The sequence below is a fragment of the Paraburkholderia sp. SIMBA_054 genome, from assembly GCF_046534875.1.
Taxonomy (GTDB): Bacteria; Pseudomonadota; Gammaproteobacteria; order Burkholderiales; family Burkholderiaceae; genus Paraburkholderia; species Paraburkholderia hospita.
The window spans coordinates 1-57,084 of the sequence record NZ_JAWRXV010000052.1 but is presented as its reverse complement, the minus strand read 5'-3'; the positions used below and the strand labels follow the sequence as shown (position 1 = coordinate 57,084).

Sequence of the window (57,084 nt, the reverse complement as noted above, 5' to 3'; positions counted from 1 at the left end):
CGCGAATTGCGCTTTCACGCGCGCGGCGACTTCCGCCGGAAGCCCCGGAAAATGCAGGGCGAGCGCGGCGTCGACATAGGCGTCGAGCGTGATCTCGATGGAAGTTGACATGGGCGTCGGGTTCACAGAAGAGTAGGGAAGAGTTGGCGCGCCCGCGCGATCAACGCACGATCGCTGCCGCGCGGGCCGATGATCGACAGTGCGAGCGGTCGCTCGTTTTCGTTCGCGACGGGCACGGTGACTTGCGGCAAGCCGCCGAACGCGGCAATCGCGTTCATGGTCAGCGCGTCGCGATAGAACGCATCAGTACGTTCGGGTGTTTCGTGCTTGCTCAACAACGAACGCGGCGTGGTCGGCAGCACGATCAGCGCGTCGCCCACGATGCCGTCGATGCGCTGCGCGAACGCCCCGCGCATGACGCGGCAGCGTTCGACTTCGGCGGGGTCGTGCGTTTTGAGGCGCTCGAAGCGCGCAGCGATATCCGCGCCGAAGCGCGGCTTGGTCGCATCGATCCACGCACCCAGCGACGCGCCGATCGCATCGTCCTGCAACTGTTGATACACATGCAGCCAGCGCGCGCGATCATCCGCGATGACCTCGACCTCGTCTTGCGACGCGGACAATTCACGCAGGCGTTGCGCGTCGCCGGGTTCGTTCGATGCGCGTGCATCGAATGCTTCCTTGCAGCGCACGAGGGCCGAGGGCGCATCGACGGCAGGCACGCCATCCAGCAACACGTCGGCGACGCGTGCGAGCATCTCGCCCGTGGGCGCAAACCAGCCAACGGTATCGAAGCAGGGCGCAAACAGCAGGACGCCTTCCAGCGATACAGCATCGTGAGTCGGACGAATCCCCCACAGTCCGCAGAACGCGGCGGGCACGCGCACCGAGCCGCCCGTATCGGTGCCGAGCGCGAAGTCCACTTCGCCGCTCGCCACGGCGGACGCCGATCCGCTCGACGATCCGCCCGGCAGCGCAAACGGCCAGCGCGGATTGAGCGGCGTTCCGTAGTGAGCGTTCACGCCTTCGAGACTGTAGGCGAGTTCATCTGTAATCGTTTTGCCGTCCACGGATGCGCCCGCGTCGAGCAATCTGGCGACACAAGGCGCATGTCGCGCGGCGGGACTGTGAGTCGCGAGCCAATCGGGGTTGCCGCCGCCCGTCGTCGTGCCCGCCACGTCGATCAGATCCTTGGCCGCGAAGCGCAAGCCATCAAGGGCGCCGCGCGCGGTCGCGCTGACCCGGAGGCGCGGGCCCGGAATGAACGCGTTCATACTGCGGCTCCCTTCAGTGCAGCGGCGAATTGCAGCGAGTCCGCGACGAAGCCAAAGCACTTCTTCACATTCCAGATGCTCGCTTCCGTGCAGAACGCGGGCGACGATGTCGCGCAGCAATCGGTCAGCATCACGCAGCCGTAGCCGAGAAAGTTTGCGTCGGTGAGCGTGTGCAGCACGCACTGATCGGTGTTGACACCCGCGAAGAACACCGTGCGGGTGCCGAGGTTGCGCAGGATGCTGTCGAGCGGCGTGTCCCAGAAGCCGCTGATGCGGTACTTGTCCACGCAGATATCCTGCCGCTCGATCTTCAGTTCGTCGACCACGGCAGCAGCCCACGAATCTTTCTCCAGCACGCGCGCGCCATGCTCCGGCAACGGTTCGCCGAGACCGATGCCCGTGCCCTTCGGCTTGTACAGATGGATCTGATTGGGCGGCATGTTCGCGAGATCCGGCCGGTTGCCCCAGTTCACCCAGATGACAGGAACGCCGCTTTCGCGCACCACGGGCAGCAGGCGCTGCAGTGGTGCAATCGGCGCGCGGTCCGCACTGTAATCGCCCCCAATGTGGTCCACCCACCCGCCTTTGGTGCAGAAGTCGTTCTGCATGTCGATGATCACAAGCGCCGATTTTTCGATGTCGAAGCGCACGTTTTGCGGCTCGGAATCGAGGATCGCGATGCGCGGCGCAGGCGTCGGCGCGGCCATGTCGACGAGCGTTCCGGTGGCCGTCCAGCGCGTCTGCGCGAAAGCGCCTAGTGCGCCGCCAGGCGTTGCCAGGTCTGGGTTCGAGTTGTCGTTCACGGGGTTCTCCAGAGCGTTGAGCGTGTGATGTCCGAGGGTTCCTGAAACGGCGATCTGCACGTCGCCAATGTCGCCCGTTGAATCGGAAACGCGGGAGCGTTCCGGCGGGATCGAACGCGCATTGGCATCGAAGTTGCAACGTGCATTTCAGTCATGAATAACCTACTTACCCAAATCCAACGCAAAAGGAGTGCCAATGATGATCGGTTCGCAACAGGCATCGAACGGAAAACTGCGCCGTCGGCTCGTGGCTCGCGCGCTCGTCGTGGCGGGAATCGTCGCACTCGCCGCGCCCTCGTTCTTCATTCCCGCCGCGCACGCCGCCGATGACGCGATGCGCGTCGGCGTGCTGATTCCTGGCTCGAAGACGGACAAGGGCTGGATGGAATCGGGCTACGACGGGGTGGTCGCCGCGCAGAAGGAATTCGGCCCGAAGCTGAAGACGCAGATCATCGAGAACATCAACTACGCGGACATGGAGCAGGCGCTGACGAATCTCGCGTCGAAGAATCAGCTGGTGATCGGCATCGGCGGACAGACGCAAGCGGCTGTGCTAAAGATCGCCAAGCGCTTTCCGAATGTGAAGTTCTCGGTTGTCGGCGGCAACAAGGGCGAGAACATGCCGCCCAACGTCGCCGGGTACGACGTGAAGCAGGCCGAGATCGCATTCGTCGCAGGCGCGGCCGCCGCGATGATGTCGAAGAGCGGCGCAGTGAGCTATGTCGGCGGCATGGAGATTCCGTCCATCGTCAACGCGGGCAAGGAATTCGGCAACGGCGCGCGCTATATCAACCCGAAGGTGAAGTACTTCGAGAGCTATACAGGCGACTTCGACAACGTCGCCAAGGCTCGCGAAGCGACGGCTGCCGCGATCGCGCAAGGCGCCGACGTCCACTATCACATCCTGAACCTCGGGCTGCGCGGACTGGAGCAGGCGGCGAAGGAAAAGAACACGCACGTTATCGGCAGCTATACGGACCGTTGCGGCACCGACCCGCTGTATGTGGCGTACAGCATCACGGGTGTCGGCTACCAGGCGCAGTACGCGATCGAGCAACTCGAGAAAGGCCAATGGCAGCCGGGCTACAAGGCCTTCGGCCTCGCGATGGGACCGAAGGCTTCCAGCATGGTGATCTGCAAATCGACGCCCGCGATGGACGCGAAGCTCAAGCAGATCGAAGACGACATCCTGAGCGGCAAGATCAAGGTATCCGAAGGATGAGCACGCTCGCTTCTCCCGTCGCACGTGCGGAGCCGATTCTTTCGCTGACGAACATCGGCAAGCATTTTGGCGCGTTCACCGCGCTCGAAGGCGTGTCGCTCGATCTGATGCCGGGCGATGTGCACTGCCTGATCGGCGAGAACGGCGCGGGCAAATCAACGCTGTGCAACGTGATCTTCGGCGTTCACCAGCCGGATGCGGGCGCGATGCAGGTGAACGGCGCGCCGTATCGTCCGCGTAATCCGCGTGAGGCGTTGGCGCACGGTATCGCGATGGTGCATCAGCACTTCAGCCTCGTTGACGACGCCAGCGTGCTCGACAATCTTCTGCTCGGGCAGGCGCGAGGCTGGCTCAACCGCCAGAGCGAAGCGGCGCGATTGCGTGAAGTGCTGGCCAGTGTCGGGCTGGAACTGGCGCTCGATGCGAAGGTGGCGGACCTGTCGGTCGGCGAGCGGCAGCGCGTCGAGATCGTCAAATGCCTGATGCGCGAGCCGCGTCTTCTGCTGCTAGACGAGCCCACTGCCGTGCTGTTGCCCGCCGAGATCGATGCGTTGCTCGACACCTGCGAGCGCGTCGCTGCGCGCGGCTGCGCGGTGGTCCTCGTCACGCACAAGCTGAAGGAGATTTGCCGGATCGCCACGCATGCGACGGTGCTGCAATCGGGGCGCGTGGTGGCGCGTTCGGCGGCGCCTTCGAGCGAAATCGACAGGCTCGTGCATGCAATGATTCATCGCCCGGGTAAAGACGGTGATGAGGACGACGCCGATCTGACGAACCGTCTGTCACTCGTTAGCGCGCGCTCGCCGTACTCGCGTCCGCTTGCCGAAGAGGTATTGCAGATCGACGGTCTGAGCGCGCGCGATGGAGAAGGCGTCACGCGTCTCGAAGATTGCACGCTCGTCGTGAATCGCGGCGAGATCGTCGGCATTGCGGGTGTCGAGGGCAATGGGCAGAGCGAACTCGGCGCGGTGCTCGCGGGCATGACGAGCGCGTCGGCAGGACGCTTTTTTATCGCGGGGCGCGACATGACGAACGCGACGCCGCGCGAACTGACGCAAGCAGGCGTGGGCATCGTGCCGGAAGATCGGCACGCGGTGGGTTGCGTCACGGGGATGAGCGTCGCCGACAATCTGCTGCTCAATCATCTCGACCGCTACACGCGTGCTGGCTTTCTGCGCCGCCGTGCAATGCGCGCCGCCGCGCTCGACCTGATGCAGCGCTTCGACGTGCGCGCGAGCGGCCCTGACGCGCTATTCGGCGGCCTGTCGGGCGGCAATCAGCAGAAGGCCGTGCTGGCGCGCGAACTGACGCTCGATCCGCTGCTGTTCCTGCTCGCCGCGCAGCCGACGCGCGGCCTCGACGTAGGCGCGGTCGCCGCCGTGTATTCACACATCCGCGCCGCGCGCGATCGCGGGGTGGGCGTGTTGCTGATTTCCTCCGAACTCGACGAACTGATGAGCGTCGCCGATCGCATCGTCGTGCTGTATCGCGGGCGCGTCATGGGCACCTGTACGCCCGAGGCGATCAATCGCGGCCGCATTGGCGCGTGGATGGCGGGCTCGGGAGAACCTGTATGAATCCGCAGATGAAGGTGCAAACCCTGTTCGGCTCGACGCTTGACGCGCAAGGCTGGCGCGCGCGTCTGCCGCATGTGCGCGTCGCGTGCGTGATCGCCGGGGCTGTCGTATTCGCGATGCTGGCGGCGCTCGCGTTGATCGCGCTGATGGGCGTACCCATCGGTGACGCGCTCGCGGCCTTCGCCGACGGCGCATGGGGCTCGCCGTATGCAATCGGTGCGTCGATTAATCGCAGCCTCGCATTCGCGCTCGTCGGCACCGGCTTCGTGATCGCGAATCGCGCGAAGCTCACCAACGTGGGCGGCGAAGGGCAGCTCGCGATCGGCGGCATCGTCGCGACCGCGCTGAGTCTGTACGGCGGATGCGCGCATTTGCCGTTCGGCCTGTCGTTCATCGTGCCGATGCTCGGCGCCGCCGCCGCGGGCGCGCTGTGGGGCGGCGTACCTGGCGTGCTGAAAGCGAAAGCCGGCACCAACGAAGTGATCAGCACGTTGTTGCTGTCGTTCATCGCCGTGTGGCTGCTTTACTGGTGCGTGCAAAGCGAAGCGCTGCTGCGCCAGCCGATGACGAACGGCGCGACCTTGCCCGAATCGCTCGAAATTCCCGATCTGACCAAGCTCCCGGCGATTTTCGCCGGGAGCGGCATGAACCTCAATATCGGGCTGCCTGTCACGATCGCGCTGGCGATCGGTTCCGCCTTCCTGCTCACGTGCACGCGCTTCGGTCTATCGCTGCGCGCGGCGGGCCTCAACGCGGTCGCCGCGAGGCGCGCGGGTTTGCCGATCACATCGTCGATCGTCGGCGCGCTGGCGCTTGCAGGCGCCTTCAGTGGGCTCGCCGGCGCGTTGATGCTGCAAGGCGATCAATACTCGCTGAAAGCGGGCTTCTCGTCGGGCTACGGCTTCGACGGTCTGGTGGTCGGCCTGCTCGCGCGCGGCTCGATCACGGGTGTATTCGCGGCGGCGCTGCTGTTCGGCTTTCTGCGCTCGGGCGGCATCAACATGGAAATGGTCGCGCAGGTGCCTTCCGCGCTCGTGCTGATCGTGCAGGGCATCGTCACCATCGCGCTCGCGGGCGGCGCGATGTGGCTCGACAAGGGAGACGCGCGCTAATGAATCTCGAACTTCTCGCAGTCTTTGCGGGCGCGTCGATCCGCCTCGCCGCGCCGATGATGCTCGCGTCCACAGGCGAACTCGTGAGCGAGCGCGCGGGCGTGCTCAATATGAGCGTCGAAGGAATGATGCTGACGGGCGCGTTTCTCGGCGCGACGTTTTCATGGCTGACGGGCAATCCATCGATTGGTTTGCTGTGCGGCATGCTCGGCGTGATTCCCCTCGCGCTGCTGCAGGCATTCCTGAGCGTGACAATGCGCGCGAATCAGATCGTGACGGGCATCGGCATCAACATTCTGGCGCTCGGCGGCACGACGCTCGCTTACCGCGAAATCTTCGGCGAGCGTTCGAGCGCAGTGATTCCGGGCCTTGCGCACTGGTCGCCGCCTGTGCTCGGCACGCTGCCTGTGATCGGCGAACCGATATTCGGCCAAGTGTGGCTGCTGTATGCGGGGCTCGCGGTGCTGATCGGAACCTACGTGATGATGCGCTATACGGCGTTGGGCGTCGCGCTGCACGCGACGGGTGTCGCGCCTCGCGCGGTCGATCAGTCGGGTCTCGGTGTCGCGCGGATTCGCTACGGCGCGGTGGTGTTCTCGGGCGTGATGTCGGCGGCGGCGGGATGCTTCATCTCGATCGGCGACATTCACACTTTTACGGAAGGCATGACCAACGGCGCAGGCTACCTGGCCATTGCGGCGATCATCTTCGGCAACTGGAAGGTCGGCCGCACGGCGCTCGCGTGCCTGCTGTTCGGCGCAGCGACGGCGATGCAGTTTCAACTGCCGATGTTCGGCCTGCATGTGCCGACGGCATTGCTCATCATGCTGCCGTATCTGCTGGCGCTCCTCGCCGTCGCGGGCCTGATTGGCCGGCAGTCCGCGCCGCCTGCGCTCACCCAGCCGTTCAGGCGTTGAGCGCGCGAGCGCCGGGGGCGCGGCGGAGTACCATAACGAATCGCCGCGTCATCTTCAATCATTCATCGACACCATGCCACGCAACGCCTCTGCACCAAGCGCACCCGTCCGAGCGGCGAAGGACGAGCCCACGCGTCGCCAGCAACTTGCGGCAAAGACGCGCGAGCGCATCTTCCGGATCGCCATCAAGGAGTTCGCCGACAAGGGCTTCAGCGGCGCGCGGGTGGAAGGGATCGCGAGTCGCGCGAAGGTCAATATCCGGATGATCTATCACTACTTCGGCGGCAAGGAAATGCTGTATGTCGAAGTGCTGGAGCATGTGCTGGCGAAGCTGCGCGAAGCGGAACTGGCCGTTGAGCTGGATGAGAAGACCATCGACCCCGCAGCGGGCATCTTGCAGCTTTACGATTTCACCGAAGGGCACTTTTCTGCGCACCCCGAGTTGCTGTGTCTGCTTTCGTGGGAAAACCTGAATCGGGCGCGCTACCTGAAACGATCGAAGGTCATTCCCGCGATGTCGTCGCCCGTGCTCGACAAGCTGCGCACGTTGATCGAACGCGGCGAGGCCGCTGGCGAGTTGCGCGAGGGGATCGATCCGCTGCATATGTACGTGACGCTCGTGAGTCTCGCGTATTTTCACAAGTCCAATGCGTACACGCTTTCACGCATGTTTGACACTGAAATGCTCGCGCCTGCATGGCAGGCGGCGCACAAGGCACAGGCGCACGAACTCGTGCGCGCGTTTCTGACGGGAGCGCGTGTGCCGGAATTGGCGGCGCACTTCTGAATTTGCCGATAAAGCGCCGCGCAACGCCGCGCGGCGCTATGCGTGCATCAACCCGCAGTCGCCCGCTTCCGCGCGAGCGATCTCGCGATGAGCATTCCGCCCACCATCACCGCAAGCGAGATCAACGTCGTCATCGTGCCGAGCGCGTAGATGACAGGCGTGGTCACCGAGGTCGTCAAACCCTGCAATTCTAGCGGCAGCGTGTTCTGATCGCCGATCGCCTGCGACGTGCGCGCGATCTCATCCCACGAAAGCGTAAAGCCGAACATCGCGACGCCGATCACGGAAGGTCCGATGATGGGTAGCACGACATTGCGGAACGACTGCCAAGGTGAGGCGCCCAGATCGCGGGCCGCTTCTTCGAAGGCGGGATTGAAGCGGTTGAAGACGGCGAACATCACGAGCAGGCCGAACGGCAAGGTCCACGTGAGATGTGCGCCGAGCGCGGACGTGTAGAGGCCCATCGACGTGGTCCAGCTATCCGCGAACGACTGAAAGCCCCACGCGTTGGCCAGATACTTGATGAGCGTGTCGAGCAGACGAAACGTCAGCCCGATGCCGAGCGATACGATGATAGACGGCATGATGAGACTCGCAACCGATACGTAGAACACGGCCGTATCGCCACGAAAACGCCGCCTGAACGCGAGGCCCGCGCTCACCGAGAACAGCACCGTCAGCACCGTGACAGCAATCGCGAGTTTGACGGAGCGCCCGAACGCGGCCCAGATATCGATATCCCCCACACCGTCGCGCAAGACCTCGAACCAGTGCATCGAGACGCCGCGCATCGGAAAAGTCAGACCGCCTTCCGGACCCTGAAAGGACAGAATAAAAATCGTGATCACAGGGCCATACAGAAACAGCACAAAGAGGCCGAAGAGCAGCGCGAGCCAGTAGAAGCTCGCGGGCCGGCGCTCGCGATGCCTGAGCGAAACACTCATGTCAGAGTTCCTTTCTGATGTCGACGGCACGTGTCAGCGCCCACACGATCATGAGCACCACCGCGAGCAGAATGATCGCGTTGGCGGCAGCGGCGGGAAACTGCAGATAGCCGGTTTGCACCTGGATGATCTTGCCGACCGACGCGATCTGCTGCCCACCCATCACGCCCACCGTGAGGAAATCGCCCATGACGATGGTGACGACGAAGATCGAGCCGATCACGATGCCCGTCTTCGACAGCGGCAACACGACGTCGCGGATCACCTGCCAGCCGCTCGCACCGCCGTCGCGCGCGGCTTCGAGTAGCGACCGGTCGATGCGCATCATCGCGTTGAAGATCGGCACGATCATAAAGAACGTGTAGAGATGCACGAAAGCCAGCACGACGGAAAAGTTCGAATACAGCAACCATTCGAGCGGCTGGTCCACCAGATGCGCGGACATGAGCGCCTGATTGACGAGCCCGTTGCGACCGAGCAGCGGAATCCACGAGATCATGCGGATCACGTTGGACGTCCAGAACGGAATCGTGCAGATGAGAAACAGCACAGTCTGCATCGCCGTCGTGCGCACATGGAACGCAAGAAAATACGCGATCGTGAAACCGAGCACCAGCGTCACCGCCCAGACCATCGCGCAGAATTTCAGCGTGGACCAATACGTCTTGAACGTGACGCAAACGTCCGTGAGCGACGTGCAGCCGTCGAAGATCGCCGCGTAGTTCTTCAGCGTGAACGCCGGGATGATCTGATACTCGTTGAAGTCCCAGAAGCTGACGATCAACGTGATCACGAGCGGCACGATAAAAAACAGCGCGAACGTCACCGTGAGCGGCGTGGCTTGCAGCCACGCGCTCACGCGCCGATGGCGCACGGCCGTTGGCTTCGCCTGCTGGAGATACTCGACCGAGGCCATCTTCACACTCCGCGCGTGTTCTTGTGCATTGTCATGCCGCGATGAATTCGTTCCACTTCTGCACCATGTAGATGTTCTCGTCCATCACGGCGTTCCAGCATGCGATTGCACCCATGCGCTGGTTGTACGAACCGCCGTCGCGTACGGCCCCCGCTTTTTCGAGCAACTGGCCGTCGGGTGCCTTGATGTCCTGCGCCGCGGCTTTGCCCTCCATCCAGTAGTCCCATTCGTAGGCTTGCATATGCGTGCGCGCCGTTTCCGTGACGCCGGGGTAATAACCCTGACGCATCAGATAAGCGCCTGCCCAGCCGTCCTGAAACCAGTTGACGAATTCATACGCGGCATCGAGCTTTTTGCCTTGCAGCGAGCGCGGAAAGCCGAAACCCGACGCCCATGAGCGATAGCCTTCTTTCAGCGGCTGGAATTTGCAGGCAATGCCCATCGTGCGGACCTTCGTGACAGCGGGCGACCACATCGACTGGATCACGACTTCGCCCGAAGCCATCAGGTTCACGCTCTCGTTGAAGTCACGCCAGAACGCGCGGAACTGGCCGGCGCGCTTCGCTTCGATCAGGATCTTGATGGTCTGATCGATCTCGGCCTTGGTCATGTTGCCTTTATCGCCGTATTTCACGCGGCCCATCGCTTCGATTGCCATCGCCGCATCCATGATGCCGATAGCGGGAATGTTGAGCAGCGCCGCTTTCCCCTTGAATTGCGGATTGAACAGGTCCGCCCATGTCGTCACGGGCCGCGCAATCAGGTCGGGGCGAATGCCGAGCGTGTCGGCGTTGTACGTGGTGGGGATCAGCGTCATCCACTCGGTCGGCGTCGCGGAGAATTCGGTCGAGCGCGCGCCCTTGAGGAACATCACTTTTTTCGGCGCCGTGCCTTGATCGCCGATCTTCTTGCCGTCCACTTCGCCCTTCGTCAGCACGGGCGTGATCTTGTCGGCGAGCTTGATGCGCTTGGCGTCCATGCCCGCGAGCGTGCCCGCCGGGATTAGCTTCTTGAGCGAGAAGTACTCCGTGTCGACGATATCGAAAGAGTTGGGCTGCGTGATGATGCGTTTGGTGACGTCATCGGTCGTCACGGGAATGTATTGAATCTCGATGCCCGTGTCTTCCTTGAACTTCTTCGCAATGTCCGCGCTCTGGTTGACGGCGGTGCCGAGGTAACGCAGCGTGATCTTCTCTTGTGCATGCACGTACGGGAAACCGGCGATGCCCGCAGCCGCGACGGCGCCCTTGATGAACGTGCGGCGCGATAAACCTTTACCTACGGTCTCGTCTCCAGCCTGTTGTACGTTTGCGGCCACCTTGTCGTCGTTCATTGCTTCTCTCCTCTAAAGAAATTGTCGTTGCGTTGTCGTTGTCAGTGCACTTGCTAGGCCGCGAGCGGATGGGCGTTCTGCTCGTCCCACCAGACCGTCACGCGCGCATTCGGCCCGAGACGTTGCGGATCGTAGTCGGCGTCGCTCATCAGGGACACGAGCGCGGGCGAGCCATCCTGCGGATCGAGCGTGATACGTAGATGCGTGCCTTGATACTCGGCTTCGCGCACCGTGCAAGCGAGGCCGCCGATCCGGCTCAAGCCGCTTTCTCCCGCGCTCGTGCCCGGCGTGACGCCTTGCGGCGCGATGCGCAAGCGGTCGGCGCGCACGGTGAAGAGCCCGCCCTTCGCGCCAAGCACGTTATGGCCGCCGAGAAAGCGCGCGACGAATTCCGTGCGCGGCCGGTTGAATACTTCGAACGGCGTGCCCGTCTGTTCGATATGGCCGTGACTCATCACCACCACGAGATCGGCGAGTGCCATCGCTTCTTCCTGCGAATGGGTGACGTGGACGAAGGTGATGCCGAGTTCCTTTTGCCAGCGCTTCAGTTCGGCGCGCATCTGCACGCGCAGGAACGGATCGAGCGCGGACAGCGGTTCGTCGAGCAAGAGGCAGCGCGGTTCGTTGAGCAACGCGCGCGCGAGCGCGACGCGCTGCTGCTGGCCGCCTGAGAGCTGGGCGGGCCTGCGGTTCGCGTAGGCCGACATCGCGACGAGTTCGAGTAGTTCGCCCGCGCGCTTTCGGCGCGCCTCTTTGGCGACGCCGCGCATCTTCAGGCTGAACGCGACGTTGTCGAGCGCGGACAGATGCGGGAATAGCGCATAGCTCTGGAACACCATCGCGGTGCCGCGCGCCGCGGGTTGTTCATGCGTCACGTTGCGCCCGCCGATCAGAACATCGCCTTCGGAGACCCACTCGTGACCCGCGATCATGCGCAGCGTCGACGTCTTGCCGCAGCCCGACGGGCCAAGCAGGCAGCAGTAAGCGCCGCCGGGAATGCGCAGGTCGATCGCATCGACGGCGAGCGAATCGGCATAACGCTTCGAAACGTGCACGAGCTCGATGTCGGCGGGGCTTGCATGAACCACGGTTGATGCCGGCTGAACCATGAAGGTTTGTCCTGTCAGATGACGCGAATGGAATACGGCGCACGACGCATGCAGCCGGGAGCTTCTGCAAGTCATATGCCATTCGCGATTTCATCCGCCGCCAGCACGTACTCGCACGAGTGCCGCAACGCCCGCTGACAACGCGTGTCGACAGGTTGGCGCGCATATTGCACACGATTGCGGACCTCGATCGTCAGCACTTGCGGATTGGTTGCGTGTGCAATCGCAGTGCAGGTTTCGTTCGGATTGGGGCACAACCTAACCAAACCGGATCATTCACACCCGACAATGAACGACTTCAAGCGCGAGCCGTCCGGTTCATTCGATTCACTGACAACACATGGCCGCTTCGGCTATCAGCCGATCCATGAGGGCGATGCCTACCACTGGCCGAACGGCGCTCGGCTTGCGGTCTATCTCGGCTTCAACCTGGAGCACTTCGCGTTCGGCGAGGGCCTGGGTGCGGCGTTGGGGCCGCTGTCTCCGCAGCCCGACGTCCTGAACTACAGCTGGCGCGAGTACGGCAATCGCGTCGGCGCGTGGCGCTGCATCGAATTGTTCGATTCGCTCGACATGCCGGCGGGCACGCTCATCAACACGTCGCTTTACGATCACTGTCCGGCGCTCATCGAAGCCTGTGCCGCGCGCGGCGACGAGCTGATTGCTCACGGTCACACGAACGCGCAGCGCCAGAGCGATCTGGACGAGGACGGCGAACGCGCGCTGCTGGCGCATTGCCGCGCACGCATGATCGAACAATCCGGCGCGGAGCCGACGGGATGGCTGTCGCCATGGATCTCCGAATCGCATCGCACGCCGGACCTGCTCGCCGAGACGGGGTATCGCTATACGCTCAACTGGTGTCACGACGACCGGCCTGTGCGTATGCAAACGAAGGGCGGGCCGCTGTGGTCGATTCCGTATCCACAAGAGCTGAACGATCTGCCGATGATCATGGCGCGCCAAATGGACATGCGCGATTTCGCCGACATGATCGTCGACCAGTTCGATGAGATGCTCGAGCAAACGCAGCGTGCGCGCACTGCGCAGCCGCTCGTAATGGGCATCGCGCTGCATCCTTACATCGTCGGCCAGCCATACCGGTTGCGGCATTTGCGGCGCGCGCTCGCGCATATCGCCAGTGCGCGAGACGACATCTGGCTCACGACGCCCGGCGCCATCGCGCGACATGCAGAAGAAGCCGTGCCCGTCGCGGCGCAAGCCGCATGAGTGCCGTGCAGGCGGGCATGAGGCCCGAGAAGCGCGAGCGGGCGGACGCGGACGGGCGGATCTATCAAACGATCTTCGAGGGCGTGTTGAATCGCAGGCTCACGCCGGGCACCAAGCTGCCCGAGCCGGAACTGTGCGAGCTGTTCGGTGTCGGGCGCGCAGTGGTGCGGCGCGCGCTGGAAAAGCTGGCGCACGACGGCATCGTCGTGTTGCGTCCGAACAAGGGCGCCGTCATTGCGCAGCCGACGCGCGAAGAAACACGCGAGATTTTCGAGGCCCGCTGCGCGGTGGAACGCGCGCTGGTCGAACTCGCGGCGCAACGCGCGAGCGTCGACGATATCGGCGCGCTGCGCAAGCAGCTTGCCGACGAGCACGAGGCGATGCATCGCTTCGATCAGCCGTCATGGGCGCGCCTTGCCAGCGAATTTCATCTGCGCATCGCCGCGCTGGCGGGCAACGCGACGCTCGAGCGCTATCTCACTGAACTGATTTCGCGCTGCTCGCTGATCGTCGGTGCTTACGAGCCGGTCGGCAACGCGCCGTGCGAGCACGACGAGCACACCGCTATCCTCGATTGCCTGGAAGCTCGCGATGCCGCGGGCGCAATTGCGCATATGACGGCGCATCTCCGGAGTCTGGAGGCGCGCATCGAAACGTCGCGCATGCCTGGCAAGAAGCGGCTTGCGCAACTGCTTGGCATCGAACCCGATCGACAAACCGCGATGGAGTGACATGGAAATCGACTTCGAAGCGATCACCGAGTACCAGCGCTACAAACTGATGGCGAGCCTGATCGTGCCGCGGCCCATCGCGCTCGTGACCACGCTCGGCGTAGACGGCACGGTGAACGCCGCGCCGTTCTCCATGTTCAACATGCTGGGCGAGGAGCCGCCCATCGTAATGATCAGCATCAACCGGCTGACGGACGGCACGTTGAAGGACACGGCGGTGAACATTCCGCGCGAAAAGGAGTTCGTCGTGCATCTTGCCGATGAGGCGATTGCGCAGCAGATGCATCGCTGCGGCGAGCGCTTTTCGCCGGATGTCAGCGAACTGGACGAAGTGGGTTTCACCGCGCTGGCGTCGACGCGCGTCAAGCCACCGCGCATCGCGCAGGCGCCTGTTGCCTTCGAATGCGAGCTTTGGGAGACGCTTGAAACGGCGAGCCGCCATATATTCATCGGCAAGGTACTGGTGCTGCACGCGCGCGACGAACTGATCGATCGTGACGCCTGGCGCGTCAGGTTGCAGCATTACTTTCCCGTTGGCCGTTTCGGTGCGAGCGATTATGTGACGACGCGGGATCGGTTCGAGCTTTGAGTTGCACGCGTTCTTTGGAAAGAACAAATGCTGACATCTATTTCCAGTTTCCATTGAACGGGCTTTGTTTGCTTCAGGTATATGCTTCGCCATATCGATTGGTAGCAACATGATTCATTTCACCTGGCGATGCAATGAACTCGACCCGAATTCCAGGCAATCCCATTCGCAGCGAAGTCGATTTCGATGCGCAATGCAAGCATGCCGGCTATCTGCGCCTGCCACATTCCGTGCACCGTTCGGCATACGGCTGGCTGCCGATTCCAGTCGCATCGATACGGAACGGGAACGGACCTGTCGTGCTAGTCATGGCGGGCAATCACGGCGATGAATACGAAGGCCAGATTCTCGTATCCGAACTGATCCGGCAGATCGACGCAGCCGACGTGTCGGGTCAACTGATCCTGCTGCCGATGGCCAATGCGCCTGCGGCGGAAGCGGGATTGCGCACGTCTCCACTCGATGACGGAAACCTGAATCGCGCCTTTCCGGGCGATCCGTCCGGCTCACCGACGCGGGTCATCGCGCATTACATCGAGCATGAGTTGCTGGCGCGCGCGGACTTCCTGTTGGATCTGCATTCCGGCGGTAGCTCGCTGCTTTACCACGGCAACAACATGCTCGCGATCGATCCACGCGACGAAGATGAACGGCGTCAATTGACGCAGGCATTGCAGGCTTTTGGATTGCCGAACGCGTTTCTGCATGCGGAAAATCCTGTGCATGCTGCATCGGCGGCACGCCGTCAGGGGGCACTCTCGATCACGGCGGAAATCGGCGGCGGTGGCACTGTCAATCCGCCATTGCTGATTGAAGCAAGGCAGGGCTTGCTGCATTTCCTGGCGCACATCGGCGTGCTGCGCGGTCCACTCGTTCCTGACGCGCCACCTGCGGTAACGCGCTTTCTGCGCGTCGCGGGCGCGCGGCACTACGTTTATGCCTATGACAGCGGCATATATGAACCGCTCGTTGAACTGGGACAGCGCGTTAGCGCCGGTCAGCCGGCAGCGCGCATCCATTTCCCCGATACACCGCTCAAGGAGCCAGTGACCTGTCACTTCGCGAGCGACGGAGAGGTGGTCTGCAAACGCGTACCCGCTCTCGTGAAGCGGGGAGATTGCCTCTTCCATCTGGCGGATGAAGATCGCTCTTTCACTTGATCCGCTTTTCTAAAGCGTGTGTTGAAACGTCAATCCCGCTGTGGAATTGGCGCATTCACCTGTCGTTGCATCATTAATTGTGGCGATTTGATTCATCTGCATCACACGATATTCATATAGAAATTGCTTGTGTAGCGCTGTCGGAACCTGGCGCTATCGTATGAGCTCCTGAACACAGATCGACATCGCTGTCGATGATTCATGAGCACGATCGTCGTTGACACCACGCCACGAGATCCGCGCGCGCCGACGTGGCGATTGCGACGCGCAAAGGCAGCGGTCTCGTCGATGCACTCACCGTCGCGACGAACGGTCTGATCGCCGATGGCAGCTATACGAGGTCTCTTACGCCTTGGGGCATTCAGTCGGAAGCGTTGGGCCGCTCGAAGAGCAATCCACCCGGACTGCCGAAGTTCTGATTCGTTCGGTTGCACGCTGCCAGATAAGCAGCGCCGCATATAACCATGTGCGGATTAATTGTTGGCGGTTCGATGCGACGCGCGGAGACAATCGCCGCGAGTTTCGCCGCACTTCTGGGTAACGCGAGCTTTCTCTGTGTTCGTGTTCCGCATTTGACCCGCAACTATCCCAATCGTGATGAATTCCCGAACCCTTCGTGACCCTGCGCATGTCCGGCGCATCCTTTCCCGCATTTCATTCGTGCTGGGCCTTACCGTGTTCTCCGCTGCCGCTCAGGCCGCACCATCGGGCACGCTCGTCTTCTGCTCGGAGGGCAGTCCCGCCGGTTTCGATCCGGGCCAGCATACGACGAGCACGGATTTCGACGCGAGCACCAACACCGTGTACAACGAACTCGTGCAGTTCAGGCGCGGCACGCTCGATCTCGAACCTGCACTGGCGACGAGTTGGGATGTATCCGCCGATCAGCGCACGTACACGTTTCACTTGCGCAAAGGCGTGAAGTTCCAGACAACGGCATGGTTCAAGCCGACGCGCGAGTTCAATGCCAACGACGTGCTGTTCACGTTCAACCGGATGCTGCACGCCGACGATCCTTTTCGTAAAGCGTATCCGACGAGTTTCCCGTATTTCAGCGATCTCGGTTTCGAGAAGAACATCGAGAGTATCGAACGCGTTGACGACACCACGGTGCGCTTCCGGCTGAAAGAACCCGACGTGATCTTCGTACGCAATCTCGCGATGAGCTTCGCGTCGATTCTTTCCGCCGAATATGCCGCGAAGCTGACGGACGCTCACCGTGAAGCCGACATCAACCAGTTGCCGGTCGGAACCGGGCCGTTTGCGTTCCGCTCCTATCAGAAGGATGCGGTGATCCGCTACGACGCGAATCCCGATTACTGGCGGCCCGACGACGTCAAGCTCGCGCATCTGGTGTTTTCGATCACGCCGGATCCGGCGGCGCGCATCCAGAAGCTGGCGAATGGTGAATGCCAGGTGTCGGTATTCCCGCGACCCGCGGATCTCGACGTGGTCAAGCGAAACCCTTCACTGACGCTTGTTTCGGGCGTCGGCTTCAACGTGGGTTTCGTCGCGTACAACACGCAGCACGCGCCTTTGAACAAGCTCGACGTTCGCCGCGCGCTCGACATGGCCATCGACAAGCCCGCGATCATCCAGGCGGTGTTCTCCGGCAACGCCACGGTGGCGACCAACCCGATGCCGCCGGCGCAATGGTCTTACGACAAGCAACTCAAAGACGCGCCTCATGATCCGGCAAAGGCCAAGGCGTTGCTCGCGCAGGCAGGCTTTCCTGATGGCTTCGATCTCACATTGTGGGCGATGCCCGTGCAGCGTCCCTACAATCCCAACGCGCACCTGATGGCGCAACTGATCCAGCAGGACTGGGCGAAAATCGGCGTGCGCGCGAAGATCGTCAGCTACGAGTGGGGCGAGTACAATCGGCGCGCGAAGCAGGGCGGCGAGCATGACGCAATCCTGTATGGCTGGTCCGGCGACAATGGCGACCCCGACAACTGGCTCGGCACCTTGCTCGGCTGCGCTGCAGTGGGTGGCAGCAATGTATCGAAGTGGTGCGACCCGGCATTCAACGGGCTGATCGAGAAGGCGCGCGAAACGTCGAACACCAATGAGCGCACGCGTCTTTACGAGCAGGCACAGGTCATCTTCAAGCAACAGGTGCCTTATACGCCTGTCGCGCATTCGATCGTTTCACTGCCCGCGTCGAAACGTGTTAGCGGACTGGTGTTCTCGCCGCTCGGCAGTCATCGGTTCGATGGCGTGTCGCTGAACTAGCGGCTTCGCGTAGTTCAACCCTGATCGAACACCTTGAGGCCGCGCGCGAGCGCGGGCCTCGCTTCGACCTGTTCATACCAGCGGCGCAGATTGGGCAGTTGAGCCCAGGGCAGTTGTGACATGACCGACTGAGTGATCGTGAAGGCCGCGATGTCCGCGATCGAAAATGTCTTTCCTGCCATATACGGTTCGTCACTGACATACCGCTCTGCCGATTCGAGCGCGGCGAACATCCGTTCGACAAGCAGCGCTTGCCCCGCCGGAACACCCGCGCTACGAAGAAAAAAAGCAGCGTGACTGACGGCGATCACGTCGGTTACGAAAAAGAAAAATCGCTCATAGACGACGGATCGGGCAAGAGAGTCGTCCGGTAACAGGCGACCCGGCGCCCTCTCTGCCGCGTAAAGAATGATCGCGTTCGATTGCGTGATCACGACCGGCGGCCCGTTCTCCTGGCTTTCAACCAGCACGGGTACTTTTCCCGCGGGGTTCAGCGCAAGATACGCGGCGCTTCGATGCTCGCCGTTCGCAAGATCGACGGATTGGACGGTGTACGGCAAGCCCGCTTCTTCAAGCGCGATGGCGGCGCGAATGCAGTTCCCCGTCGGCGCGCCGTAAAGCTCATAGGTCGTATTCATCTCCATGCCCTTTTAATGACAATGCGAAAGCTGCCTATCCAATTGCAGTCGATCAAATGAATGATTTCCGTGCACCTATGTCGCCAGAAGTGGCGATTAATGATTCAATTGCACGAACAACAATAGTTATTTGTCGAATGCCCCAAGCGGATTTCATTGACTATACTGCGTGAGGCTGTGGTCGTCGGCGCGTGCGCATGGCACGTCCCCATAATGAAGACACGTAGTGGAAACTCGCCAGTGGAGTTTCCATGCGGCACGTTTTCGGACGCCATGAATCCAGATCGCAAGCACGGGCCGGGTGGACGCTTGACGCGATGCGAGTCGAAGGCTCGGCTTCGCGCAGTGGTCGCGAGCGCCAAAAAACGCTTCCTGACGGTTGGCTTCCGGGAGACCAGTCTTGACGACATCGCTCGCGATGCGGGCGTGGCGAAGAAGACGCTTTATTGTCATTTCGGCAGCAAAGAGCAGTTGTTTAGCGCGATTCTGGAAACGCTGGGGCGGACCTGGCAGGAGCAACTCCGGCACATCGTCACGAGTGGCGGCGAACCGGTCGACGTGCTCGAAAGAGCGGCGCTGCACCTGCTCGACATCGGCACTCGCGATGAAATGACCCAGCTTTACTGGGTGCTGCTGGTCGAGACACGCCGCTTTCCCGCGCTCTCGGCCGGGCTGTATCAGGAGCGTGGACGACTTATCGGCATCGAACCGCTCGAAGGCTATCTGCGCGCAGCGGTGGAAAACGGTGAGCTCGAATTCGACGACGTCGAACTCGCCACCGAGCAGTTCGTGCATCTGGTGCTAGGCGGTGTGCGCGCCAGAATGCTGCTCATGGGCGCGCGGCGCCCGAGCGCAGCGAGACGTCAATTGATTGCGAAGCAGGCGGTCAGGATTTTCACCGCAGGGTGCTTGACTCGGTGAAACAAAGCTTTCAAAACATTTTCGTTTTTCATTCAATTAAATTAGTCATACGAAGTAAATCGCGTTTGTCGGAATGCCGATCCAGTCAATGGAGGCACATGCATGAAAACAGCTTCGCGTGCGTCGAGTGTTGTGCGCGCAGGGTGTGCAAGAACGCAATGGCGATTCGCGGCGCTGGGCGGCGTCGTGCTCGTCGTCGTCATGTCGCTGGGCGCTTGCATGATGGGCCCGGACTATCGCAGGCCCGAAGCGCAGATTCCCGAAGGATTCAAGGAAGGCGTCGACTGGCAGCGCGCCGATGCGAACCCGCAAGCCGCGATCGACAGTACGTGGTGGCGGATGTACGGCGACGACAAGCTCAACGACCTCGTCGATCAGGCGTTGCGGGCGAATCAGTCGATCGCCGCGGCGGAGGCCGCCTATCGTCTCGCGCTCGCGACGGTCGAAGCCAACCGCGCGGGCCTGTTTCCGACCGTGACGGCCGGTCTGTCCGGCGCGCGCTCTGGCGGCAACGTCGCCGGGCTGAGCGCGAGCCGTGGGTCCGGGGCATCGACGTCGACGTCGGCGGTGGGCGGGGCGGGCAACAGCGTGGTGGCGCTCGGGGCCGTGACCTGGGAACTGGACCTGTGGGGCCAGATACGACGTCAGATCGAGGAAGCGAAGGCCAACGCGCAGGCGTCGGACGCGCAACTTGCCGGCGAGCGCATTTCCATTGCGGCCAGCGTCGCGACCGATTACTTCCAGCTGCGGCAAGCCGACTACGACATCCGCGCGCTGAAGGAACAGCTGGACGCTTACGGGCGGATCCTCGCGATCGTGCAGACGGCCTACGCCCAGGGCGGCGCCTCCAACGACGACGTGCTGGTCGCGCAGGAAGATCTGGAAACGGTGATCGCCGATCTGCAAACGACGGAAATTAACCGCGAACATGATGAGCACGCACTTGCTGTGCTGGCGGGCGTGCCGCCGGAGTCGTTCAGCATCCCGCCCGATCCCGACTATCACTTCATGGCGCCCGCCGTGCCGACGTCGCTGCCATCGCAACTGCTCGAGCGGCGTTACGACGTGGTCAGCGCCGAGCGCACGGCGGCAGCCGCGAATGCGAGTATCGGCGTGGCCGAAGCCGCGTTCTTTCCGACCTTGACGCTTTCGGCTGAAGGCGGTTTCGCGCACAGCACGCTCGCCCATCTGTTCACGGTGCCGAACCGCTTCTGGACGCTCGGGCCGGATCTGGCGCAAACCATTTTCGACGGCGGCGCGCGCACGGCTGCTGTGCACCAGGCGCGGGCCACTTACGACGAAGACGTGGCTAACTACCGCAATACGGTGCTCACGGCATTCCAGAGTGTGGAAGACAGCCTGTCGTCGATGAATCATTTGCGGGCGCAGGAAAGTGCGTTCGCACGTGTGCTCGACAGCAACGTGCGATTGTTCGCGAGCGAAGAGGCGCAGTTCAATGCCGGCGCAGTCAGCCAGCAAAACGTGTTGAATCAGCGGCTGACATTGATCCAGGCGCAACAGAGTCTGCGCGATACGCAGGCCTTGCTCGCGCAGAATCACGTGCTGCTCGTGAAAAATCTCGGCGGCGGCTGGCAGCGCGAGGACGCCGAGGCGACAGCGCCGGCTTCGGGAAGCGCTGTACGACCTGTCGCGCAGCAGTCCACCAGCTCCGCCGACTGAACACGTTTGACCCGACTGACACATTGACGCGCACGCAGTTCAACACGATTCACCCGACACGGGAGCGCCGGCATGCAGACATGCAGCCCGCGCGTGCCAGTGTCACGCAACAACGGAGTTCTCATGAAGTCACGTTTGGAACGCGTGTCGTTGTTATGTCTGTGTCTGATCGTGCTTGCCGCGTGCTCGAAAAAGGCGCCGCCGCCACCGCCGCCGCAGGTCTCGACAGTGAAGGTGCAAGCGCAGTCGGTGCCGCTCGAACGCCGCTTCGTCGGGCGGCTTTCACCTTACTACAGCGCGAACGTCACGGCGCGCGTCTCAGGCGTGCTGCTCAAGCGCAATTACGCGGAAGGCTCGCAGGTGCGCGTGGGACAGCTGCTATTCGAAATCGATCCGACCTTCTATCGCGCGCAGCTCGACAACGATCTCGCGATCCTGGCCCAGGACCGCGCTACCTACATCAACGATCACATCACCGCCGAGCGCAACCGCAAGCTGCTGCCCGTCGGTTCGATCTCGCAGCAAACCGTCGACAACTCCGACGCCGCCGAGCGCAGCGCGGCCGCCAAGGTGAAGGCCGACGAGGCGACGGTGCAGAGCGCGCGCATCTCGCTCGATTACACGCGCGTGACGGCGCCGATCAGCGGCATCGCCGGCCAGCAGCAGGTGACGGCGGGCGCGGTAGTCGGCAGCAGCACGACCGACTCGGGCGGCAACGGCACGTTGTTGACGACGATCCAGCAGATCGACCCGATGTACGTGAACTTCACCATCAGCTCAGCCGATCTCGCGACGCTGCAACAATCGCAAACGGGCGGCACCGTCGACCTGTCGCAGCAGAACCAGGTCTCGGTGCGCATCGCGTTGCCCAATGGTGCGTCGTACGGCAGCGCGGGCACGCTCGATTTCTCCGACGTGACGGTGAACGCATCGACGGGCGCCGTCAATCTGCGCGCGCTGGTCGCGAATCCGCAGCGGCGTCTTCTGCCCGGCATGTTCGTCTCGCTGACGGTCGATTTCGGCCGGCAGAACGATGTGTTCCTGGTCCCGCAGCAGGCCTTGCTGCGCGATACAACGGGCGGCTATATGCTGCTGGTCGGCGGAGACGGCAAGGTGGCGCGCAGGGACGTCGAGACGGTGAATAGTCTCGGCAACAACTGGATCGTGACGCACGGCCTGAACGACGGCGACGAAGTCATCGTGACGGGCGTGCAGTTTGCGCATGAAGGGGCGCCCGTCAAGACCGTTGCGTGGCAGCCGCCGGCTGCCGCGTCGCCGGGTTCATCGGGCGCGGCGGCTTCTTCTCCGGCCGCGGCGGCATCATCGGCCGCAGCGGCTTCGGCCGGCATGGCGAAGTAGGAGACCGCTCATGCCGAGTTTCTTTATCGACCGCCCCGTTTTCGCGTGGGTCATCGCGATCCTGATTTGCCTGTTCGGCATCATCGCCGTGCGCGGCATGGGGATCGATTCGTATCCGGACATCGCGCCGCCGCAAGTGACCGTCACGGCGCAATACCCGGGCGCGAGCGCGCAGACGATGGAATCGACCGTGACGCAGGTGATCGAGCAGCAGCTCACGGGCATCGACAATCTGCTGTACTTCAGCTCGACGTCGAGCTCGAACGGCCAGACGCAGATCATCCTCACGTTCGCGACGGGCACCGACCCGGACATTGCGCAGGTGCAGGTGCAGAACAAGGTCACGCTCGCACAGCCGTTGTTGCCTTCGCAGGTGACACAACAGGGCGTGATCGTGGCGAAGTCCAGCCCGGACATTCTGCTATTCATCGCGCTGCAGTCGGACAATGCGTCGATCGACGCGGGACGGCTCTCCGACATTCTCGCGTCGCAGATTCAGCCCGTCATCGGCCGGGTGACGGGCGTCGGCAACACGACGCTGCTCGGCTCGGAATACGCGGTGCGGATCTGGCTCGATCCCGACAAGCTGCAGAGCTACGGCCTGTCGACCACGCAGGTGCTCAACGCCGTGAGTGGGCAGAACGCACAATTCGCGGCCGGTTCGCTCGGCGCGGATCCGGCCGTGAAGGGCCAGGTGTTCACGGCAACCGTCTCCGGCGACAGTCTCTTTTCGTCGCTCCAGCAGTTCCGCGACATCATCGTCGTATCGAACAGCAACGGCACCACCGTCAAACTGAGCGACGTGGCGCGCATCTCATTCGGCTCGCAGACTTACGGGCAGGCGCCCGTGTACAACGGCAAGCCGGCCGGCGGCCTTGCCGTGTTCCTGTTGCCGGGCGCAAATGCGCTGAAGGTCGAGAAAGCAGTGAAGGCGACGATGGATACGCTCGCGCGCGACCTACCGGAAGGCGTCACATGGAGCGTGCCGTATGACACCACGCCTTTTATCACCGCATCGATCACGGACGTGATCCGCACGCTCATCGAGGCCATTCTGCTGGTGTTTTTCGTGATGTTGGTTTTCCTGCAGAACCTGCGCGCGACGATCATTCCGACGCTCGTGATTCCCGTCGCATTGCTCGGCACCTTCATCGGTCTTTCCGCGCTGCATTACACGCTCAACCAGTTGACGCTGTTCGGCATGGTGCTCGCAATCGGTATCGTGGTGGACGATGCGATCGTCGTGATCGAGAACGTCGAGCGCATCATGAGCGAAGAGCATATGGAGCCACGTGAGGCGACCCGCAAGGCGATGAAGCAGATCACGGGCGCCATCATCGCGATCACGGTGGTGCTGACGGCGGTGTTCGTGCCGTCCGCGCTGCAGCCTGGCGCAACGGGCATCATTTACGCGCAGTTCGCGCTGACGATTGCGGTGTCGATGGGATTCTCCGCGTTTCTGGCGATGTCGTTCACCCCTTCGCTGTGCGCCGCCATTCTCAGGACCGAACACCAGGCGAAGAAGAATGCGTTTTATCGATGGTTCGACCGGACCTTCGACTGGACGACGAAACACTATCTCAGCCATGTGGGCAAGGCCGTGCATCATGCGCCGCGCTGGATGGTGGCGTTTGCGCTCGTGCTCGTGCTGACGGGCTTCCTGTACACGAAGCTGCCGACCAGCTTCGTGCCCGACGAAGATCAGGGCTTCGTGCTGGCACTCGTCAACCTGCCGTCCGGTTCGACCTTGCAGCGTACCGATCACGTGATGGCCGAGTTGCGCGACAAGCTCGCCAAAAGCCCGCTCGGCAAGGACATTGTCGGCATCTTCCAGCCCGAGGGTTTCAGCTTTGTCGGTACGAGCGAAAACGTCGGCATGTCGTTCATCAAGCTGTCTGACTGGAAGGACCGCTCCGAAACGGCAATGCAGATGATCCCGCAGATCAACCGCATTCTGTCGTCGATCCCCGACGCGCAGATTTTCGCGGTGAACCTGCCGACCATTCGCGGCCTGAGCCAGTTCGGCGGCATCGACATGTATCTGCAGGCGCGCTCGGGGCAATCGCGTGCCGAACTTGGCGAGGCGGAGCGCACGCTGCTCACGAGTGCGGCGAAAAGTCCCGTGCTGTTCGGCATCCGGCCGAACTCGCTGCCGAACTCTCCGCAGCTGGACATCGCGGTGGATCGCACGCAGGCGCAGGCGATGGGCCTGTCGCTGACGGATGTCTATCAGACGCTCGAGATGGAACTCGCGCCGTTCTACATCGACCAGTTTACGTACGGCGGCCGCGTGAAGCGGGTCTATATCCAGGCGGATGCGCCGTTCCGGATGTCGCTCGATGCGCTTCAGCACCTCTACACGCCGAGTGTTTTCGCGGCCAGCGGATCGTCGAGTCAGGCGTCTTCCAGCAAGAGCAGTTCGGGCACGACGGGCAGCACAGGCACGGCCGTCGGCTCTAACGGCTTCGTCACACCCGTCGATCCGTCGCCCGCCAATACGTCGATCGCGCCATACAACATGGTGCCGCTCGCCAGTGTCGTGAATGCCAAATGGGCTTTTGGGCCGACGGTGCTGCCGCGCTACAACGGCTATTCGGCAATCGAGATAGTCGGTAACTCCGCGCCCGGTTACTCGACGGGGCAGGCGATCGATACGCTCAACGACATCATCAACCATCAGTTGCCGCGCGGCTTCGCGGGTGACTGGACCGGGCAGTCGTATCAGGAGCTGCTGTCGGGCTCGTCGGCGACCACGCTGATGGCGCTGTCGATCGTGGTGGTGTTTCTGTGTCTCGCGGCGCTGTACGAGAGCTGGTCGATACCCGCGTCGGTGCTGCTGGTGGTGCCGCTTGGCATGCTCGGCATGCTCGCGTTCTGCCTGACCTTCAGCGTGCCGAACGACATCTACTTCAAGATCGGCCTTGTGACGGTGATCGGTCTCGCGGCGAAGAACGCGATCCTGATCGTCGAGTTCGCGGTGGAGGGACAGCTGCGCGGCATGACACTGCGCGACGCGGTGCTGACGGCGGCCCGATTGCGGCTGCGTCCGATCCTGATGACGTCAATGGCGTTCATTCTCGGCGTATTCCCGCTCGTGATCTCGTCGGGGGCGGGCGCCTCTTCACGTCACGAGATTGGCACGGGCGTGATCGGCGGGATGCTGTTTGCAACGTTTCTCGGTCTGCTGCTGATTCCCGTGTTCTATGTGGTCGTGCGCCGGCTGCTCGGCGACAAGCTCGACGAGGTGTCGCACAAGATGCCGCATCACGGCGGCGATGGTGCTGCGTCGGGTGGACACGGAGATGGAACGCCGAAGGACGGACCGCCGCCCGACGGACCGCCGCCCGGCGGTACGCCAGGGACGGGGGCGCCGGCTTGACGAACGAACACTTGCCGCGCGCGGCGCTTCCTGGCCAGTCTCGAACCGGTACAACGACCGATGAGGCGAACACGACAACAGGCGCGGGAAACGCGCGACCAGATTCTCGATGCAGCCGAGCGGCTGTTCGCGGAGCATGGCGTGTCCCGCACGTCGCTGGAGGACATCGCGATGCGTGCGGGGTGTACGCGTGGCGCGATATACGGACACTTCCGCAACAAGAGCGATCTGTTCGTCGCCATGACAAACCGCGTGATGCTGCCGATGGAGCTGCTCGTTGCAGCGACCACGGATGCCGCCGAGCCCGACCCGCTCGGCAGGATCAGGCAACTGCTGGTGTATTTCCTCGGTAAGGCCGTAGTCGAGCCGCACAGCCGCCGCGTGTTCGAAGTGTTGTTCACGAAGTGCGAAAATACAAAAGACATGGTGCTGGTGATCGAGCGGCAACACGACGCGGCGCGTAACGGAAGGATGTATCTCGAGCGCGGCTTGCGCAATGCAATCGCGAGGGGACAACTGCCGTTCGATCTCGATACCGAGCGTGCGTCGAGCGTCGTGCATGCGTTCCTTGGCGGCGTGCTGCGAGAATGGCTGCTGGAACGCGATTCGATCATGCTGCCGCGCGATGCGGAGTTTCTGACGGACGTGTGCATCGGCATGTTCAGCTATTCGCCTTCGTTGCGGCGCGCTCAGGGGGCGTGCAGATAGCAGCAATCTTGCCTATTTTTCTGGCGCGCTTTCGTCAACGCGTGCGCTTTGTCGAGTGGCCTTCATGTTTTGAAGTAGTATTGTTTGCGTCTGATCGCAAGGCCGAAGAACGAACAGCATTCTACGAATGAGGCTTCCGATGAATAGGGCGATCAATGCGCTACTGCTCGGCATGGCGGCTTATCCGATGGTTTGTACGGCTCAGACAGGCGGATGCGATGCAAAGCGCACTTCGATAGAGCGAGAAATCAGCTATGCGCAAGCGCACGGCAATGCGAAACGGGTCGATGGGCTCGAAACCGCGCTCGCCCAGATGAACGCGAACTGCACCGATGCCGTGCTGCGCAGCGATGCGCAACGCAAGGTGGCTGCGGCGGAGAAAAAGCTGTCGGAACGCCAGCGCGAGTTGCAGCAAGCAAAGGCCGATGGCAAGAGCGCGAAGAAAATCGCCGAGCGGCAACACAAGGTCGACGAGGCGCATGCGGAGCTCGAAAAAGTTCAGACGGAAGCGATGCAGTGATTGGGAGCGACAAGATGCAAGTGCTGGTTGACGCAGACGCCTGCCCGGTTGTCATCAAGGACATGCTGTTTCGGGCCGCGCGTCGCGCCGAAGTGTGTGTGACGCTCGTAGCAAACCGGTATCTGCAGACGCCGCCTTCGCCGTATATCAAGTCACTGCAAGTACCGGCGGGCGCGGACGCGGCCGATATGCGCATCGTTGAACTGGCCGTGGCCGGCGATCTGGTGATTACCGCGGACATCCCGCTGGCCGCCGCTGCGCTCGACAAAGGCGCCTTCGTGCTCGACCCGCGTGGAGGCTGGTTCAGCCGCGAGAATATCGAGGAACGCCTGACGATGCGTGCCGTGATGGATCAACTGCGCAGCACGGGCGTCGATACGGGCGGTCCAGCGCCCTTCAGTCCGCGCGACAGCAAGACCTTCGCGGGGCAACTGGACCGGTTTCTCGCGCGGCATCGCGCGGCGCCAGGCTGAACGTCGAATGTGATTCGCTGTGGTTTTCAACCGGCGAATTGGAACTATACTGGGGCACCAGGAGGTTTCAATGGCCGATCAAGAGAAGCTGCATCCGCTACGCCCGTTTTTGAAGAACTGGATTTGGGAGCATGGTCGAGTCGGGACGCGCTATCTGGATTACGTCGATGGCGAAATCAAGTTCGATGAAGGCAAGAAATCACGTTTCGCTGCTGAGAAGTATATTTATGTACCGCTCGACAAGGACGGTGAAGATGCTGTAGCCGCAGAGGGTCCTGCAATCCAGGAAGCGGGGCTTGCCCGCTTCTTGCGGGCTGCGCAGCTGGGCACGCCAGATGAGGCGGGTTCTGTAGCGGAGATTCAACGCGCCGTGCAGGACTGTGTGGAACTCGGCCTCTTCAGCGCCTATCAGGCGGAGGCGCGCGAGGCAACGGCCCGCTATGCGCAGGAGCCGATGTTCGAGGACGAGATCCGTGCGGCGGTTGTCGATGACATCCGGCGTATTTACACGGGGGTGCGGGAGCAACTGTCGCTCTACGATTTCAGTGTGCTTTACGGCTTGCCCTCGCCGCTGCTGATCAGCGAGACGCCATTCATCGATTGGCGCGTGCGTGCAAGTCCGGCACTACCGTTTGTATCGCTTCCGTTGGGGCCTTATTGCCTGCTGGTAGGCGCGCCCTCGGGCCGCAAGAGCCGCATCGGCCCGGTGGTCTGGAAGGCCGCAGCGGCGATGGGCCCGTTGAAGGACCACAACCGCCAGATCATGGAGCACGCACGTCTATGGCTGGTGGCGACCACGGATGACCAACTCGTCGCGGCACAAAGCCGGCTTGCTGCCGCCACAGGTACCAGGCAAGAGAATGTGAAGCCTTAAGGTAGTTGGCAACATCTTTCGTTGAGTTACTTAAACAGGGGAAACTAATGAACGCAATCAAAACACTCAAGCTGGCTGGCGCTGCATTGATCGTCGTTGCATCCGTCAATGCCTGGGCTCAGGGAAGTGAAGCCGCCAGCGCAACGACGACAACGCAAGGAGCATCGAAATCCTCCATCAGGAAGGCGAACCGGGCATTGAGTAAAAAAGTGGCTCAGGCGCTTTCGAAGGGCGGTGTCGATACGACGGGGATCAATGTTCTCGTGAAAGGCGGCGCAGTGACGCTCGCTGGGGGCGTGACCGATCCGGCCCAGATCGACAAGGCGACCTCGATAGCGAAGGGCGTTTCCGGCGTCACGTCTGTAAAGAATGCTCTGACGATTCGGGAAGGCGGGCAGTAGGACAAAGAGAAGCGTGCGCGAGAAACAGGCGGCGCTTGCATCCTGGTTGTCACAAGGAGACGCCGCTCGCATTCCAGCGAGCGGCGCGTCCTGGACGGAACCCGACCGCTCGGCATTTGCGAATCATTGTCGAAGACTGATCCCGCGAGTCTCCGGTGAGAAGAATGTAGCGACAAAGCTGATCCCCGCCAACACCGCGATGTAGGTAGCAATCGGCCAGTACGCACCTTGTGCCCACGCGAGCAACGCAGCCGCTATGAAAGGCGCGATCCCGCCGGATGCAACGGCGGCAAATTCCTTGCTGACCGCGATGCCCGTGTATCGATAGCGGGCATTGTTCACCGACGACACTGAAACTGCAGACGTTGCCCGTGCTGTCATGCTTCGTCTCCAATCGGGCTCGCGATGCGCGAACCGGTTTTCAGTTATCGATACCCGCAGCTAAGCTCAGAAACTCGCTCATGCGACGGCGAGCCAGTTCGGGGCGAGTCAATACGCCCGCGACGTCCGCCTTCCTGAACACCTCTGCGTAGTGCGCGACGGATCGCGCCGACTGCATCCCGCCTGCCATCGAGAAGTGCCGTTGATGCCCATTGAGCCACGCGAGAAAAACGACGCCAGCCTTGTAATACTGCGTGGGCGCAGCGAAGAGTTCGCGCGATAGCGCAACCGTCGGATCGATAAGCTGGCGATATGAATCGGTATCCCCAGCGGCGAGCTTCACCAATGCGCGCGATGCGACCGGTGCGATCGGGTCGAAGATGCCGAGTAGCGCGTGCGAATGGCCGGTGCTGTCGCCCGCGATGAGTTCGCCGTAGTTGTAGTCGTCACCGGTGAACATCACGACGCCCTCGGGCAACTGCGATCTGAGTTGACGCTCATATTCCGCGTTGAGCAGCGAGATCTTGATGCCTTCGATCTTGTCCTGATGAAGCCGGATGATGTCGAGCACAGTCGCCATCGCCGTCGCGACGTCGCGGCTGCCCCAGTAGCCGGAGAGCGAAGCGTCGAACGCGTCGCCCAACCAATGCAACACGACCTTGTTGCGTGACGCGGAGATCACGGCATCGTAGACATGCTTGTAGTCGTCGGCGGACTGCGCTGCTGCGCACAGGGCGCGGCTCGCCATCATGATCGGCCGGCCGCCCGCTGATTCGATCACTTCGAACTGGTCCTTGTAGGCGCCGACAATGTCGGCAAGCGCATGGCTGCGCGTGCCGTCGAGATGATCGGTGCCCGCGCCGCACGCCAGGTCCGCGCCGGGAATGCTGCGCGCGTGCGCGATGCTGCGTCGGATCAGTTCAGCGGCTGTTGGCCAGCCGATGCCCATGCCGCGTTGCGCGGTATCCATCGCTTCGGCCACCTTGAATCCCAAGCCGTACAGGTAGGTGCGAAATGCAAGCGTAGCGTCCCAGTCAACACGCGGTGTATTGCCCCAAGGCTCGTACGCACGCGATGGATCGACGACGACGTGCGCCGCCGCATACGCGATGCGGTTAAACGTCGGCGCGGTGGACGGCAGAACCTGGTCTTCCCGATGCTGCATCGTGTACGGGCTGATTGAACCTTCCGGCGTTGGCAGATTGATGTTCACGGAAACCTCTCGATGTCTGGGGTTGAATGATCATGTCGGCGGCTTTTTCGGCGACCATGATCGTCGGTGCATTTGTGTTGCACGAAGGCAGATAGGGCATGACGGATGCGTCGACGACTCTCAGGCCATCCAGTCCGATAAGACGCAGGTCCGGCGTGACGACGCTGTCGGGATCGTCGGGGCGGCCCATGCGGCAGGTGCCGACGGGGTGGTGGTCGGTTTTTGCATTCGTGCATGCATAGTCGAACAGTTCCTGATCGGTATTCACGCGCGCTCCCGGCAGAACTTCGCTTTGCACATAGCGCTTCATCGCTGGGGCGCGCAGGATGTCGCGCGCGAGCCGCAAGCCCTTGATCGCCATGTCGCGATCGTATGGATCGGCCCAGTAGTTCGGGTCGAGCAGCGGCGCGGCAGCGGGGTCCGCGCTGGCGAGACGAACCGTGCCGCGCGAGCGCGGGCGAAGGTACGCGGTGTTGAGCGTAACGCCCGCATTGTTCAGCTTGGCCATGCCCGCTTCGATACCGGACCCGAGGCCGAGATGAAACTGGATGTCGGGCGAGCGGTCGCGCGCGTCGCGATCCGCATACCAGAAGCCGCCCGTTTCGAAGAGACTCGATGCAACCGGGCCTTTCTTCAGCAACAGGTACTGCAGTCCAGCCCATGCGGCGTTGTGCAGCTTGTTGTACTTGTCGTAGGTGTGATCGCCCGTGCATTCGGCGATGACGAAGAGGTCGAGGTGATCCTGCAGATTGGAGCCGACGCCGCGAAGATCGTGGACAGCTTTGATGCCGACAGACTCCACGTGCCCGGCGGGACCGATGCCCGACTGCATCAACAGTTTCGGCGAACCGATCGCACCCGACGACACGATCACTTCACGCGACGCGCGCACGATCTGCGGATCGCGGCTATCGCCCGTCACGTATTCGACGCCTGTCGCGCGGTTTCCCTCGACGATCACGCGCAGCGTTCGCGCCTGCATCGTGACCGTCAGATTCGCACGCCCGAGCACCGGTCGGATAAAGCCTGCTGCCGTTGATGACCGCCGCGCATCCAGTTGCGTCAACTGGTAATAACCGAGACCTTCCTGGCTGGCACCATTGAAATCCGGATTGAACGGAATGCCGAGTTCCTGTCCAGCCTGAAAAAACGCTTCGCAGATCGGCAGCGGGCTGATCGGATTCGATACGCCGAGCGGGCCGCCATAGCTGTGATACTCATTCGCGAAGCGCTGGTTGTTCTCGGACTTCTTGAAGTAGGGCAGCACATCGCGATAAGACCAACCCGTCGCGCCCGCTTTCTGTTCCCAATCGTCGTAATCAGCAGGAACGCCGCGCGTATAGATCTGCGCATTGATCGAAGAACCGCCGCCGATCACCTTCGCTTGCGTGAAGCGCAGCACGCGATTGTTCAGATGCTTCTGCGGCACGGTGAACCAGCCCCACGAACCGATGCCGCGCGTCATCTTCGCGAAGCCGGCAGGCATCGAGAAGAAAGGGTGGCGATCGGAACCGCCTGCTTCGAGCAGCAGGACCTTGATCGAGGGATCGGCGCTCAGGCGATTGGCCAGTACACAACCGGCCGAGCCGCCGCCCACGATCACGTAGTCATATGTCGTCGTTTTCATGTCAGTCGGCTCAGAATGCAGGGATGGACAGGCCGCCATCCACGTTGACCACGCTGCCCGTCGCGAAGGGCAGCAGGCCGCCTGCAAGCGTCGCGACTGCCTGGCCCACTTCGTCGCTTTCGCCCCACCGGCCGGCGGGAACCAGGCCCTCGCGGAAGCGCGCCTCGTATTTCTCCGCGACACCCGATGTCATCGGCGTGCGGATAATGCCGGGCCGCACCTCGAACACGCCGACATTTGCGCTCGCGAGCCGCAATGCGAACAGGCGCGTCATCATCGGCAACGCGGATTTGGACAGGCAGTATTCGGCGCGCTCGGGCGATGCCATGTCCGCCGATACCGACGAAACCGTCACGATCGACCGGGCGGCCGTCGACGATGTCGCACACATGTGGCGAGCGACGGCCTGCGTCATAAAGAACGTGCCGCGCAGATTGACGCCGAGCACGGCATCGAACGCTTGCGGCGATACGTCGAGCAGATCGCCGCGGCTAGGCGAACCGATGCCCGCGTTGTTGACGAGGCATTCGATACTTCCCTTGAAGCGCACGGCTTCCTCGACGACGCTTTCATGCGAGTCGACGTCGCTGAGATCGCTCTGAATGAAGAGCGCCTCCTGGCCTTCGTCGCGTACGAGCGCACAGGTCGTCGCGGCGTCCTCGTCGTTCACGACATCCGTCAGCACGATGTCGAAGCCGCGCCGCGCGAGCGCGACGCATATCGACCGGCCGATGCCGCGTCGCGCGCCCGTCACCAGCGCGGTCGAACACTTTCCAGCTATCTTGCTCATGGCTGCACCATCCGTCGTTGCGCTGGGCGCTCAGTGAATGCGGACTTCCGTGTCGGTGTCGAACAGCACGAGCTTCGACAGATCGACGCGCAGCTCGCATCGTTCGCCGGACGCGTGCGGCATGTCGGCGCCGAGTCGCGCGGAGACTTCCATGCCGCCGAGATCGAGCACGGCGAGCGTGTCGGGGCCTGTCGGTTCGAGCACATTGATCGTGACGGGCACGGTGCGCAGTGCCGACGTGGCGCGCTCGTTTTCCACGCCGATCGCCTCAGGGCGCAGACCCGCAATCACCTTCTTGCCGATGTAGCGCTCGACGGCGGCCGGTTGCGGCGGCAACACAAGATCGATCGCCTTCTGGCCTTCACCCACCAGCAGATGGAGCGCACCGTTCGCGCGCTCGATGCGCGCCGGAATCAGGTTCATCGACGGCGAGCCCATGAACGTCGCGACGAACGTGTTGGCGGGCGTGTTGTAGACCTCGGCGGGCGTGCCGAGCTGTTGCAATACGCCGCCCTTCATCACGGCAATACGCGTGGCGAGCGTCATCGCTTCGATCTGGTCATGCGTGACGTAGACGATGGTCGCGCCCAAACGCTGATGCAGCTTCTTGATCTCGGTACGCATATCGACGCGCAGTTTTGCATCGAGGTTCGACAGCGGTTCATCGAACAGGAAGATCTTCGGATGACGCACCAGCGCGCGTCCCATCGCGACACGCTGACGCTGTCCACCCGACAGCTGGCCCGGACGCCGGTCGAGCAGGTGCTCGATCTGCAGCAGACGGGCGGCATCTTTCACGGCTTTCTCGCGTTCGGGCTTCGATACCTTGCGCATCTCCAGACCGAAGCTGATGTTCTGCCCGACGGACATGTTCGGATACAGTGCATAGCTCTGAAACACCATCGCGATGTCGCGCTCGCTCGGATGCAGGTCGTTGACCTTGTCGTTACCAATACGAATCTCGCCGCCCGAGAGCGTATCGAGTCCGGCGATCAGAGAAAGGAGCGTCGATTTCCCACAGCCGGAGGGTCCGACGAGAACGAGAAAATCGCCATCGTCGACATCGATGTTGATCTCCTTGAGGATTTCGGTGGAGCCGTAGGCTTTGCGAACGTTGGATACGTGCAGAGAAGACATGATTTACCCCTTGACCGAGCCGGCCATCAGACCGCGTACGAAGTAGCGACCACCGATCACATAGACGAGCAGTGTCGGCAGCGCCGCGATCATGGCCGTGGCCATGTTGACGTTGTATTCCTTGACGCCCGTCGATGTATTGACGATGTTGTTCAGCGCGACGGTGATGGGCGCGGAACTGCCCGTCGTGAATGAAGCGCCGAACAGAAAGTCGTTCCAGATATTCGTGAATTGCCAGATCACGGTGACGGTGATGATGGGCACCGAGTTGGGAAGCAGGATGCGGAAGAAGATGCGAAAGAAGCGTGCACCGTCGATCATCGCCGCTTTCACGAGTTCATCGGGGAACGCGATGTAGTAGTTGCGGAAGTACAGCGTCGTGAAGCACAGGCCATAAACGACATGCACGAACACGAGGCCGCTGATCGATTGTGCGAGACCGACCTTGCCGAGGAACGACGCCATCGGAATCAGCACGATCTGGAACGGGATGAAGCATCCGAACAGGATCAGGCCAAACAGCGTGTTGTCGCCTTTGAAGCGCCATTTGGTCAGCACGTAGCCGTTCAATGCGCCGAGTAACGTGGAGATCGCTACGGCAGAGAAGACCATCCGGAAGGAATTCCAGAAGAAGCCTTTTACACCGGAGCATTCCAGTCCCACGCATGCCGAGCCCCAGGCTTTTTCCCACGCTTCAAGCGTCCACTGATGCGGCAGCGCGAGGATATTGCCGGAATACACCTCGGGCAGCGGCTTGAACGACGTTAGCAGCATCACGAGCAGCGGTACGAGATAGACCACGGCCGCAATCGCCAGCATCGAATAAATCACGATCCGCGAGACGTAGTTATGCTTGCCCACCACCATCTGTGGTGAGTCCCATGTCTTGGTAGCCATCGTTGTCTCCTGTTGGCCAGAGTTGGTTCTTTAGAGCCTTACTCTGGCCCCATGCAAAAGGTTGCTAGGGGGTATCGGTTGAGTTCAATGGCCGCCGCTCTTCCGGCGAGGTCTCATTTCGGAGTAGAGGTAGGGCACCATGATGGCGGCCACCGTACACAGCATCATCACGGCGCTGGCCGCACCCATGCCGAGTTCGTTGCGGGTGAAGGTGAACGAGTACATGAAGGTGGACGGCAGTTCGGTCGAGTAGCCGGGACCGGCGCCCGTCAATGCGATGACAAGCTCATAGCTCTTGACCGCAAGGTGCACGAGAATCACGAACGCGGATACGAAGACGGGCCGCAGCTGCGGAATGATGACTCGCCGATAGATCGAAGGCATGCGCGCACCGTCGATCGACGCGGCTTTGATCTGTTCCTGGTCGATGCCGCGCAGGCCTGCCAGAAACATCGCCATCACGAAGCCCGACGCCTGCCAGACAGCGGCGATGACGACGGTATAGATCGCCATGTCGTCGTTGATGATCCAGTCGAACTGGAAGCTCGTCCAACCCCAGTCATGGAACAGCTTGGTGAGGCCAAGCCCCGGATTGAGAATCCATTTCCATGCGGTGCCCGTGACGATGAACGAGAGCGCCATGGGATAAAGAAAGAGCGCCCGCAATCCGCCTTCAGCGCGAATCCGTTGATCGAGCAGAATGGCGAGGCCGAGCCCGATCGCCATGCACAGCACGACATAGAGCGATGCGTAGATGCCGAGGTTGACGATCGCCACATGCCAGCGCGGATGCTCCCAGACGCGGCCATACTGAAGCAGACCGGCCCAGTGGAAGTTCGCAAAGGCGCGTGAGCGGGTGAACGAGAGCACCGTCGTCCACGCGATAAAGCCATAGACGAAGATCAACGTGATGATCAATGTCGGGCTAAGGACGATCTTGGGCAGAACCGCTTCGAAGCGGTTTCGAAACGTCGATCGCTTTCGCGTCGGGCTTTGGCCCGAGCTGTTGTTCAGATCATCAAGCGTGGTCGCCGCATGGGCGCGATTGTGCAATAGCATGGCAACACCTACCGTCGGAGATGACGGGCCTCGCGGACAGCGGCGTTGGGTGCCGCATCCGCACGAGGACCATTTGGCTTACTGCGAGTTCTTCACTGCCGCGACGAGCGCTTTCACGGCATCCGCAGACGACTGATTCGAATTGAAGAAGTGCGTGACGACGTCATACACGGCGTTCTTCGGACCATCGGGCATCGCGTGTCCGTGCGCGAAGCTGCCGACCATCGAGTCCGTCTTGAGGGCGGCGCGCATGTCGTTCATCGACTTCTTGCCGCATTCGTCGAAGCCGTCCTGAGGCACATCGAGACGCGCAGGAATCGAGCCTTTGATCTGGTTGAATTTCGCCTGGACGCCCTTGTCCATGATGGTCGACGCAAACGCGTACTCGCCGGGGAGACTCGCGTCGCCCTTCTTGAAGCCCGCGAACTGGTCGGTGTTGAAGATGAATGCGCCATCCGTTCCGGGATAGTTGAAGCAGAGGTAGTCGACATTCGGCTGCTTGCCTGCCGACGCAAACTCGCCCTTGGCCCAGTCGCCCATGATCTGCATGGCAGCTTTACCGTTGATGACCATCGACGTGGCGAGGTTCCAGTCGCGGCCCGGGAAGTTCGGATCGACCATGCCGCGCAATGCGCGCATCTGGTCGAAGGCCTTTTCCATCGTCTTCGAGCCGAGCGCGCTCGGGTCCAGCTTGACGAGCGCCTGCTGATAAAACTTCGGGCCGCCCGCCGACATCACCGCGCTATCGAAGATCGTCGCTTCCTGCCATGCCTGGCCGCCGTGCGCCAGCGGAATGTAGCCGGCCTTGCGGATCTTGTCGGCGTCCGCGACGAGTTCTTCGAAGGTCTTCGGCGGCGTGAGCTTCAACTGATCGAAGATCTTCTTGTTCGCCCAGATCCAGTTCGTGCGGTGCACATCGACAGGGGCGGCAACCCAGTGACCATCGACTTTCGAAAATTTCTGGATTGGACCGGGCACGAGCTTGTCCCATCCTTCCTTTGAGGCGACAGGATCGAGGTTCTGCAGATAATCCTCTTGCGCGTATTCGGGGATCGTGAAGCCGAGCATCTGGATCGCATCGGGCGGATTACCCGACGCGACGCGCGCCTTCAGCACCGTGCGCGCCGCTTCGCCGCCGCCGCCCGCGATCGGGCTGTCCTTCCATGCATAGCCCTTTGTTTTCAGGCCGTCTTTCAGTACGGAAAGGGCCTTGGCTTCGCCGCCGGAAGTCCACCAGTGCATGACTTCCACCGTTTTCGTGTCGGCCGCGTAAGCGGACAGCGCGTGGCAGGCAACGAGGCCGACTGCAATTGCAGCAATACGCTTCTTGTACATCTTTGTCTCCTTGATGACGCTCTCTTGGCGGGCTTTCTTGTGGACACCACGGCGGGCATGCCGTGGTGCGATCTGGATGGATTCGTGATCAGGCGGCTGGACGCGGCAACCACCAGTTCTTGCGTTCTCCGATGTGAAGCTGAATCGTCTTCGTCTCGGTGTAGTCTTCGACTGCCTGCTTGCCGAGTTCGCGTCCAACGCCGCTCGACTTGAAGCCGCCGAACGGCAGTTCGGGGTAACCGTCGAGGAAGGTGTTGACCCAAACCGTGCCCGCATCGACGCCGCGCGCAACGGTCAGGCATGTGTTGATGTCGTTGCTCCAGACGGCGGCGGAGAGTCCGTAGGCCGTGTCGTTCGCGATGTCGATCGCGTTCTGCGTGTCGGAGAAGGGGATGATCGTGAGCACGGGGCCGAAGATTTCTTCGCGGGCGATGCTCATGTCGGGCGTGACATCGCTGATGACGGTCGGCTCCAGATAGAGGCCGTTCGCGTCATAGCGTTTGCCGCCTAGGCGCAGGCGCGCGCCTGCCGCAACGCCCTTGTCGATGTTGCCGAGAATCTCGACCAACTGGTTCTCGCTGACGATCGCGCCGATCTTGCATTCAGGATGCAGAGGATCGCCAACAGGCGCTTGCCGCGCGCGCTCGACGACCGCTTGCGCAAAGCGCTCCGCAATCGATTCGTGTACGAGCACGCGGCTACCGCTGTTGCAGCATTCGCCCGCGTTGAAGTACACGCCGAACACGACGGCATCGACCATCGCGTCCCAGTCGCAATCGGGAAAGACGATCTGCGGATTCTTGCCGCCGAGTTCGAGCGCGACCTTTTTCAGCTTCTTCGATGCGAGTCCGCCGAGCAAACTGCCGACGCGCGTCGAACCGGTGAACGACAGCATATCGATGGCGTCGTGCTCCGCGAGCGGCTGTCCGACGGACGGACCTTTGCCCGTCACGACGTTGACGACGCCCGCCGGCACGCCGGCCTGTTCGAGAATCTCCATCAGCATGACGGTCGTGCTCGACGTTAGTTCGCTCGGCTTGACGACACATGTGCAACCCGCCGCGAGTGCGAACGGCAGCTTCTGCGAGAGGATCCACAGCGGAAAATTCCACGGCGTGATGAGTCCGACAACGCCGATCGGCTGGCGCAGCACGATGCCGAGCATGTCTTCGCCGAGGGTGTCGTAGGCATCGCCGCTGGTCGTGCGGGCAAGGCTTGCCGCGTATTGCCAGAGATCGATGCAGCCGGACACTTCGCCGCGTGCCTGCGCAAGCGGCTTGCCTGTTTCGAGCGATTCGAGCAGCGACATCCTGTCGACGCGTGCCTTGATGCCGTCAGCGATCGCGAGAAGAATCCGTGCGCGTTCCGCGCCTTTGAGCTTCGACCATGGACCGTGACGGAAGGCGAGGTCGGCGGCGTTGATGGCTCGCTCGACGTCTGCCGGTGTCGCTTCCGGAAACGAACTGACAACGTGTCCATGCGCAGGGCTGCGGCGCTCGAAGCGCTGCTTGTCCGTGGATTCGGTCCATGCGCCGTCGATGTACATGCGGCCGTTGAAGGCTTCGTGCGCGGGCGCCTTAGCGTTTGTCAAAAGCGCGGTTGCAGCGGGAATTGCGGTGTCGTACGTCATGTCATTGACCCTCGTATTGCGCCGGGCGCCGTTCGCGGAAACTGGCCATGCCTTCGCGGGCGTCGTGCGTCGACGCGGACAGAGCGCCCGCCATGGCTTCCAGGGTTGCGCCGGTCCCGAATCCCGAGGCGGCGTTGATGAGTTGCTTCGTCAGTTGCACGGAGACGGGTGCGAGCGTCGCGATCTTTTCAGCGATGGCGATGGCGGCCGCAACCGACTCTTTCGGCGTGGAGATTTCGTCGACCAGTCCGATGCCGTATGCGCGTTGCGCGTCGATCCGCTTCGCCGTGAGCGCAAGCGATTTCACATGGCTCGGACCAATCAGCGACACGAGCCGTTGCGTGCCGGACCATCCGGGGCAGGTCGCGATACTCGCTTCGGGCAGTGCGAACGTGGCAGCCGGGTCCGCGACGCGCACATCGGCGACCGCGGCCAGTTCGAGGCCGCCGCCGAATGCGGGGCCGTTAATCGCCGCGACGACGGGCAGACGCAGCGCTGCCCAGCGGTCGAAAATACGATGACCGCGTGAGACCCATACGCGCCACATGTCGAGCGGCGCGAGTGCCGACCACTGGTTGATGTCGGCGCCGACACAGAAGGCACGTTCACCCGCGCCTGTCAGCACGACGGCGCGCACGCTCGCATCCGATTCAAGCTGTGCCGCTCCGGCTTCGAGTTGATCGAGCATTTCCGGTGTCAGCGCGTTGAGCTTGTCCGGCCGATTGAGGGTGACGACAGCAACGGCGTTCGTCTTCTCGATCTGGATCAGTTGCTGGTCAGCCATGACGCGCCTCCTTCAGCTTCAGGCCGAACGGAGCGTCCGTGAAAATGGATGCATCCATCGTCTTCAGGGCACGGGAGACGGCCAACTCGATATCGCACTGATCGAGTACATCCTTTTGCAGGTCGATGCCGGGCGCGATCTCGATCACTTCGAGGCCTTTGTCGCTGAGTTGGATCACGCAGCGTTCCGTGACATATAGCGCTTGCTGATTACGCTCTCTTCCCATGCGTCCGCTGAAAGTCACGTGGTCCACATCGGCGATGAACTTCTTCTTGCCTTCCTTGACGATCTTCAGACGTCCTTCGCCGACTTCGATCTTTGCGCCCGCCGTGAAATAGCCGCTAAAGACCACACGCTTCGCATGCGTCGTGATGTCGATGAAGCCGCCGCATCCGGCAGTGAGATAAGGCTTGCTCGGCAGCTTCGACACGTTCACGTTGCCGAAGCGGTCTACTTGCAGGAACGACAGCAGCGAAACATCGAAGCCGCCGCCCTGGAAGTACACGAATTGCGAAGGCGAAGGCATGATGGCGTCGGCATTGCCCGAGCATCCAAAGGCGAAACCGAGCAAGGGCACTCCGCCGACAGCGCCTTGTTCGATGACCCACGTCACGTCGTCGCGGTAGCCTTCTTCGAGCAGAACGCGCGGCACGTTGGCGGAGATGCCGAAGCCCAGATTCACCGCATCGTTCTGCGCGAGTTCCAGTGCCGCCCGGCGCGCGATGACCTTGTCCGCGTGCCACTCGGCGAATGCGAATGCGCTCTCGGGCAGTTTGATTTCGCCGCTGATTTCCGGGTCGTATTCGATCTGTGTCGTCTGCTTCTGCTCGGCGTCAACGACCACGTAATCGACGAGATTGCACGGAATGTGTACCTGCTGCGTATGCAGCGAACCGGCCTTCACGACACGCTTCACTTGCGCGATGACGATGCCGCCGTTATTGCGTACGGCCAACGCCTGATCGCGTCCACCAAGCAGCGCGCCTTCATGTTCGAACGACAGGTTGCCGCGTTCATCGGCTGTCGTTGCGCGCACGATTGCAACGCGCGGCACGAAGTTTTTGTAGTGCAGCCACTCGTCGCCCGCGAACGTGACCTTTTCGACGATGGGATGTTCGGCGGCCTGCGCGTTCATCGCGCCGCCCTGGCGTTCAGGATCGACATAGGTATCGAGGCCGACCTTGGTCAACACGCCTGGACGTTTCGCCGCGACCTCGCGATGCATGTCGAACATCACGCCGCTCGGCAGGTTGTACGCGCGGATGTCGTTGTCGGTGATGAGATGCCAGATGTCGGGCATCGGCAGGCTTGATGGACCGCTCGGAAACGACCCGGCGATGACCGTATGAATCAGCCCTTTCTTCGCGATGTGATCGATGCCCTTGATGCCGTACATATCGCCAGCTGCGATCGGATGCAGCATCGTCAGATTGCGCGGATGATCTTCCGTTTCGAAGCGGGCGCCGATAGCGGCGAGCATTGCATCGGGACAACCCAGACCGCTTGACGAACTGACGGTGACGACATCGTCATCGTTGATCAGGCTCGCCGCGTGGGCCAATGAAACAACCTTGCTGGAACGCACAGTCAATCTCCTCAAGCTTTTATTCAGCGAAACGGGATGGCACCGTCACGTGGCCGCCTGCTTCGGCGGATTTCACGAGCGACAGCGCGGCGACGAGCGAGCGATAACCATCGATACCCGTCGCGGCAGGGTGCTGTCCTTCCGTAATCGAGCGATGGAATTGCGCGACGGCCGTGCAATACAGGTCGCGAGGTTCGACCTCGATGTCTCGCGTGCCTTCTGCCGAGCGCAACGTGATCTCGCCGACCGGGCGCTGCGTCATCACGTCCTTCGCGAACAGCGAACCTGCCGTGCCGTGAATTTCGAGCCCCGTCGGCGCGTAGGGCACGGTGAACGCATCGTGGAGTTGCGCGAGCACGCCGTTTTTGAAGCGCACGATCGCCATCACGCCGTCCGCGAGCCCCGCCGTCGACATCGTTCCCGACGACGTCATGGCGCTGACTTCGACGGGTTCGTCGTCGAGCAGGAAGCGCAGCGTGTCGATGTCGTGAACGGAGATGTCGAGAATCACGCCGCCGCCCGCATCGGGCCGTTCGATACGCCAGCCGCGCAGATGCGGCGGCAGCGAGACCGCGTGGAAGACGCGTACGAAGAGGGGCGTGCCGATTGCGCCGGCGCGAATGAGTTCGCGCATCTTCCGGTGCGTCGCCGCGCAACGCAGATGATGGTTCGTGCCGAGCTTCACGCCGTGGGAGGCGCACGCTTCGATCATTTGCGCCGCTTCTTCTTCCGCCAGCGCGAGGGGCTTTTCGCACAGCACGTGCTTGCCGGCTTTCGCCGCCGCGAGCACTTGCGGCAGATGTTTCTCGTTGGTGCTGCTGATGTAGACGGCCGTGATAGACGGGTCGGCGAGTACGGCGTCGAGGTCTGCCGAGTGCGAAGGTATGGCGTGCTTTTCAGCAAACTCGCGTCCGCGCTCCGCGCTGCCGCTCACCACGGTGGCGATCTCACCGTCAGGCTGCGAGCGGATGGCATTGACCATCCATTCGTCGGCGATGGTGCTGGCGCCGATCAGCGCCCAGCGGATTCTTTCATGTCTCTCTCCATTGGAACGTTCCAATTAGCGTTCGTTGGATCGTTCCAACAAACTGTAGTAGACTGATTTCACGATGTCAAACACTTTTTGGAACGTTCCAATTGTGCAAAGCAACATGAAATCTGGACCGACCATTCAGGACATTGCCGCTGCGGCTGGCGTATCGAAATCGACGGTGTCGCTCGTTTTGCAGGAGAGTCCGCGCATCAAGGCCGAAACGGCCGACAAGGTGCGCGAGGCGGCTCGCGCGCTCGGCTACGTCTACAACCGGGGGGCGGCCATCCTGCGTGGAAGGCGCAGCACGACGATCGGCATGGTGATCAACGATCTGACCAATCCGTTTTTCGTCGAATTGCTGGTGGCGATCGAGCGGGTGCTGGCTCAAGCCGGATATACGACGCTGATGGCCCACACTGCCGAAAGTCTCGAAACGCAGACGAGGGTTCTGCGATCCATGCGCGAGCAGAATGTCGCTGGCCTGATCATGTCTCCCGCACTTGGGACGCCGGATCAGTTGCCCGCCGAAATTCAGTCGTGGGGAATTCCACTTGTACTGGTCATGCGTCCCATGGGGCCCGACGTCGATACCATTGGAGTCGACAACAGCTACGGATTCGCATTAGCTACCGAGCATCTGATCGGGCAGGGACATACGCGCATCGCTTTCGCTGGCAACCGGCAGGGCTATGCAGTTGCCAACCAGCGCAGGCAGGGCTATCTGTCGGCGATGGCGACGCACTCACTGCCTGTCGAGGACCACTGGATCATCGATGTCCCTTTGACGCCGGAGGGTGGGCGCAATGCGGTCCGCGCGATCTTCGACATGACGCCGCGGCCGACGGCCGTGGTTTGCTACAACGATCAGGTCGCAATTGGCGTGCTGCACGAACTCGACAGAATGGGCAAGCGCGCGGGCAAGGCTCTGGCGGTCGTGGGTTGTGACAATGTCGTCGCGGCCGAGCATACCAATCCGCCCTTGACGACGCTGTTCGCAGGCGCGGACAAGCTCGGCACCATTGCAAGTGAGACGCTGCTGGCTCGACTGAGCGAAACCTCTGAAGACGAAAAGCCGCCAGTGCAATACTTTGCGGTGCCTGAACTCGTTGTCAGGGAATCGAGTGTCGGTGCGGGGTCATCTCGCGCCAGTGCGACGTAACAGCGGTCCGAGGCGCTTATATCGGCATGATTCGCAACGGCGATCCGAGTTGTGCCCTTAGACCATATCGATGAACGCCGCGATCGCGAATCATGACCACGCTTTCTGTATTGCCGATATTACAGCGCGGCCTGTGGTGGATTCCGGAAGCTGATTGCCATCCGGTTATACGCGTTCATCAACCCTATCGCGATCGTCAGATCCACGATTTCGCGCTCGTCGAATACCTTGCGCGCGGCCTGATATGCATCATCGGGAACGCCCGTGTCCGCGACTCGCGTCACTGTTTCTGCCCACGCCAAGGCCGCACGCTCGCGCTCATCGAATAGCATGCCGGCCTCCGCCCATGCCTGTACCAGTGCGAGCTTCTCGACCTTCTGCCCTCTTTTGAGCAGATCGCGCGTGTGCATATCCAGGCAATACGCGCAGTTATTGATTTGTGAAACTCGCAGGTAGACGAGATCGACCAGTATTGGCGAGAGGCCGCTTTGCGTGACGTACCCATACACGCCTCCAAGGGCCTTGATGCCTGCAGGTGCGATCTGGGTGTAGTCGAGACGTTTCATCTCACTCTCCATGTTTAACGGGTGTGGTCAAGGTGTGAGCGTCACTATCGACGATGAACACGGCAAGCAGCTTCGCGGGCTGTGTCTTGCTGCCATTGCGGCTGATGCGATGACGGGCGCCGGGCAGTTCATAGAAGCTCTCGCCTGCGCGATAAACGCGTGCAGGCGCATCGTTCACTTGCGACTCGATCGAGCCCGAGACGACGTAGCCGTAGATAAACGCCGATGGGGCGTGTACGTGCGGCGGAGAAGCTCCCCCCGGCGCATAGTCGACGACGACAGCGACGAGCGACTTGCCGGGGACGTTCGGTATGGCCCGGTTGAAATTCGGCGTGACTGTTTCCCCAGTGCCTTGAGCGGAAGCCGAAAAGCAGAAAAAGATGGCAATAGCGGCGCAGGCTGTGCCAATGAAGGATCGTATGTTCATAAATAGTTCGGAACACTGATATTTAAACTGGAAATGAATGATCATTCAGACCGGCTCGGTCTCGCGTTTGATCGTCGCGCGCTGCTGTGTGGACGACCGCTGCATGCAACGATGCGCGGCTTCTGCAAGCAGGAAAGCGATCGCAATCAACGCAGCCGCAACGAGGCTCAGGTACTGCCCGCCGATCGACTGCAGCACGGCACCACCAAGTACGCCGGAGCAGGCAAGCCCGATGTATGTCGCGGTATTGTTGAGGGCCAGCAGCAGCGGTGCCACGCTCGGTTTGAGGTGCACCAGCCGATGTTGTTGCGGGACGATCAGCCCCCATCCGCATATGCCCCAGATCGCGAGCGACACTGCGGCGCTGAATGCATGTGCGGATGCCCACGGCAACGCGCAAAAATTGATGACGGCAACCCAAAGCATCGCGTTGATAATGTTGCGGCTCTCGAATCGGTCCACGAGACGACCGGCCAGCAGGTTCCCGGCCGTCGCCGCCACGCCCCACAGCAGGAACATCCCGGCAAGAATCCGTTCGTCGCCGTGCGTGACACGCTGCAGCACCACGCCCGCATACGTGTAGACCATCAGGAATCCGCCGAAGGCGAACAACGAAGTGAACAAGGTGAGCGCGATCCGCACATCGCGCACGGGTGCAAGCCGTTCTCGCAACCTGACGGGTGCAGGGCGGGGAACGGATGGCAGCATCGTCCAGACGCCGATCATCGCCACCATCCCGAGCAGCGTGACGAACCAGAGGGTCGTTCTCCAACTGCCGAATCCACCGATAAACGTGCCGATCGGCGAGCCGAGCGCTGTCGCCCCGGTCAACCCCGCCGTTACGGCAGCTAACGCGCGGCCACGTTTTTCAGGCGGTGCGAGCGCCGAGGCAACGCCCAATGCAGTAGGCGAGAACAGAGCGGCGCCGAATCCCGACAGCGCGCGGCTGAACAAAACCCAATGCAAGTCCACGGCGACCGCGCTGAGCATATTGCCGGCGACGAAAATGCCGAGTGCGGAAACCAGCAAGAGCTTGCGCGGCCAGCCGCCCGCCAGAGCCGCCATGACGGGAGCCGCCACCGCGTAGGTCAATGCGTAAAAGGTGACCATCAGCCCCGCGAGGCTGACGGATGTATGCAGCGACGCAGCGACGCCGGGAAGAATACCGGCGACGACGAAGTTGTCGGTGCCCATGGCGAACATGCCCAGGGCCAGTATCAGTAGTCGACGATCCATACGAAGGTTCTTGCGATAAGCGGTTTGAGGTTCAGCCCGAAGTTGCGCGTCGCAATCTGACTGGCGCGCGATCGCGGCATCGGCCCGGCCGTTTTTTGCGCCGCAACGGTATGGGTAGAGAATAATCGCCGTTGACCGTGTCTCAAATGTCATATATACAAGCGATTCAGGACATGACGCGGGCAAGCTATGCACACGATCGGCTTCGTTGTATTCCCAAATTTCTATCTGATGGGCTTCGCGGCAGTGACCGCCTTTGAACTGGCGAACGTAGTGATCGGAGAGCCGGCATACGAAGTGACGCTCCTGTCTGAAGAGGGCGGACTCGTAGTGTCCTCGGCAGGTATTCGTGTCGAAACGCAGCCCTTCAGCGACGCCGCCTTCGACACCGTCATGTTTGGCTCTGGTGTCGAGATTGACATTGTCTCTGCTGAATTGACTGCGTTCGTCAGGCGCGCCTTGAAAACATCGAGACGCATCGCGGCACCCTGCACAGGCGCGTTTATCCTGGCCGGGGCAGGGGTGCTCGATGGCCGTCGAGCGACGACACATTGGCGCTTCGCACACGATCTGCAGCGCCGCTTTCCATCCATTGCCGTCGAAGAAGATCAGATTTTCATCGTCGACGGACCGATCTGGACGTCGGCAGGCATGACAGCCACGATCGACATGGCACTGGCGATGATCGAGAAGGATCATGGCCAGGACGTGTCACGCGCCGTCGCCCGCAAGCTTGTGGTCTATCATCGTCGCGCGGGCGGGCAATCGCAGTTCTCCACGTTGCTCGACCTCGAGCCCAAATCCGACCGGATCCAGAAGGCAATCGACTATGCGAACGCCAATCTGCGCAATGCGTTGACCGTTGAGGAATTAGCCGGTGTCGCGGGCCTGAGCCCGCGCCAGTTCAGTCGGGCTTTCACGGCTGAAACGGGGCAATCCCCTGCCAAAGCCGTTGAACATTTGCGCGTGGAAGCCGCGAGGCTATTGTTGGAGAAGGGGCGTTTATCGCTGGATGTGATCGCGGACGAAGTCGGCTTCTCGGATCGCGAGCGGATGAGGCGGGCGTTCCTGCGCACTCTTGGGCAACCGCCGCAGGCGGTCCGTCGCTTTAGCAGAGAAAGCCGTGAGCCGACTGGAAACGCACGACCATGAATCGCGCACCGGCCCGCGCGCGATACGCGCTAGTCCCAGCACCGTGAATGGCGACCCGCGCAAGTAGCCGACCATGTCTTGATTGGTCTCAGCCTTACTGCGGGAGACCAAACCGCTCTCGCTATAGGCAGGGTTGCTCGACTCAGTCGAATGTTCCTGTGCGTACCTCGCCATCGCGCAAGTAGCGGGTAATCAACACGCCGCCAGGCGTGCTGATCGAGTGCGCCAGAGTGAAGGCAGACGCTAGTGCGTTGTCGCCGAACAAGCGCTTGCCGCGCCCAAGCATGATGGGGTATATCACAAGCCGAAGCTCATCCACCAGGCCGGCTGCAAGCAGTTGGCGCAGCATGTCGCCGCTGCCGAACGTCAATAGATTGGCGCCGTCCTGACGTTTGAGCGCGCGTATCGCGTCGGCAAGGTCGCCCTTAAGCGTATGACTGTTTTGCCAGTCGAGCGCGCCGGACTGATGCGTGGCGACGTGTTTGGGTACGCTGTTGAACAGGTCGGCGATGGCGCGGCTGTGAGAACCGGCTGGTACATGTGGCCAATACGACGCGAATATGTCGTAGGTGCGACGTCCCAGTAGCAACTCGAACGGCTGCGAGAGCAGATCCTGCAAGTTCTGGCCAATGGCTTCGTCGGCATAGGGAACTATCCAGCCGCCAAGGCGGAAATCACCGCTGCGATCTTCGTCCGGCCCGCCAGGGGCTTGCACTACGCCATCCAGACTGATGAAAACGGAAACAACGAGCTTGCGCATGATGTTCTCCAGGTCGACGGACCCGATCGATCCATCTATACGACGAACGAATCGCACGTCGATCGACAATCACTCAAATCGATTTCCAAAGAAAGCGCTCTTGCACCAGCAATAAAAGGCAACGCGGCTTCGACATAGTGAATCGCCAGACGATTCACACGCATCCATGCAGTACGGCAAATAAACAACACCTCTTTGGCAGATCGCTTTGCTGCAACGAATTGACAGGCTATGCTCCCTGTTCACGAAATTGATCCAGCTGGCTCACTAATTACTGTGGATCGCTGATGAAAAAGATCGTTGTCTCCAGTGCCATTGGCGCACTCTTCGCTGCCGCGACTCCGCTGGCATTCGCTCAAAGCTCGGTCACGCTATACGGCATCGTCGATGAAGCTATCCGATATCAGACGAACGCCGGCCCGGGCGGCGACGACCAGGTCGTCATGACCTCGGGTCCGGAAACACACAGCCGGTGGGGCTTGAAAGGCAGCGAGGATCTGGGCGGCGGATGGTCCGCAGTCTTCCACCTCGAAAACGGCTTCGAAGCCTTCAATGGGACACTCCACGTTCCCGGCACATTGTTCAGTCGACAGGCTTACGTGGGCCTGTCGAACGACAAGTGGGGCGCACTGACTTTCGGCAGGCAATACGCGCCCGCTTACGACACCCTGGGCGATATCTTCGACCCGTTGACCGTTGGCAACTATTGGCAAAACAGTTGGCCCTATAACAACATCGGCAATTACCTGGAAATCAATAACGCGGTCAAGTACAAAGGCACGTTCTATAACCTGGCGATCGATGCGCTTTATGGTTTCGGCAACCAGCCAGGCGCGCTCGGTCTCGGCGCCATCTACGCCGTGGAACTGACGTACACATATGGCCCAGCCATGCTCAACGCAGGCTTCCAGCAGGTGTCGGTACCGACCTCCGCGACGGGCTCCGCGGTCGGCACCAGTGTTGGCAGTGCAATCAATGGTGGCAAGACGAACTTCCTGCACGTCAGCGGCGCCTGGCAGGTCACTCACGACGTCCGTCTGCTGGCCGGCTGGCTTCACGGCCAGGACCAGACGGGTTTGACCGACGTCAACATGCAACAAGCTGGCTCGCCGACATTGAAGGGTGCGAGCCCCAACCGCATCGACGACACCATTTATGTCGGTGCGAACTGGAAAGCCACCGCGCCACTGCTGTTCACGTTCGCCTACTACTACGGGCACGCGCGCAATGCTGAACGGCTCGACGGTTCGCTCGGTACGGGGGTGAACCAGTCGGCTACGATTCTCGCTGAATACTCTTTCTCGAGGCAGTCGGAAATCTACGCGATCACGGACTGGGCGCGCGGCACGGGCGCCTTCGCCGCCGACTATCCGGGCGGAGTCAATTCCGCCGGTGTGCCGACCAATACCATTGGCCGAACCAACCAGTTGGGCGTGGCAGTCGGTCTTCGCAAGATGTTCTAAGGACCGGCATTCGGGCTGTGCGCTCGACTCTCAGCGCTTGTCGGCGGGATCGCGCTTGGAGCCGGTTAGCATCGAGCCGATCAGATTGTCGCGTGTCCAGATGCTCATGATGATGGCCGCGAGGATGTGTACGCACACGCAGACTTCTAGTGCAATTGAAAGAACCGTGTGAAGGTCATGCGGCCAGTCTTCGCCCCAGAATGCGTCGAGGCGCATCAGCCAGCCGCTTAGCGCCAGTGCCAGAATCAGCAGCCAGAGTGCGATTGCCATCAGGCCGCCGAGCGGATTGTGCGACAGATGATGCAGCGGCTTGCCGGCGGCCAACGAGCGCACGTAGTCTTTCAGATGCGCAGGCGTCGGCCACCAGGCGGAGAATCGTGCGTAGGGCGTGCCGAGAAACCCCCACACGAAGCGACAGGCAACCAGACCGGCAGCGATATATCCAAGTACTCGATGCGCCTGGTCAGTCGGCCCGAACAGATTCCACACGACGATGCCGGCGACGGTCCAGTGTGTGAACCGCACGCCTATGTCCCAGGTTTTGACGGGCATCGCGCGCGCCAGGCGTCAGTCGATCTCGGACTTCACGACGGCAAGCGTCTTGGTGTCGTAGTAGATCTCGACCTTTTTGCCCTCTTTGTTGTGGCCGTAGATTTCGTAGCAGTTGCCGTCGACCTTGAACTTGTTGATCTTGTAGCCTTGCGCTTCGAGTTGCGCGCGCGCATCGGATTCTTTCATCCACTCGCTCTTCGGATACACCGGGCAATCGGCTTTAGCGAACGCCGTGCCGGAAACGCCCATTGCCACGCATAACGCCAGGAACTTGAACATCCGTCACCTCATGTGCTTGTTTGTCGAGCGGTTACTCTACGTCCACCCAGACTGGTTCGCAAGCTTATTGTAGGGTTTAAACGAATGCTGCTGGTATCACCCGCGTTCGAACTTTCAGATTCCCTCGACGCGGCCCGCTGCAAGTACTGGCCCGGTGGGTTGCCCGGTTGGCGATCCCCCTTGCGGTTCGAGGGACACCGCAAGCGTGGTCTGTGCGCCGAGTTGCTGAAGCTGCGCCTGCGCGACGTGCACGATCGTCGGATGCTGCGGATCGATGACGCCCAGGGAGACGGGTTTCGAGCCGGGCGGAATCATCCACATCTGCGTGGAATGGTTGGCGGCAATCGCAAAGTCGCGAGGCGGAACGACGACGATCTGTGCATGTTGCGCATCCACCGTTGCCGTCCAGGCTGCGCCCGCACCTTGCCGTTCGAGCGTCGCAACCAGATATTGCGAACCCGCGGGCGGGGCCTCGGTTTCGTGCAACAACACGGTGCGTGTCAGGACGATGGCGAGCGCGCAAGCTGCAACGACCGACGTCAATCCCGTCCAGCGCCAGAACGACAGGCTGTTCCATAGACCCGCGCGGCGCCCCGTCTGTGTCCAGCCCAACTGCTCTTGCAAACGGTCCCACACATGTGAAGGCGGCATCACCTCCGCCACGTCTTCGTTCAAAGGCATCAGGCGCGCTTGCCAACGCGCGAGCGATTCGGCCATGCCCGCTTCCTGCTGCATTGCGAGCTCGATTTCGCGGCGCTCCTCGTCGCTGAGCACGCCTAGCACGTACTCCGCGCAGCGAAGGTCTTTTTCGTCGGAAGAGGCGGGCGTATTCATCGTTCAAGACACGTCTTCAGCTGCATCAGACTGCGGCGGATCCAGCTCTTCATGGTGCCCAGCGGAACACTCATTCGCGCGGCCAGTTCGGCGTACGACAAACCCGTGAAGAATGCCTCCCTGATCGCGTTTCTCTGGATGTCGGGCAGCGCTTGCAGACACAACTCGAGCCGCTGGCGCTCCTGACTGAGTTGAGCAAGGGCGGCGGGAGTGGGTGATTCGTCGACGATCTCTTCGACTATTGTTTCGTCGAGCGAGACCGTGCGGCGGCGCCTGATGCGATCGATTGCGCGATTGCGCGCGATCGTCCCGAGCCACGTGAGAGCGCTGGATAGCTGCGGATTGAATGTGGCTGCCTGGTTCCAGGCTGTGACGTACACGTCCTGAAGCGTGTCCTCGGCTTCGGACCGGTCACGCAGTACCTTGATGCAAATGGCGAATATCTTTGGCGATGTACGACGATAGAGCGTTTCAAACGCAGCCCGGTCACGCAACGCAACAGCCGATAGCATGCGATCCAGATCGTCGCGCCCGACGGTGTCCGAAGACGTCGGCGTACGCGTCGCGTCACGCATTTCCTTCGGTTGCCTTGAGGACATGTTCCACCCGGGCTGGCTGTACACGGTACGCCTTCGTGCACGTAGTGTATCAGCGCGATGCGCATCCAGTAGCCCGTCGCCGGGCAATGGTCGCGAGGGCATCGGATCTCCTGGACGGTCGTGAACGCGGATTCAATTCCCTTTTTACGTTGCTGGACGTATCGCGGATGCAAAGTGGTAAGGCATTACCGTTTCCATCACCACTGCTTGAGCTGATGGTAGTCAGATTTGCAGGCGATGCGCGAGGAATGGAGCTTTCTTCCCGATACGCATGAAGGTCTGCTTCCACAGATGTTATTCGCGGCAAATAGCCATGCTTGCCAATAGCGATCCCTATCCCTGTGGGCGTTCGGAAATCCGAAGGCGGCGTGCTGATGATCAGCAAATCGGCACCGCCGGAAAAGCGCGGACGTCGGGTTGTACCGACGCATGGCGTGTCAATAAATCACCCCGCGTGCATCCAGCACCTTCACGCCGAAGCGCCGAGCGTTACCGTGCCGTAACGCGTGTTGGACGGGCCGCCGACGAGCAATATCCCGGCGACGGCCGAAGTGACTGACCCGTCAGCGTCCGACGGCTTCAACACAGCGGGTAACGTCAGGCATCGGCAGGGTCGTGCAAGTGCGGGTAATCCGTGTATCCCCGCGCGTCCCCACCGAAGAACGTCGTCCGGTTCGCTTCATTCATCGTTGAATTAGCCGTCAACCGTGCGACGAAATCGGGATTCGCTAACACCATCTGACCGTATGACTCCAAATCGGCCAGCCCTGAAGCCAGATCGCTTCCGACCCGTTCAAGCGGACGGCCGGGCCGGTTCAGGATGAGAGTGCGTGTCCATAGCTTGCGGATGTCGGAGAGCAGCACCTCGTTGCCCTGATGCATGATGTGGACGTAAGCCAACCCCAGCTTGTCGAGTTCGGCGACCAGGAAGCGGTACAGATCCGGGCCCTCGGCGCCTTCGTCGATGCCCCACATCGTCGTTCCGGGCGACAGTCGGATGGCCGTGCGATCCGCGCCAATTTCACTGGCGATCGCCGTGGCCACTTCGATGGCAAAGCGGGCGCGATTTTCGATCGAGCCGCCGTAGTCGTCGGTGCGCATATTTGCGCTCGGCGCGAAGAACTGCTGAACCAGATAAGCGTTCGCGCCGTGGATTTCGACGCCAACGGCGCCGGCCTCGATCGCACGGCGCGCGGCGTGACGGAAATCCTGGACGGTCTGACGGATTTCGTTCGTGCTCAGCGCGCGTGGTACGGGTATCTCCTGCATGCCCGTGGGCGTGAACATACCCGTGCCCGGCGAGATCGCGGAAGGCGCGACGCCCTGGCGATGATGCGGCGTATTGTCGGGATGCGACATGCGCCCGGCATGCATGAGCTGGATGAAGAGATGTCCGCCTTTTTCACGGACGGCCGACGTCACCTTTTTCCAGCCAGCGACATGGGCATCCGTATAAATGCCGGGCGTAGTCAGATACCCCTGTCCATCGTCCGAAGGCTGAGTTCCCTCGGTGACGATCAGCCCGATGTCTGCGCGCTGAGCGTAATAATCGGCGGCCAGTTCGCCCGGCGTTCCGTCGAACTGCGCGCGCGAACGTGTCATCGGCGCCATGACCAGGCGGTTGCGCAGCACGTGTCGACCGACGCGGACGGAATCGAACAATGAGTTCATGACGTAATCCTTGATTGGCTTGAATGAAAGACGGCTGACTGCAGGTCACTCATGCGCGACTTGCATGTCCGTTCGAGCGACGAGCGCTGCCGGCACAGCCATGAACCGGGTAGTGCACTCGTCAGGCATAGAGATCATCGCCTGCTTCACCCTCGGGATAAATATGGTAATTTGCAGAACATTGATCCATTGATGGAGCAGTAGACGTGGAACTACTCAATGACATGGCGCTGTTCGTCGAGGTCGTCAAAGCCAAAGGCTTTCGTCACGCTGCGCAGGTGCTGGACATGCCGAACTCGACGTTGTCCCGGCGCATCGCGACGCTGGAGAAGGCGATCGGATTGCGTCTTCTGCACCGGACCACACGCAGGATCGAGCTGACGGAGGCCGGGCAGCTCTATTTCGAGCGCTGCAAACGCATCGTCGATGAAGCACGCCTCGCGCACGAGCAGCTCGGCGACATGCTTGCGAACCCCAGCGGCGTGCTTCGCGCGTCGTTGCCAGTCGACTTTGCCGTGACGTACCTCGCGCCACTGATCGCCGAATTCGCCGGCCTCTACCCCGGCATCACCTTCGACTTCGACTTGACGCCACGGCAAGTCGATCTGGTCAGCGAACCCTTCGACGTAGCGATTCGCATCGGCGAGCCCGCGGATTCGCAGCTCATCGCGCGGCCATTGGCGTCGCTTCGGCCCAGGCTATACGCATCGACGGGTTATCTCGAACAGGCTGGCGAGCCGCGCAAGCCCGTCGATCTGGAACGACACGAGTGCCTGGGCATCCTGAGAGCGGGTGCGTGGACATTGAACAACGGAAGACGGAGCGTCACGGTGCCTGTGGGAGGACGGTTCACGCTCAACAGCGTCGGCATGATCCGGCGGCTGGCGACGCTCGATATGGGCATCGTGCTGCTGCCCGAAGAAATCGTCGCAGATGAACTGGCCGGCGGGAAGCTGCGCCACATCATGCCCGAATGGGACGGCATAGCCACGCCAGTCTACGCAATCACGGAAACCCGTCTGTTGCCCGCGAAAACACAGCACTTCATCGGATTTCTTCGGGAGCGGTTGGGTCGGTAAGCGGTTGAGCGAAGACTCGTTGAAACCCGTTGCCTGCGGCTGGCCATGGGTTGTCGAAAAGCGCCAGTTCTTGAGCGGACTTCAGCCGCGACGCGCCAGGTGAATCCCGGCGAGCATGCAACGCACTGAGCCACCCGCCAGTTCGATAGTCGGCACGTCGAGCGGCAACAGCTGCGCGGACCGCTCGATCAGCCTGCGCTGCCGCTGCGTGAGACAGCCGAGTGCACGCCGGGAGAGCGCAAGCACGCGGCCGTCGCGGCCTGTCAGTTCCAGCGCGTTGCCAGCGAAATGACCAAGCTGCTCATTGTCGAGCGCGATCACCGTGCGTCCCGTTTCCGCGAGACGCCGATGAATGTGCTCGCGCCGGGCCGCATCGCTAACCACGTCGAAGCCAACGAGCGCGAAGTCCGTCGCGACGCTCATCATCACGTTCGTGTGATAGACCGGTTGCCCATTGGAATCAGCCGTATCGAAACACATCGGCTCGAAGTTGAAATGCGTGCAGAAGCGTTCGAGCGCGACGGGGTCGGCGCGTCGCGAGCGCGCCGTGTACGCGATGCGCGTCACGTGATCGAGCACCATCGCGCCCGTGCCCTCCAGAAAAATGTCGTCGTGTTCGAGGCCCGAATAATCGACGACGTCCTGCACCCGATACTCCGCCTTGAGCATCTCGATCACATCCGTGCGTCGCTCGCGTCGGCGGTTGCGGCTGTACATCGGATATAGCGCGACATGGCCGCCCGGATGCGTCGAGAACCAGTTGTTGGGGAAGACGGAGTCGGGCGTGCCGTTGTCCCCGGGGTCATCGAATACATGCACGCGGACGCCCGCGTCGGACAGGCGTTGCGCGGCGGCCGTCACTTCGTCGCGCGCCGTGTCGGCCAGAGTGCGCGCATCGGAATGGTCATGCCAGACGGGCGCGCGTTGAAAGGCGTTGTCGCCGGCGGTTTCGGGATTGGGTGTGAAGCGATGCGGCCGTACCATTACGACGGCCGACGGGGCCTGTATCGACAAGCGGTTCATGTGTGCACGCAGAAGACAGTTGAGCAATGAAACGATGGTGATTCAATGCACCAGTTCGATCTCGGGTTGTTGCGGCGCAGGCGCGCTCTGGGTGCCGATCAACGCAAAGAGGTTCTTCGGATCTGCGGCGGGGGGAATCAGAGAAATCTCTGTGCCAGCGGCGTACTGCATCGCGAGCGCGTACAGATAGCGCAGTGCGGAATAGTCTTCGAGCGCGAAGCCGACGGAATCGAAGATCGTGACCTGCGATGCGCTTTCCCGGCCTGCGGCCTCGCCCTTCAGCACGCGCCATAGTTCTACGACAGGAAAGTCGGCGGGCATCTGCTGGATATCGCCTTCAATACGCGTTTGCGGTTCGTACTCGACGACCACACGGCCCATGCGCAGCACGTCGGCATGCAACTCGGTCTTGCCGGGGCAATCGCCGCCCACTGCGTTCAGATGCATGCCGGGCTGGATCATGTCCGGCATGAGAATCGTCGCGTAGGCCTTGTCGGCGGTCACGGTCGTCACGATATCGGCGCCGCGCACGGCCTCGGCCGTCGATGTTGCGCGCACGACCCGCAGCGCAGGCCAGGCGGACAGATTGCGAACGAGCTTGTCGGTTGCGTGCGAATCGACATCGAACACACGGATTTCGTCGATGCCGAGTTGCGTGTGAAAGGCGATCGCCTGGAATTCGCTTTGCGCGCCGTTGCCGATCAGCGCCATCTTTCTCGAGTCGGGACGCGCGAGCGCTTTGGCTGCGAGCACCGAGGTCGCCGCCGTGCGCAGCGCGGTGGTCAGCGTGAGTTCGGCAAGCAGCAAAGGGTAACCAGTATCGACATCGGCGAGCGCACCGAATGCCATCACCGTGTGAATGCCGCGTTGCGCGTTGACGGGATGGCCGTTGACGTACTTGAAGGCGAACAGCTTCGCATCGGCGACGGGCATCAGTTCGATCACACCATCGCGCGAATGGCACGCGACGCGCGGCGATTTGTCGAATTCCGCCCATCGAAGAAAGTCGGCACGCAAGGTGCTGACGAGTTCGTCGATAAAGCGCGGCACGCCGACGCTCGCAACGAGGCGGCTGGTGGCGGGAACGTCGAGGAAGCGGGTCATGGTTTTGTCTCCGGTGATGATCTTGCGGCCTGGATGCGCCGCCCGATAGAGACATTATTTCCGCCCGTGAAGCCAACAGAAAGATGGCAAACTTGCCAAAATTGCTTATGTTTCCGGCATTCTGATAGCTCATGCTGGCATTCTGTTCGATTGCGGATGTTGCACATGGCGCAGCAGCCGTATGCTCGAAGCCTGCTCAACGCACCAAAGGTACTGACATGATCAATCTCGACGACGTCGATCGCCAACTCATCGCCCTGTTGCGCGACGACGCTCGCGCCTCTGTCGTCACGCTGGCGAAGGAACTAAGAGTCGCGCGCGCAACGGTACAAAACCGGCTGGCCCGGCTGGAAAAGAATGGCGTGATCGTGGGCTATACGGTGCGTCTCAAGCAGGCGGCGGAGAAGCATCGGATCCGCGCGCTGATGTCGATTGCCGTGCACGGCAATCGCGCCGCTGAAGTGATCAAGGTGCTGCGCGGGCATCCGAACGTAGCGACGATTCACAGCACCAACGGGCGCTGGGATCTGATCGCCGAACTGCATGCGGACTCGCTGGAGAATTTTGATCGCGTGCTGGGGGCGATTCGCATGATTGACGGAATTGCGAATAGCGAGACCAGCATTCTGCTGTCTACTCACAAGGCCTGACGTGGAGCAAAGAGACTTCGTGTGTTTTCCGGAGCGATCGTCTCATCGGCGGATTGGGCTTCTTTTGTTCGATAACAATAAAATAAAAAAGCTTCTTTCAAATCTCGAATGGGTGGCTTGGCGGGTCAAGTGCGGGCTTCAGCCCGGCGAAGCGAACACTTGACGCG

General features: G+C 61.7%; 55 protein-coding genes and 1 pseudogene (1 of these 56 only partly in view). 25 read left to right on the top strand and 31 right to left on the bottom strand.

What is annotated here, in order from left to right; translation table 11 throughout:
- The 3 genes in view from SB822_RS41285 to SB822_RS41275 are tightly spaced (at most 11 nt apart) and all read right to left on the bottom strand, a layout consistent with a single transcriptional unit that may run on beyond the window.
- Window positions 1-111 carry the 5' portion of an AtzG-like protein gene (locus SB822_RS41285; RefSeq protein ID WP_410857409.1) on the bottom strand. 81 nt of this gene lie to the left of the window's left edge, so only the first 111 of its 192 coding nucleotides appear in the window; its start codon is at window positions 109-111; its stop codon lies off the left edge, out of view.
- An 11-nt stretch (window positions 112-122) separates the two neighbouring features.
- On the bottom strand, window positions 123-1,274 hold the full coding sequence (locus SB822_RS41280) for an amidase (protein ID WP_410857408.1): 1,152 nt from the start codon (window positions 1,272-1,274) through the stop codon (window positions 123-125).
- Complete coding sequence (locus tag SB822_RS41275; protein WP_410857407.1) at window positions 1,271-2,077, bottom strand: cysteine hydrolase family protein; 807 nt, start codon at window positions 2,075-2,077, stop codon at window positions 1,271-1,273. The genes SB822_RS41280 and SB822_RS41275 overlap by 4 nt, the downstream gene beginning before the upstream one ends.
- Before the next feature lie 196 nt (window positions 2,078-2,273).
- On the opposite strand from SB822_RS41275, the gene SB822_RS41270 reads away from it, so the two are divergent.
- From SB822_RS41270 to SB822_RS41250, 5 genes are all read left to right on the top strand, one after another.
- Window positions 2,274-3,299: a BMP family protein gene (locus SB822_RS41270; RefSeq protein WP_007584693.1), complete on the top strand. Its 1,026-nt coding sequence runs from the start codon at window positions 2,274-2,276 to the stop codon at window positions 3,297-3,299.
- On the top strand, window positions 3,296-4,876 hold the full coding sequence (locus SB822_RS41265) for an ABC transporter ATP-binding protein (protein ID WP_410857406.1): 1,581 nt from the start codon (window positions 3,296-3,298) through the stop codon (window positions 4,874-4,876). Before SB822_RS41270 ends, SB822_RS41265 begins: the two co-directional genes overlap by 4 nt.
- Window positions 4,873-5,988 carry an ABC transporter permease gene (locus SB822_RS41260; protein WP_410857405.1) on the top strand — a complete coding sequence of 372 codons (1,116 nt, stop codon included), beginning with the start codon at window positions 4,873-4,875 and terminating at the stop codon, window positions 5,986-5,988. Before SB822_RS41265 ends, SB822_RS41260 begins: the two co-directional genes overlap by 4 nt.
- Window positions 5,988-6,905, top strand: a complete 918-nt coding sequence (locus SB822_RS41255; protein WP_410857404.1) for an ABC transporter permease — start codon at window positions 5,988-5,990, stop codon at window positions 6,903-6,905. The genes SB822_RS41260 and SB822_RS41255 overlap by 1 nt, the downstream gene beginning before the upstream one ends.
- 73 nt (window positions 6,906-6,978) lie before the next feature.
- Complete coding sequence (locus SB822_RS41250) at window positions 6,979-7,692, top strand: TetR family transcriptional regulator (RefSeq protein WP_410857403.1); 714 nt, start codon at window positions 6,979-6,981, stop codon at window positions 7,690-7,692.
- A 47-nt stretch (window positions 7,693-7,739) separates the two neighbouring features.
- On the opposite strand, the gene SB822_RS41245 is transcribed toward SB822_RS41250, so the two are convergent.
- From SB822_RS41245 to SB822_RS41230, 4 genes are read right to left on the bottom strand one after another with little or no spacing between them, the layout of a single operon-like run.
- Entirely contained in the window at window positions 7,740-8,636 is an 897-nt protein-coding gene (locus SB822_RS41245; protein WP_410857402.1) for an ABC transporter permease, read from the bottom strand.
- 1 nt (window position 8,637) lies between these two features.
- Window positions 8,638-9,552, bottom strand: coding sequence for an ABC transporter permease (locus SB822_RS41240; protein ID WP_079491419.1), 915 nt, complete (start codon window positions 9,550-9,552; stop codon window positions 8,638-8,640).
- Between the two features lie 31 nt (window positions 9,553-9,583).
- Window positions 9,584-10,885, bottom strand: a complete 1,302-nt coding sequence (locus SB822_RS41235; RefSeq protein ID WP_410857401.1) for an ABC transporter substrate-binding protein — start codon at window positions 10,883-10,885, stop codon at window positions 9,584-9,586.
- A 53-nt stretch (window positions 10,886-10,938) separates the two neighbouring features.
- Window positions 10,939-11,994, bottom strand: coding sequence for an ABC transporter ATP-binding protein (locus SB822_RS41230; protein ID WP_079503316.1), 1,056 nt, complete (start codon window positions 11,992-11,994; stop codon window positions 10,939-10,941).
- Window positions 11,995-12,282: 288 nt separating this feature from the next.
- On the opposite strand from SB822_RS41230, the gene SB822_RS41225 reads away from it, so the two are divergent.
- From SB822_RS41225 to SB822_RS41200, 6 genes and pseudogenes are all read left to right on the top strand, one after another.
- Complete coding sequence (locus tag SB822_RS41225) at window positions 12,283-13,224, top strand: polysaccharide deacetylase family protein (RefSeq protein WP_007584722.1); 942 nt, start codon at window positions 12,283-12,285, stop codon at window positions 13,222-13,224.
- Window positions 13,221-13,955, top strand: a complete 735-nt coding sequence (locus SB822_RS41220; protein ID WP_086915976.1) for a GntR family transcriptional regulator — start codon at window positions 13,221-13,223, stop codon at window positions 13,953-13,955. Before SB822_RS41225 ends, SB822_RS41220 begins: the two co-directional genes overlap by 4 nt.
- Window position 13,956: 1 nt before the next feature.
- On the top strand, window positions 13,957-14,544 hold the full coding sequence (locus tag SB822_RS41215) for a flavin reductase family protein (RefSeq protein WP_007584726.1): 588 nt from the start codon (window positions 13,957-13,959) through the stop codon (window positions 14,542-14,544).
- A gap of 134 nt (window positions 14,545-14,678) precedes the next feature.
- Window positions 14,679-15,704: a succinylglutamate desuccinylase/aspartoacylase family protein gene (locus tag SB822_RS41210; protein ID WP_410857400.1), complete on the top strand. Its 1,026-nt coding sequence runs from the start codon at window positions 14,679-14,681 to the stop codon at window positions 15,702-15,704.
- A 242-nt stretch (window positions 15,705-15,946) separates the two neighbouring features.
- Window positions 15,947-16,123 (top strand): annotated as a pseudogene (locus tag SB822_RS41205) (ABC transporter substrate-binding protein); the annotation flags it as partial.
- Between the two features lie 178 nt (window positions 16,124-16,301).
- Window positions 16,302-17,939 carry an ABC transporter substrate-binding protein gene (locus SB822_RS41200; protein WP_410857399.1) on the top strand — a complete coding sequence of 546 codons (1,638 nt, stop codon included), beginning with the start codon at window positions 16,302-16,304 and terminating at the stop codon, window positions 17,937-17,939.
- A 14-nt stretch (window positions 17,940-17,953) separates the two neighbouring features.
- Here the strand turns inward: SB822_RS41200 and SB822_RS41195 are convergent, their stop codons facing one another.
- Complete coding sequence (locus SB822_RS41195) at window positions 17,954-18,577, bottom strand: glutathione S-transferase family protein (protein ID WP_410857398.1); 624 nt, start codon at window positions 18,575-18,577, stop codon at window positions 17,954-17,956.
- A gap of 345 nt (window positions 18,578-18,922) precedes the next feature.
- Between SB822_RS41195 and SB822_RS41190 the strand changes: the two genes are divergently transcribed.
- The 9 genes from SB822_RS41190 to SB822_RS41150 all read left to right on the top strand — a co-directional run bounded on the left by SB822_RS41190 (window position 18,923) and on the right by SB822_RS41150 (window position 28,892).
- On the top strand, window positions 18,923-19,498 hold the full coding sequence (locus tag SB822_RS41190) for a TetR/AcrR family transcriptional regulator (RefSeq protein ID WP_233446682.1): 576 nt from the start codon (window positions 18,923-18,925) through the stop codon (window positions 19,496-19,498).
- Window positions 19,499-19,600: 102 nt separating this feature from the next.
- Window positions 19,601-21,178, top strand: coding sequence for an efflux transporter outer membrane subunit (locus SB822_RS41185; protein ID WP_410857397.1), 1,578 nt, complete (start codon window positions 19,601-19,603; stop codon window positions 21,176-21,178).
- A gap of 123 nt (window positions 21,179-21,301) precedes the next feature.
- Window positions 21,302-22,537 (top strand): efflux RND transporter periplasmic adaptor subunit, encoded by a 1,236-nt coding sequence (locus SB822_RS41180; RefSeq protein WP_410857396.1) that lies wholly within the window; start codon window positions 21,302-21,304, stop codon window positions 22,535-22,537.
- A gap of 10 nt (window positions 22,538-22,547) precedes the next feature.
- Window positions 22,548-25,916 (top strand): efflux RND transporter permease subunit, encoded by a 3,369-nt coding sequence (locus SB822_RS41175; RefSeq protein WP_410857395.1) that lies wholly within the window; start codon window positions 22,548-22,550, stop codon window positions 25,914-25,916.
- Window positions 25,917-25,976: 60 nt separating this feature from the next.
- The gene (locus SB822_RS41170) at window positions 25,977-26,624 is read left to right on the top strand and encodes a TetR family transcriptional regulator (protein WP_410857394.1); all 648 of its coding nucleotides are present in this window, start codon (window positions 25,977-25,979) and stop codon (window positions 26,622-26,624) included.
- Between the two features lie 139 nt (window positions 26,625-26,763).
- Window positions 26,764-27,144: a DUF1090 domain-containing protein gene (locus tag SB822_RS41165; RefSeq protein ID WP_079491446.1), complete on the top strand. Its 381-nt coding sequence runs from the start codon at window positions 26,764-26,766 to the stop codon at window positions 27,142-27,144.
- Between the two features lie 14 nt (window positions 27,145-27,158).
- Complete coding sequence (locus tag SB822_RS41160) at window positions 27,159-27,617, top strand: YaiI/YqxD family protein (protein ID WP_007743505.1); 459 nt, start codon at window positions 27,159-27,161, stop codon at window positions 27,615-27,617.
- Between the two features lie 70 nt (window positions 27,618-27,687).
- Window positions 27,688-28,491 carry a hypothetical protein gene (locus SB822_RS41155; protein WP_007743503.1) on the top strand — a complete coding sequence of 268 codons (804 nt, stop codon included), beginning with the start codon at window positions 27,688-27,690 and terminating at the stop codon, window positions 28,489-28,491.
- A 47-nt stretch (window positions 28,492-28,538) separates the two neighbouring features.
- Window positions 28,539-28,892: a BON domain-containing protein gene (locus SB822_RS41150; RefSeq protein WP_007743502.1), complete on the top strand. Its 354-nt coding sequence runs from the start codon at window positions 28,539-28,541 to the stop codon at window positions 28,890-28,892.
- A 123-nt stretch (window positions 28,893-29,015) separates the two neighbouring features.
- Here SB822_RS41150 and SB822_RS41145 read toward each other — a convergent pair whose 3' ends face one another.
- The 12 genes from SB822_RS41145 to SB822_RS41090 all read right to left on the bottom strand — a co-directional run bounded on the left by SB822_RS41145 (window position 29,016) and on the right by SB822_RS41090 (window position 42,390).
- The gene (locus SB822_RS41145; protein WP_410857393.1) at window positions 29,016-29,273 is read right to left on the bottom strand and encodes an MFS transporter; all 258 of its coding nucleotides are present in this window, start codon (window positions 29,271-29,273) and stop codon (window positions 29,016-29,018) included.
- 40 nt (window positions 29,274-29,313) lie between these two features.
- Window positions 29,314-30,486 (bottom strand): dihydrodipicolinate synthase family protein, encoded by a 1,173-nt coding sequence (locus SB822_RS41140; protein ID WP_410857392.1) that lies wholly within the window; start codon window positions 30,484-30,486, stop codon window positions 29,314-29,316.
- Window positions 30,389-32,113: a GMC family oxidoreductase gene (locus tag SB822_RS41135; RefSeq protein ID WP_410857391.1), complete on the bottom strand. Its 1,725-nt coding sequence runs from the start codon at window positions 32,111-32,113 to the stop codon at window positions 30,389-30,391. The genes SB822_RS41140 and SB822_RS41135 overlap by 98 nt, the downstream gene beginning before the upstream one ends.
- A 10-nt stretch (window positions 32,114-32,123) precedes the next feature.
- The gene (locus SB822_RS41130) at window positions 32,124-32,903 is read right to left on the bottom strand and encodes a 3-ketoacyl-ACP reductase (protein ID WP_410857390.1); all 780 of its coding nucleotides are present in this window, start codon (window positions 32,901-32,903) and stop codon (window positions 32,124-32,126) included.
- Between the two features lie 30 nt (window positions 32,904-32,933).
- A complete protein-coding gene (locus SB822_RS41125; RefSeq protein ID WP_410857389.1) occupies window positions 32,934-34,040 on the bottom strand; it encodes an ABC transporter ATP-binding protein in 1,107 nt (368 codons plus the stop codon).
- Window positions 34,041-34,043: 3 nt separating this feature from the next.
- Window positions 34,044-34,907 carry a carbohydrate ABC transporter permease gene (locus SB822_RS41120; RefSeq protein ID WP_007584781.1) on the bottom strand — a complete coding sequence of 288 codons (864 nt, stop codon included), beginning with the start codon at window positions 34,905-34,907 and terminating at the stop codon, window positions 34,044-34,046.
- A gap of 114 nt (window positions 34,908-35,021) precedes the next feature.
- Window positions 35,022-35,996, bottom strand: coding sequence for a carbohydrate ABC transporter permease (locus SB822_RS41115; protein WP_007584783.1), 975 nt, complete (start codon window positions 35,994-35,996; stop codon window positions 35,022-35,024).
- Window positions 35,997-36,074: 78 nt separating this feature from the next.
- Entirely contained in the window at window positions 36,075-37,331 is a 1,257-nt protein-coding gene (locus SB822_RS41110) for an ABC transporter substrate-binding protein (protein WP_410857388.1), read from the bottom strand.
- Between the two features lie 88 nt (window positions 37,332-37,419).
- A complete protein-coding gene (locus SB822_RS41105; RefSeq protein WP_410857387.1) occupies window positions 37,420-38,961 on the bottom strand; it encodes an aldehyde dehydrogenase family protein in 1,542 nt (513 codons plus the stop codon).
- Between the two features lies 1 nt (window position 38,962).
- A complete protein-coding gene (locus SB822_RS41100) occupies window positions 38,963-39,745 on the bottom strand; it encodes an enoyl-CoA hydratase/isomerase family protein (RefSeq protein WP_007584789.1) in 783 nt (260 codons plus the stop codon).
- Entirely contained in the window at window positions 39,738-41,330 is a 1,593-nt protein-coding gene (locus tag SB822_RS41095) for an acyl CoA:acetate/3-ketoacid CoA transferase (RefSeq protein WP_410857386.1), read from the bottom strand. The genes SB822_RS41100 and SB822_RS41095 overlap by 8 nt, the downstream gene beginning before the upstream one ends.
- A gap of 19 nt (window positions 41,331-41,349) precedes the next feature.
- Window positions 41,350-42,390 carry a Gfo/Idh/MocA family protein gene (locus tag SB822_RS41090; protein ID WP_410857385.1) on the bottom strand — a complete coding sequence of 347 codons (1,041 nt, stop codon included), beginning with the start codon at window positions 42,388-42,390 and terminating at the stop codon, window positions 41,350-41,352.
- A gap of 91 nt (window positions 42,391-42,481) precedes the next feature.
- On the opposite strand from SB822_RS41090, the gene SB822_RS41085 reads away from it, so the two are divergent.
- Complete coding sequence (locus SB822_RS41085; RefSeq protein ID WP_410857384.1) at window positions 42,482-43,522, top strand: LacI family DNA-binding transcriptional regulator; 1,041 nt, start codon at window positions 42,482-42,484, stop codon at window positions 43,520-43,522.
- A gap of 119 nt (window positions 43,523-43,641) precedes the next feature.
- Here the strand turns inward: SB822_RS41085 and SB822_RS41080 are convergent, their stop codons facing one another.
- Genes SB822_RS41080 through SB822_RS41070 form a run of 3 tightly spaced genes read right to left on the bottom strand, consistent with a single transcriptional unit; the run spans window position 43,642 to window position 45,751 of the window.
- Window positions 43,642-44,088: a carboxymuconolactone decarboxylase family protein gene (locus tag SB822_RS41080; protein ID WP_410857383.1), complete on the bottom strand. Its 447-nt coding sequence runs from the start codon at window positions 44,086-44,088 to the stop codon at window positions 43,642-43,644.
- 1 nt (window position 44,089) lies between these two features.
- Window positions 44,090-44,515 (bottom strand): cupin domain-containing protein, encoded by a 426-nt coding sequence (locus SB822_RS41075; RefSeq protein ID WP_410857417.1) that lies wholly within the window; start codon window positions 44,513-44,515, stop codon window positions 44,090-44,092.
- Window positions 44,516-44,560: 45 nt separating this feature from the next.
- Entirely contained in the window at window positions 44,561-45,751 is a 1,191-nt protein-coding gene (locus tag SB822_RS41070) for an MFS transporter (protein ID WP_410857382.1), read from the bottom strand.
- 189 nt (window positions 45,752-45,940) lie between these two features.
- Between SB822_RS41070 and SB822_RS41065 the strand changes: the two genes are divergently transcribed.
- Complete coding sequence (locus SB822_RS41065; protein ID WP_410857381.1) at window positions 45,941-46,903, top strand: GlxA family transcriptional regulator; 963 nt, start codon at window positions 45,941-45,943, stop codon at window positions 46,901-46,903.
- 142 nt (window positions 46,904-47,045) lie between these two features.
- On the opposite strand, the gene SB822_RS41060 is transcribed toward SB822_RS41065, so the two are convergent.
- On the bottom strand, window positions 47,046-47,663 hold the full coding sequence (locus SB822_RS41060) for a dihydrofolate reductase family protein (RefSeq protein WP_410857380.1): 618 nt from the start codon (window positions 47,661-47,663) through the stop codon (window positions 47,046-47,048).
- Between the two features lie 287 nt (window positions 47,664-47,950).
- Here SB822_RS41060 and SB822_RS41055 point away from each other — a divergent pair, with 287 nt between their 5' ends.
- Window positions 47,951-49,126, top strand: a complete 1,176-nt coding sequence (locus SB822_RS41055; protein WP_079491474.1) for a porin — start codon at window positions 47,951-47,953, stop codon at window positions 49,124-49,126.
- Between the two features lie 30 nt (window positions 49,127-49,156).
- On the opposite strand, the gene SB822_RS41050 is transcribed toward SB822_RS41055, so the two are convergent.
- The 5 genes from SB822_RS41050 to SB822_RS41030 all read right to left on the bottom strand — a co-directional run bounded on the left by SB822_RS41050 (window position 49,157) and on the right by SB822_RS41030 (window position 53,061).
- Window positions 49,157-49,678, bottom strand: coding sequence for a cytochrome b/b6 domain-containing protein (locus tag SB822_RS41050; RefSeq protein WP_079491476.1), 522 nt, complete (start codon window positions 49,676-49,678; stop codon window positions 49,157-49,159).
- A 15-nt stretch (window positions 49,679-49,693) separates the two neighbouring features.
- Window positions 49,694-49,957, bottom strand: coding sequence for a PepSY domain-containing protein (locus SB822_RS41045; RefSeq protein ID WP_410857379.1), 264 nt, complete (start codon window positions 49,955-49,957; stop codon window positions 49,694-49,696).
- 114 nt (window positions 49,958-50,071) lie between these two features.
- Window positions 50,072-50,791, bottom strand: a complete 720-nt coding sequence (locus SB822_RS41040) for an anti-sigma factor domain-containing protein (protein ID WP_410857378.1) — start codon at window positions 50,789-50,791, stop codon at window positions 50,072-50,074.
- On the bottom strand, window positions 50,788-51,390 hold the full coding sequence (locus tag SB822_RS41035; protein WP_410857377.1) for a sigma-70 family RNA polymerase sigma factor: 603 nt from the start codon (window positions 51,388-51,390) through the stop codon (window positions 50,788-50,790). The genes SB822_RS41040 and SB822_RS41035 overlap by 4 nt, the downstream gene beginning before the upstream one ends.
- A 597-nt stretch (window positions 51,391-51,987) precedes the next feature.
- Window positions 51,988-53,061, bottom strand: coding sequence for an alkene reductase (locus SB822_RS41030; protein ID WP_410857376.1), 1,074 nt, complete (start codon window positions 53,059-53,061; stop codon window positions 51,988-51,990).
- A gap of 206 nt (window positions 53,062-53,267) precedes the next feature.
- Between SB822_RS41030 and SB822_RS41025 the strand changes: the two genes are divergently transcribed.
- Window positions 53,268-54,140: a LysR family transcriptional regulator gene (locus SB822_RS41025; RefSeq protein ID WP_007584871.1), complete on the top strand. Its 873-nt coding sequence runs from the start codon at window positions 53,268-53,270 to the stop codon at window positions 54,138-54,140.
- An 81-nt stretch (window positions 54,141-54,221) separates the two neighbouring features.
- On the opposite strand, the gene ctlX is transcribed toward SB822_RS41025, so the two are convergent.
- On the bottom strand, window positions 54,222-55,163 hold the full coding sequence (gene ctlX, locus SB822_RS41020) for a citrulline utilization hydrolase CtlX (protein WP_410857375.1): 942 nt from the start codon (window positions 55,161-55,163) through the stop codon (window positions 54,222-54,224).
- 42 nt (window positions 55,164-55,205) lie between these two features.
- Window positions 55,206-56,267: an ornithine cyclodeaminase gene (locus SB822_RS41015; RefSeq protein WP_410857374.1), complete on the bottom strand. Its 1,062-nt coding sequence runs from the start codon at window positions 56,265-56,267 to the stop codon at window positions 55,206-55,208.
- A gap of 218 nt (window positions 56,268-56,485) precedes the next feature.
- On the opposite strand from SB822_RS41015, the gene SB822_RS41010 reads away from it, so the two are divergent.
- Window positions 56,486-56,917: an Lrp/AsnC family transcriptional regulator gene (locus SB822_RS41010; RefSeq protein ID WP_007584877.1), complete on the top strand. Its 432-nt coding sequence runs from the start codon at window positions 56,486-56,488 to the stop codon at window positions 56,915-56,917.
- The last annotated feature ends 167 nt before the right edge of the window (window positions 56,918-57,084 follow it).

Coding starts and splice junctions, on each gene's coding strand:
- SB822_RS41030 (WP_410857376.1), bottom strand. CDS start 53,061: ATGAACTCATTGTTCGATTCCGTCCGCGTCGGTCGACACGTGCTGCGC.
- SB822_RS41165 (WP_079491446.1), top strand. CDS start 26,764: ATGAATAGGGCGATCAATGCGCTACTGCTCGGCATGGCGGCTTATCCG.
- SB822_RS41230 (WP_079503316.1), bottom strand. CDS start 11,994: ATGGTTCAGCCGGCATCAACCGTGGTTCATGCAAGCCCCGCCGACATC.
- SB822_RS41155 (WP_007743503.1), top strand. CDS start 27,688: ATGGCCGATCAAGAGAAGCTGCATCCGCTACGCCCGTTTTTGAAGAAC.
- SB822_RS41170 (WP_410857394.1), top strand. CDS start 25,977: ATGAGGCGAACACGACAACAGGCGCGGGAAACGCGCGACCAGATTCTC.
- SB822_RS41120 (WP_007584781.1), bottom strand. CDS start 34,907: ATGGTGGTGGGCAAGCATAACTACGTCTCGCGGATCGTGATTTATTCG.
- SB822_RS41060 (WP_410857380.1), bottom strand. CDS start 47,663: ATGCGCAAGCTCGTTGTTTCCGTTTTCATCAGTCTGGATGGCGTAGTG.
- SB822_RS41110 (WP_410857388.1), bottom strand. CDS start 37,331: ATGTACAAGAAGCGTATTGCTGCAATTGCAGTCGGCCTCGTTGCCTGC.
- SB822_RS41130 (WP_410857390.1), bottom strand. CDS start 32,903: ATGAGCAAGATAGCTGGAAAGTGTTCGACCGCGCTGGTGACGGGCGCG.
- SB822_RS41135 (WP_410857391.1), bottom strand. CDS start 32,113: ATGAAAACGACGACATATGACTACGTGATCGTGGGCGGCGGCTCGGCC.
- SB822_RS41195 (WP_410857398.1), bottom strand. CDS start 18,577: ATGAATACGACCTATGAGCTTTACGGCGCGCCGACGGGGAACTGCATT.
- SB822_RS41260 (WP_410857405.1), top strand. CDS start 4,873: ATGAATCCGCAGATGAAGGTGCAAACCCTGTTCGGCTCGACGCTTGAC.
- SB822_RS41085 (WP_410857384.1), top strand. CDS start 42,482: ATGAAATCTGGACCGACCATTCAGGACATTGCCGCTGCGGCTGGCGTA.
- SB822_RS41055 (WP_079491474.1), top strand. CDS start 47,951: ATGAAAAAGATCGTTGTCTCCAGTGCCATTGGCGCACTCTTCGCTGCC.
- SB822_RS41105 (WP_410857387.1), bottom strand. CDS start 38,961: ATGACGTACGACACCGCAATTCCCGCTGCAACCGCGCTTTTGACAAAC.
- ctlX (WP_410857375.1), bottom strand. CDS start 55,163: ATGAACCGCTTGTCGATACAGGCCCCGTCGGCCGTCGTAATGGTACGG.
- SB822_RS41070 (WP_410857382.1), bottom strand. CDS start 45,751: ATGGATCGTCGACTACTGATACTGGCCCTGGGCATGTTCGCCATGGGC.
- SB822_RS41265 (WP_410857406.1), top strand. CDS start 3,296: ATGAGCACGCTCGCTTCTCCCGTCGCACGTGCGGAGCCGATTCTTTCG.
- SB822_RS41125 (WP_410857389.1), bottom strand. CDS start 34,040: ATGTCTTCTCTGCACGTATCCAACGTTCGCAAAGCCTACGGCTCCACC.
- SB822_RS41065 (WP_410857381.1), top strand. CDS start 45,941: ATGCACACGATCGGCTTCGTTGTATTCCCAAATTTCTATCTGATGGGC.
- SB822_RS41010 (WP_007584877.1), top strand. CDS start 56,486: ATGATCAATCTCGACGACGTCGATCGCCAACTCATCGCCCTGTTGCGC.
- SB822_RS41255 (WP_410857404.1), top strand. CDS start 5,988: ATGAATCTCGAACTTCTCGCAGTCTTTGCGGGCGCGTCGATCCGCCTC.
- SB822_RS41075 (WP_410857417.1), bottom strand. CDS start 44,515: ATGAACATACGATCCTTCATTGGCACAGCCTGCGCCGCTATTGCCATC.
- SB822_RS41035 (WP_410857377.1), bottom strand. CDS start 51,390: ATGTCCTCAAGGCAACCGAAGGAAATGCGTGACGCGACGCGTACGCCG.
- SB822_RS41240 (WP_079491419.1), bottom strand. CDS start 9,552: ATGGCCTCGGTCGAGTATCTCCAGCAGGCGAAGCCAACGGCCGTGCGC.
- SB822_RS41050 (WP_079491476.1), bottom strand. CDS start 49,678: ATGCCCGTCAAAACCTGGGACATAGGCGTGCGGTTCACACACTGGACC.
- SB822_RS41160 (WP_007743505.1), top strand. CDS start 27,159: ATGCAAGTGCTGGTTGACGCAGACGCCTGCCCGGTTGTCATCAAGGAC.
- SB822_RS41040 (WP_410857378.1), bottom strand. CDS start 50,791: ATGAATACGCCCGCCTCTTCCGACGAAAAAGACCTTCGCTGCGCGGAG.
- SB822_RS41150 (WP_007743502.1), top strand. CDS start 28,539: ATGAACGCAATCAAAACACTCAAGCTGGCTGGCGCTGCATTGATCGTC.
- SB822_RS41220 (WP_086915976.1), top strand. CDS start 13,221: ATGAGTGCCGTGCAGGCGGGCATGAGGCCCGAGAAGCGCGAGCGGGCG.
- SB822_RS41210 (WP_410857400.1), top strand. CDS start 14,679: ATGAACTCGACCCGAATTCCAGGCAATCCCATTCGCAGCGAAGTCGAT.
- SB822_RS41250 (WP_410857403.1), top strand. CDS start 6,979: ATGCCACGCAACGCCTCTGCACCAAGCGCACCCGTCCGAGCGGCGAAG.
- SB822_RS41235 (WP_410857401.1), bottom strand. CDS start 10,885: ATGAACGACGACAAGGTGGCCGCAAACGTACAACAGGCTGGAGACGAG.
- SB822_RS41100 (WP_007584789.1), bottom strand. CDS start 39,745: ATGGCTGACCAGCAACTGATCCAGATCGAGAAGACGAACGCCGTTGCT.
- SB822_RS41180 (WP_410857396.1), top strand. CDS start 21,302: ATGAAGTCACGTTTGGAACGCGTGTCGTTGTTATGTCTGTGTCTGATC.
- SB822_RS41115 (WP_007584783.1), bottom strand. CDS start 35,996: ATGCTATTGCACAATCGCGCCCATGCGGCGACCACGCTTGATGATCTG.
- SB822_RS41280 (WP_410857408.1), bottom strand. CDS start 1,274: ATGAACGCGTTCATTCCGGGCCCGCGCCTCCGGGTCAGCGCGACCGCG.
- SB822_RS41215 (WP_007584726.1), top strand. CDS start 13,957: ATGGAAATCGACTTCGAAGCGATCACCGAGTACCAGCGCTACAAACTG.
- SB822_RS41175 (WP_410857395.1), top strand. CDS start 22,548: ATGCCGAGTTTCTTTATCGACCGCCCCGTTTTCGCGTGGGTCATCGCG.
- SB822_RS41015 (WP_410857374.1), bottom strand. CDS start 56,267: ATGACCCGCTTCCTCGACGTTCCCGCCACCAGCCGCCTCGTTGCGAGC.
- SB822_RS41145 (WP_410857393.1), bottom strand. CDS start 29,273: ATGACAGCACGGGCAACGTCTGCAGTTTCAGTGTCGTCGGTGAACAAT.
- SB822_RS41080 (WP_410857383.1), bottom strand. CDS start 44,088: ATGAAACGTCTCGACTACACCCAGATCGCACCTGCAGGCATCAAGGCC.
- SB822_RS41270 (WP_007584693.1), top strand. CDS start 2,274: ATGATGATCGGTTCGCAACAGGCATCGAACGGAAAACTGCGCCGTCGG.
- SB822_RS41245 (WP_410857402.1), bottom strand. CDS start 8,636: ATGAGTGTTTCGCTCAGGCATCGCGAGCGCCGGCCCGCGAGCTTCTAC.
- SB822_RS41225 (WP_007584722.1), top strand. CDS start 12,283: ATGAACGACTTCAAGCGCGAGCCGTCCGGTTCATTCGATTCACTGACA.
- SB822_RS41185 (WP_410857397.1), top strand. CDS start 19,601: ATGAAAACAGCTTCGCGTGCGTCGAGTGTTGTGCGCGCAGGGTGTGCA.
- SB822_RS41200 (WP_410857399.1), top strand. CDS start 16,302: ATGAATTCCCGAACCCTTCGTGACCCTGCGCATGTCCGGCGCATCCTT.
- SB822_RS41045 (WP_410857379.1), bottom strand. CDS start 49,957: ATGTTCAAGTTCCTGGCGTTATGCGTGGCAATGGGCGTTTCCGGCACG.